Genomic DNA, 56,925 nt, shown 5'->3' on the forward strand with positions numbered 1-56,925 from the left:
TTCCGCCGACCCGACCTGAATACCGTCGGGCGTGCGGGGATCGCGGTTGCTTGACCGGAGACCACCTCACCAACGATGTCCTGCGGTACCCGGACTCGACACTTGCGTCCGGGCGATCCTGATGGCGCCAATTCCTCCGTTCATCCCTCGGGATCAACTACTTACCAACATGGGGACTACATACTGCTGGAACTACTGATCTTGCTCTACTCGATACTGCCGATACTGCGTACTGCGTTACTGCTCGCGGCCTGATCAAGCGCCACGCTCCGGCAGCCAGCCCCGTCGCCCAACCTGCATCCACTCTGGCTTGGAACCCCACTGCCGAACCTCCCGGTGCGCGCGCCCACCATCGACGCCCTCACCGAGGTACCACTCACTTCACTGCTGGTACTGCGCACTGCATCTACTGCCGGGTACTGCACTACTGCGGTACTGCTCGTGGCGGCCCCTGATCACTGCGGGCCACCCGGTCCGGTCGCCAGTCCCGTCGCCGACCTGCATAAACCTTGGCTTCGACACTCCACCACCGCACCGTCCTGCGCACTGCACCTACGGGTACTGCGAGTAATGCTGCCTGCCAGTTCGTCTCTGCCAGGCCCTGCCGTCCTTCTGGGTTACGAGAGAAACCATAACCACACCACGGCCCGATGTCTACTCCGACCACGTTAGATTTCCGTGCGCTCGACCGCGAGGTAATCGGCGTACCGATCATCGTCGCGACGGCGGGTACGCAAGTCGGTCACTGCCGGGATAACCCGCGCAGGTCGGGACGCAAGCACCGCACGAACAGGACAGGACCGGGCGGGCGACCTCCATACGAACAGGACAGGACCGGGCGGGCGACCTCCATCGCCGGCGCCCGCGAGAGTGCCCGCCGCCTCCTCGAAGGCCTCCTGCTCGTGATCACAGCCGAGGCCACCGAAGAGCGGGTCTGGGCACGGGGAGGGGCCCTGGCGTGTAAGACACCAGGGCCCCGAAGGAACTGCTACACCATCTACCGGCCCTGGAACTGCACCGGCCTACTGTTTCCGCCGACCCGACCTGAATACCGTCGGGCGTGCGGGGATCGCGGTTGCTTGACCGGAGACCACCTCACCAACGATGTCCTGCGGTACCCGGACCCTGTCACCGCGTCCGGGCGATCCTGATGGCGCCCCATCCCTCCGTTCATCCCTCGGATGATCAACTGCTTACCTGCGGGGAACTGCGGTACTGCCGATACTGCCGTTACTGCGAACTGCAAGTACTGCCGGTGACCTGACCAAGCGCCACGCTTCGGCAGCCAGCCCCGTCGCCCAACCTGCATCCACTCTGGCTTGGAACCCCACTGCCGAACCTCCCGGTGCGCGCGCCCGCAGCCGACGCCTTCACCGAGGTGCTGCTCCACTCACTTCGCTGCTGGTACCGCGCGCTGCGCTGACTTCGGGCACTGCCGCTGCGTCAACTGCGGTACTGCTCACGGCGGCCCCTGATCACTGCGGGCCACCCGGTCCGATCGTCAGCTCCGTCGCCGTCCTACGACAACCCTGGCTTCGGAGCTCCACCACCGCACCGTCCTGCGCACTGCAACTACGGGTACTGCGACTACGGGTACTGCCTGTACTGCGGATCCTGCTTGCCCGCAGTTCGTCTCTGCCAGGCCCTTCGGCCTCACTGGGCCACGGGAGAAACATAGCCACACCACCGCCCAATGTCTACTCCAGCCGCGATAGATTCACGTGTGTCCGATCGTGAGGTATTCGGCCTCGGCCGGCATCGTCGTGCTCCGGGTTTCCCCGAGACGCGGCACGGGGCGGGTGGGGACGGCCACCGGCAGTGATGCCGGCGGAGCGTCTGCGTGGCGTCGGTTGCCGCCGTACCGCGGGAGGCCGGCGGCTCGTCGCACCCCCCTTGCGCCGGATGACCGTCCGAAGGGGCAGGATCTACGCCGACATCGCCGCCCGGCCCGACAGTGGAGAGAGAGTTCCGTGGCCTTCGAGACCAGTCCCCAGATGTCCGCCGAGCTCGCCAGGCGGGCGGGCCATTACGCGGCTGCCGTCGCCGAGCAACTCCTGGAAGCGGGTCTTCCGGTGACAGGGATTCACAGTTGTGGTCCCTGGCGCGACCGGGAGGGCCAGGACCTCGACGTCGAGGCCGGCATCTCCTTCACGCAGGCATTCCAGGACCAGTACGGCGCCGGCGACTGCGGGCTCCATTGGGCCGGCAGGTCAGGCTGGTGTCTCTTCACCGCCGACGGACAGGACCGGTACCTGCCCGGCGCCCGGCCGCCGGGAGTTGCCCTGCTTCCCGAGCCCCGCCTCGTCGGGGCCTTCGTCGACGCCTTCCGTCTCAACCCCGCCGCGGCCGGAAGCAGCGAACAGCCCCACCACCGCCCGTGCTTTCCCACCCTGATGGACGACCTGGCCCGCTACCTCCCCGCCCATCCCCGCGTGTTCGAGGAACCCCAACTGCGCTTCGCCGACCTGCACAGACACGCCTACGACAATCGCGTACGACAGGCACTGGCCTCCAGCGCCTCCGACCCCCTCACCCACCTACACCTCCGCAAGGGCGAGCTGACAGCCCTCCTCCACCTCCTCGAATACACCGAGAGCAGCAATCCCAGCACCCTCAACCGGCTGCTGGCCACCGACCTCCACGCCCGCGCAGGCCGAACCCGCGACGCCGCCGAAGAACACAAGAGCGCCCTGCAGAACGCGAACCTCCATCAGCCACGCAGGTGAGGCGGTAAGACCGCCCGCGCCCCACTCCCCCGCTGCCCTGTCTTTCGGATCAGGCCGAGATCGCCCTGCACCGCGCCGCGGGCCTCGTCAGTTGGGGAAGGAGTAGTAGAGCGCCTCGCTGTAGAAGGACGCGAAGTGCTGCTGCCAGTCGGCTCGGACCGAGGCCAACCAGTCGTCGTTCTGACCGGCGATCGCCGCCTCGGCCTTGGCGACGGTGTCGGGGATGTCCTCGTAGGCCAGACGCCGCACGCTCGCTGCCGGATCGTCGCCCGTCATCGAGACGATCTCCCCAGTCTCGAGGAGGAAGTACTTTGCCTGCTGCTTCTCCAGGTGGGCGGTGGTCCTGGCCACGCATTCGGTGAACTCGACCTCTTCCTCAAGGCCCTTGCCGACCGCGCGCAGGAGGCCGCGGAGCAGGGCCGCCCCCTCGGCGTAGTCCGCGGCGATGCCGATGGGGGGGTTCCAGATCATGGACGGGACGATCGTCGTTCCGCGTCCCACCATGAGCTTGTGCGCGAGCGGGATGTCCCAGTTGTGCTCGGATATGCATCGGATCCGCTGGGGGATCTGAGCCTCGTTCGGCATTGAGTCTGCGGAGTAGAGATATGAACGGTTTGCCATGGTGGCGACGCTAGCAACGGGGACCGACAATGTCGGCGCCGCCGGACCCCTGTCGCGCGGTCAGCACGCGCCGGAAGGCCCCGAGCCGGGCGGGGTGGGCATCGTCCCGGTCCCGGCGCTGCACAGGATGGCCATCAGGTGCCCACGTACCCACGGCTTCATTGACCCGCGCGAGCACTTCCGAGGTGGCCCGTGCACAGCCGGTTCTCACGCATCCGCCAGATGTGGCGAGCGGCACCGCGCCGAGCCGTGTAGGCGCGCAGCCGCGGGTAGAAGCAGCCACATGAACATGTCAGGTGAGCTGGTGTCCGAGTCGGGAGTGCGGGAGATGATCGGATGGCTGGTCCACGTCATCGAGGCAGCCGGCGCACTGATCATCTTCGTCGGCGCGATCTGGGCTTTCGCCCGGTTCGCCATGACCGGCCTGCGCAAGCGTTCCCTCATCGGCGAGTTCAACAAGATCCGCCTCAGTCTCGGCCGCTTCCTTGTCCTGGGACTGGAATTCCAGCTGGCGGGCGACGTGCTGCGCACAGCAGTCGCGCCCAGCTTCACCGAGATCGGCCAACTGGCGGCCATCGCCGCCATCCGCACCATCCTGAACTTCTTCCTCACCCGGGAGATCGCGCAGGAACGCGCCGAGATCGAACGCGACCAGAAGGAGCCCGTATCCCGGGCTGCGGCAGCCTGACCTTCCGACTCGGCGGCGCGAGGGAGCGGCCGAGGATGAGGAGCCGGGGGCGGGTGAACCGCTTCCCATCGGGCCGGAGCAGGCGCGAGCCACACGAGGGTGACGGCGACTCGCGCGACGTGGGCGATGTCCGCGCCCGACAGGCCCGTCTCCCGCAGTTGGCAGGCGTGGGAAGCGGCTTCGGCCGCAGGGACCCGGGTGGGTCGTCTGGCCTGCAGCTCCCTGTTGCGCCGGGCCCGGTCACGGCGTGCCGCGGCTGTGCATTCGGGGCGTGTGTAGCCGTAGTCGGCGCAGGAGAGCCGAGTCAGGGCGCTTTGGCGTCCCGTCGGCAGTAGGCCCACCACCCGGCTGCCGTGATGGCCGCCGTGTAGAGGCAGAACACCGTAGACGCGACCGAGGTGGACAGGTGGGAGCCGACCAGCGCCTGAGCGAAGGGCTTCTCGTCTGCGGAGTATGCCGAGACGTCGGTGAGCATCGCCCGGCCCGCCGCGAAGGGCAGCCAGCTGTTGACGCCGTCCAGCCCCGGTATGTATCCGAGGAGTGCTCCCGTGATGCGTTCACCGAGCAGCGGCCACAGAACCAGGAGCAGGACTGGAACGATGCGACTGCCCAACAGGGCGACCGCGGCCAGGCACAGGAGCGCCCAGCACCCCATCCATGCGACGAACCGGGCGGCGGGCGCCAGGACTTCGGTCCAGTCTGGCTGGGGGGCGCCGGCCATGGCCAGCGATGCTGCGCACGAGAGCGCTCCGAGCAGTGCACTGGCGGCGGCTGTGCCTGCTCCTACGGTGAAGCCGACCCCGCACTTGGCTCCGTAGGCGACAGCGCGTCCGTTCACGGTCAGCCAGGTCGTGCGTGCGGCGCCTGACACCAAGTCGGTCGAGACCGGCCCGGTGCCCAGGACGAGCACGAAGAAGCACAGGGCTGGGATCTGGAGGGAGAGGGGGGTCCACGCGATCGTGTCCGCCACTGTCACGGCGCTGACGGTCTGCTGCTTGTCGAGATCGAGCAGGACCGTGATGCCGGTCAGCAGGCTCAGGACCGTCACCACGGAGAGCAGGATCCAGGTCGACCGCAGGGCTGCCAGATGCCGCCACTCGTACCGGCATGCCCTGACGAACCCGGCAGCGGGCCTGACCGTCACTGGTGCAGTCGTCACAGCGCTTGTCACGAGATTTTGAACTCCTCTTGCGCTATGCCGAGGTAGAAGTCTTCCAACGACGGGTTTCCTTCGTGCAGCCAGTACAGCGGTATCCCGGCCTGCAGGGCGAGCGTGCCGATTTGTACGCGGTCCAGGCCTGTGACGGTGGCGTTCTGTCCGCCGGCCGGAGCCAGGTGCCCGCCGTGTTCCGTCACCAGTTCGGCCAGAGCCGGCAAGTCGGGTGCCTCAAGCGTCACGATCCGTCGGCCGGCCGCGCGTTTGAGGACCTCGGTCATCCGCTCCGCCGCCACGACCCGGCCGAGGTTCAAGACCACTACGCGGTCGGCCAGTTGCTCCATCTCGCCGAGGAGGTGGCTGGAAACGAGCACGGCCTTGCCCTGCGCTGCCTGGGCGCGCAGAAACTCGCGCAGCCAGCGGATCGAATGAGGATCGAGCCCGTTCGCGGGCTCGTCGAGGACCAGTACCGGCGGGTCACCCAGCAATGCCTGGGCGATGCCGGCGCGCTGCGCCATGCCCAGCGACAGTTCGGACAGCTTTCGCCTTGCGGCATCGGCCAGCCCGACGGTCTCCAGCAGGCTGTCCACGCGTTCGTCCGCTACCGCGGATCCCGCGGCCACCATGCGCAGGTGTGAGCGGAGGCGGTGTTTGGAGTGGCCTGCCACGCCCCCCAGGACAGCTCCGACAACCGTGCCGGGTGCTCCCCACTCATGCAGGGGTTTGCCGAGATAGCGCGTTTGCCCTTCGCCCCTCAAAAGACCCAGCATGAGCTGGATCGTTGTGGTCTTTCCCGCGCCGTTGGCGCCGACGAAGCCGGTCACCTCGCCGGCATGGAGAGTGAGCGAGACGTCGTCCAGGACCCTCTTGCCGCCGAAGGACCGGCCGAGACCCCGGGCCTCGACGAGTACCTCGCCCTTCACTGCGCACTTCCTGCACCTGATGGACCGGGCCGGTTACCAACGGGCAATGTGGCCGAAACCGCCACCATATGCGGATCTCTTAGTCTCATGTAGGGTCTTCTTGCGTTATCGCAAGGGGGAGGAAGCCTGCAAAGGCGATCTGAACAGGCGTGGAAACCGAAGGGTCCCTGCGCGGACTTCTTCCCCCGATTACTTCTATCCGAGCATGCGGGAGAGACACGCATTCTCAGAGACCCGCACTATCGCCCTATCGCCGTACAAGTGCAATCAGCTGCCATGCCAGTACGGCGTGTACGAGAACGCACATACCCCACGCCCCGGGGCCTCGCGTTCCGTGACGGAATGTCGTTACCCATCCGGCTGATACCAGAATCACGGACAGGGCGCAAAGGATCCAGGAGATTGCGAGCCATGGCGTGGAGGGCTCGGTAAGAATTCTGATCGCGGCGAGTGGCGCCAGCGTCAACAGCGGCAGAGCCCATGTGCCTTCCGTTGCCGTACGGGAAGATGCGGTGTGGGTCATGGGGGGGTGCTCCGTGTTTCCGTTTGCGGTGTACGAACAGCGGACCGGGTCTGCCCAGGCGTCTTGGGGCAAGCCCGGTCCGCTGCCGTTCAGTCAGGGAGCCGGATCACTCGGATCACTCGGGTCCCCTGGCCGTCATCAACGCAGGGCGTTGTAGATCTCCAGGAGCGTCAGCCCGGGAGAGATCGCAGCGAGAGGTGCCCTCACCCACCAGGACAGGCCGTCGTACCACTTCTTGAAGTCGCTGTACTTGCCGCCGATGGCCTTGGCGAAGCCGCCGACCTTGCTGAAGGCGGCCCTGATCGCACTCCACTTGCTGGCGGCCGAGGCCTCACCGTTGGCGATCTTGGTCATCTCGGTCTGCTCGGCAGTCGAGAGGCTGACCGCGAAGGGGCTCGCCAGCAGGGCACGCGCGGCCTGCTGGGCCTCGGCCTGCTGCGTGGCCGACACAGCCTGGGCCGTGGCCACCGGAGCCTGGGACGCCTGTGCCAGGCCGGCAGCCCCGCCAAGGGCTATGGCAGCGGCGGCCGAGACTGCCGCCATGCGCAGAGCATTACGATTCATTCGTTTTTTCCCTTGCGTCGTCGCAAGGAGGAGGAAGCCCATAGGGCAACCTGAACAGGCGTGGAACCGAAAGGTGGGCCCCCGGACTTCTTTCCCCCGATTACATGAAGCTTGCCGATTCCCCTGGTCAGGGAGGAATCAACGCGTTGGCGTCTCATCCTTGGGACGCCGAACAACGTGCACACTATCGTCAGATCGATCACTTGGCCACAGTGCAACTGGTCACCAGGTGGCGAAAGTTGACCAACACCTCACTATGACCTGCGGCTTCGGGTACCGAAGCGTGCCGGCCATTGGCTTGAAATAAACGTCGGTGCGGGCAGTGCGTTTGCCAGGAACGGTCGCCGGGGATGTGGCAGGGCTGATGCGTTCTTGGCCGACGGCGAGACACGGGAGTTCGCAGACTTCGCCCCTTCAGGGGGAGCCCGGGGAGAACACGAACGGGTTCTCGGGTGAGTTGCTGCGGAAGTCGCAGCCGTGAGCGCCCGTGACGTTCTGAACCTCCGCGCCGTCCGTGGCCGGCTTGAGGGTGATGGCTGCCGTGTCGGAGTAGCCGTAGTCCGTGTCCGTCATTCACGACGTGGGGACGAAGGACGTGGCCCGGGCCGACTACTCCCACAAGCACCGCCGGCATGGGGTGAACGTGCAGGTGGTGACCGATCCAGATGGTCGGCTGCTGTGGATCTCGCCTGCACTGCCCGGGCGCACGCACGACCTGACCGCGGCCCGCACTCACCGGTCATCCGGATCTGCGGACGGCAGGGCGTTCCAGTCCTGGCCGACCGCGCCTACATGGGAGCCGGACCGTGGGTGACGACGCCCCTCAGACGCCCACCGGGCCGTGGCCTCACGCCCACCCAACGGACCGTCAACCGCGTGCTGTCCGCAGCACGGGCTTCGGTCGAGCGTGGCGTCGCACAGCTGAAGTCGTGGCGGATCTTCCGCAAGGCCCGGTGCAGCCCGAATCGAATGTCGTCAATCGCTGCAGCCGTCCTCACCCTGGAGCGGCAACGCTGAACCCAAGGCATCGATCTATCGCGATGGGAGTCCGACGAGATCCAGGCCGTTGTTCGATGCTCTGCTGCAGCGCGGTCGTGAGATCGACGGCAGGTTCGGGCTGAGGCGGTTCGGCCGAACCCTGGGCGTCAGCCGCCTCCGCCTCCGCCGCTGGTGTTGTCCGGACCGAGGTCATGCTCCCGGCTCTGGTTCGCGCCGGATCCCCAATCTCGTAGCAGATGAGCCCCGCTCCGATGAGCAAGACGATCCCCGTAGCTATCAGCGATATCCATGCGCCGGCGTCCATGCTTGCGGATGTACCCACCGCTGTCAGTGCGAAGCCTCACCCGGTCCTCCATCGATCCGGAGCGGTTCAGTGAGCGTTTTCAGTGTGGTCACTGATCGGGTGACACCGGTGAGGACGAGGTGAGGGCCGCAACGCACAAAGCCCCCGTGCCGTTCAGGGAGGTGTTCGAAGTCTCAACCCATCGGCACAGGAGTCCTGTTGGTTACCTATCCGGCCGCAATCGACCTCCCGCATGCCCTCGTCGAGTGGGTCACGATGCTCATCGTCACCCGTGAGGGTGACCGGCGGTGCAAACTCCCGCCGCACCAGCGGGCGCTCGTTGCTCTGGTGTACCTACGCCACCACGACACCCTTACCCGGCTCGCATCCGGCTTCGGGATATCCGTCGGCACCGCCCACGCGTATGTCACCGCCGTGACCGCCCTGCTCGCCGAACGGGCCCCGGGTCTGCTCAAGACGCTGCGCGAGCTTGATCCGGAGGTCGTCCTGCTGGACGGGACGCTTGCCGAGTGCGACCGCGTCGGCGACAGCCGAGCCGACTACTCGGCCAAGCACCGCCGGCACGGCGTGAACGTCCAGGTCGTCACCGACCCCGCCGGTGAGGTCCTGTGGATCTCGCCCGCCCTGCCGGGCCGCACCCACGACCTGACCGCAGCCCGCACCCACCGCATCATCCGGATCTGCGAACGCCAGGGCGTCCCGGTCCTCGCCGACCGCGCCTACCAAGGCGCCGGCCCCTGGGTCACCACCGGACTCAAACGGCCACCGGGCGGGGAACTCACCCTCACCCAGCGCACCGTCAACCGGGGCCTGGCCGCGGCGAGAGCGCCAGTCGAACGCGGTATGGCACGGCTGAAGTCCTGGCAGATCTTCCGCAGATCCCGGATCAGTCCCAACCGCATGACCGTCATAACCAAAGCCGTCCTCACCCTGGAGAGGCAACACTGAAGACGCGCACCCCCTGACAGGGCCGTGCCGGCAACTCATGCACAAGGGAGCGTTCACTGTTCCCCGCCTGCAGGACAGCGACGGAACCTACCTGTACCTGGTGGTCGACGGCCGCCTCCGGCTCGTCGCGCACGCCCCCGGCATCACGGCACCCGACGGACGCAAGCGGCTCGACCGCCCCCTGCCATTCCCCTGATCCGACGCTCGAGCGAGCCGAGGCGGCGTCGCCACCGCCGCGCACCTGGGGTCAGGCCGTCCGTGGATCGCAGGCGCCGCACGCAACGCCAACACCCGCGCCCGGACCGACACACCGGCACAAGTCGGCCAGGGACCCTGTGACAGACCCTGTGACAGACCCCTTCGAAGTGAACGAGGGCATCCGGTGGAGACGCCGTGACAGGATGCCGACGATTCACCGGACGGCTGGATGTAGTCAACTCAAGGGAAGTATAGGGAAGATGAAGATATTTCGGCGGCGCGGAGACTCTCAGGACCGGGATCGTACCGAGCAGGCGATCCAGGAGTACCGGACGGCCTACGAACGAGGGCTTGCCGCCGAGCAGAGCCAGGGGCCGGCACAGGCGCTGGCCGAGTTCGCGCGGGCGCAGCACGCCCTGGACCGTTTGGACGCCGCCTCCCCGGACCTGCCTGAGGTTCCCCAGGCCAGAGCGGGACTGCTCTACGCCATGGGACGGGCCAGGACTGATGTCGGAGACGTGACCGGTGCAGTCGCAGCCCTGGACCAGGCCGAGGAGCTGTACGAGCGGATGGAGTCGGAGCAGCTCGCTGCCCGGAAGGAGGGTGAGCAGCGAGGTGACCGGCAGGAAACGGGTCCCGTTCCCGCGGTCTTGCTGACGGCCGATGTCCGGCTACGAAGGGCCCGGGCCTATGCCGAGTGGGACCGTCCCTTCAGCGCCCTCAGCGATCTGGACATGTCGATCGGTGGGTACATGCGGGCGGGAGCCTTCGCTCCCCTCTCGGACCGATCCGGGGACGCGGCGCGAATCCTCGCGGTCGGGGCGGGGATCCAACTGCGGGTAGGGGACCATGAACTGGCTTTGGAATGCGGCCAGGAGTCCCTCGCCCGATACCAGGAGATGGGCCGGATCGGCCCTGAGGCGATCCCGTACGCGATCGGTTTCGCCGCCCCGGTCGTCTCCATGCTGGAGGCGGCGCGTGGGCAGTGGGACGCGGCGCTGGCCGTGGACGGCGTGATTCTGGAGGCCGCAGAACTCGGCCGGGTCGGGAGTTCCGGGGCTCATGCCCGGATCGGTGTCCACCTGAGAGAGGCCGGGCGGGACGCGGAGGCGGCCGGACATCTGGCCATGGCCGCCCGCGGGCCGCATGATCGGATCACGGAGGTGGAGCGGGAGTTTGGGTCGGTGCTTGCGCCGAGTCTGCGGGAAGCACTGCTGGAAGCGGAGCGGACGGAGTCCACGAGGCTCGCAGGCGGCATACGGGCCGACGCCCTGGATCCGCTGGAGATCCGGACGCTGCGACTTTCTCTCTGCGGCGGGGACGGAGCCAGGTTCTCGGCCACCGGCCGGATGAACATGGTCAACGCTGTGCCACGTCAGGTCACTTCGCTCGCCCGGATCGGCCACCAGCTGATCGCATCCGACCGCCTTCCCGCGGCACTGCGCGTGCTCTGGGAGGCACTGCTCCTCTGCGATGCCGCCCGCCGCTGGATGACCTTGAACACCGGCGACTCCACCGCGACCGTGCCGCTGCGCGAGGCCGAGGAGAGCGCCTTGGCCGGAGCGGCCGTTCTCGTGGACGTACTGGAACGAGCTGGGGATTTGATGAGCGACGCGCTCACCGCCGACCTGAGGAACGCCAGGGAACGCCTGGGACTGTCGGCACACTGAGCATTCTCAGCGTTGACGCTCCAGGGTGAGGTCGGCTGCGGCGATGGCGGTCATTGCGGTTGGGGCTGCAGCGGACCTTGCGGAAGATGCGCCAGGACTTGAGTCGCGCGATGCTGCGTTCGACTGGTGCTCTCGCCGCTGACAGGGCCCGGTTGACCGTTCGCTCGGTCGTGGTGAGGCCCCGGTTCGGAAGGGCGTCTGATCGGTGTGGTCACCCAAGGGCTGGGTCGCGCGCAGCCACCGCCGCGACCGCCCGCGTCCACCGTGGAGCTGCATGTCAGCCGCGATGACCGGCCTCCTGGCCGAGGAAGTGCCGGACATCGGCTGCGAGAGTGGACATCTGCTCGCCGGCCTCCAGCCAGGTGGTGACGGATGCCTCCCAGCTGCCGACGGACATTCGCCACGGACGCAGGGTCCACGTCAGGCCGATATGGCCGCCTGAGCGGAACACGGCTCTGACAGTGACATCGCGGTCGTCGGTCTGCCAGACACGCTCGCCTTGCCAGCCCCGAAAGTCCTCGGAGAGTTCCTCCAGGAAAGGAGCCAGGTCGGCACTCCGGTTCCAGGCTGCCACACCGTCCAGGCGAGCGTTCAGACCGGCCGCGCACGCCTCGATGGCGTAGTGCACGCAGTCTTCGTCGTCATCGAAGAGGTCAGAGAATTTCACGGAGACGGCCCGGTCGTCCTGGCAGCGGACGGTCAATTCGGCTGGTTCGTCGAGGGCGGCATCGCAGGAGCTCATCCCGGGAACAGTAGGTCAAGGAGGTGCCTGTCGTCACTGTGATTGCAGGTCAGGCAGGCGGCCGGGGTCTACGTGGTCTGGGTTTCAGCGAACCTCACCCCGAGCTGGCGGTGATGTTCCGCTCTGTGACGCGTGCTGCCCCACGAAACGTCGACTGGACTTTCAAAGAGTTGCGGAACTCGTTCATCGTCCCCTCGCGGATCGCCGAATCCGATGCGGGCGGTGAAGGTCCCCACGATCTCTCCGTCACCAGCGACCAGAACTTCTGCGTTGCCGCCTCGGAGGACATCGAGCTGATCATCGACGCGATCGCCGTACAGTCCGCGCCGCCAACTGCCGCTCGAATCCTCGTGTTTCAGATCGCCAAGGCCTCCGCGGATGAGCTGGTGTGCGTCGCAGAGAGCTTCACCGGCGAGGCGCACGTGGGCATGGTGTTCCGGCCCGTCGGCCTGCCCGACGTCGAGGTACGTCTGACCTCCCTCAGCTGGTATCCGCCCCGCCCGGAGACCCAACGCCGCGGCCCGCTCGCCAAGGTCACCCTTGTTGGCAAGGGAGCCGGCATGATCGGCCGCAAGGAGCTGCTCGTCAGCTTGCCCGGAGCCGACGCCCACGAGTGACGCTCTGGACGAGCCCAGTCGCAGCGCACGCCCTGAACGGAAATCTTGCCGAGAAGTCCGGGCTTGCCGCGGACCTTGGTGAATCGGTTGGGCGATGAGCAGCCGACTCTGGGCGGCGGCCGGGGCTCCGATCCGCCAGGCGCCTACGACCTGCATGGTCCGGGATGTTCTCACTCGGTGCGCAAGCTGACGGGGTGCAGGGGCAGGCCGATCCGCCGGCTCGACTACGCTGCTGGAGCTGTCACACGTGAACGAAGGACGCATATGGCTCGCCCCTACAGACCCGGACCGAAGCAGTTCGTCTTCGCTGTCGGTGACGGCAACGACCAGCGGGTGTCCGTAAGCGACCCTCAGGAAGCCTACGTGGCGTTCTCCGCGTTCTTCCGCGGTCGAGCTGCCGACACCTACACCATCCGTGACGAACCGTCGGGGCAGAGTCTGGGACTCATGCCCGGGCAAGGTGTGATCTCCCGGACCAAGGATGCGGACCAACCCCGGTCGGAGTACCTCCAGGTCGACAGGGGCAATCGCTACCTTCCGAGCGCGATGCTGTTCTTCGAGAACGGCTATGCCGGCCTCGACCGCTTCGGCCAATGGTTCTCCGACCTCGCCGACCTCGACGCGACACCGGAGACTCGCGGCGCCGCCCGCGCCGCCACGATCACAACGGAAGCAGCGGCGATCGAGGAAGTCGCCCGGATCTGGGCCGATTCGGGCTACGTGGACCCGAGCGACCAGTACTACGTCTTCTTCGACTCGCATGGCATCGACGATGACCGAGCCGAACGAGCCGCACTGCTCAAGTTGATCGAGTTCCTCGGTATCGAACGAGTCGACGCCCCCGCCGAGGCCGGCCGCGGCGCCGGCGGCGAAGTCTGGGTGCGCGCCGACCCGCGCCTCGACGTCGAATTCGCACGGTGGTCGTGAACGGATGGTGCCGGGTGGGGCTGCCACGTCACCGCGATGTCGGCCGGTGCGGTCCCGGGGGAGAGTGAGTCCATGAAAGAGATCGTCTTCACGCGCAACAGCGGCTGGATCCCGAACGTGATCCGCGAGGACGGCGAGCTGAAGCTGATGCTCGGTGCCGGGGCCGACGCCAACCACGAGCCTCGCACGTTCACCTTCTCGATCGGCGAAGCCCATCTCGCGGTGATCCGGGAGGACCTGGCCAGACACCTGCTGCTGTGGAGTGCGGTCCTTCCGCTGTGCGACGACGCCGGAACCCGGGGCCGGCTCGACGAGAACGCCGCCGGCGCGCTCCTGGACCCGATCCTCCTTGCCGCGCCCGCGGACGTCGACGCGCTCTTCCGGCGCATCCGGTGGGACAGGAGCCGGCTCATCGCGCACGGGGCCGACATCGGTCTACTCGAGCGCGGTCAGCCATGCGCGGCGATGCGCACGGCGACGGAGACGTCGAACGGGAAACGGGCTCAGGAGTACCACGCGAACCGCCGTCGCGCCGAGCGCGGAGCCGTACTCGGTCCACTCGACACCGCGATTTTGAAGTACACGGGCCAGTACCTGCACGGCTCGACGGTTCCCAGGCGAATGCCCAACGCCGTGGACCCCGCGCTGCTGCCCCAGGTCATGCGGGTGATCGCGACTGCGGAGCAGGCGTGCGCCGGGATGCGGATCGACCGCGATCCGCGACGGGGAAACCGCGCCACGGACAAGCGCGACTGGGCTCGGATGGAGACCACGGTCCAAGCGGCCGTGCGCCGTGCACACGCTGAGCTCGTCGATGACGCGGTGCGTACCGTGAGCTTCCTGATGTGCGCGGAGGCCGTGGACCGCGCCAGGCACGCACCCGTGCAGGATGACGAGGAGGCCGCCGGCCACCGCGCCGATCCCGGCGGGAGTGCGAGGAAAACGGCCCTGGTGTTCACCGACGACAAGGGCGCCGAGAAGAAGTGGCTACGGGACGGTCCCCGCACTGCCACCGCGGAGTTCTGGGAGTTCGTCGGCGACCGCTCTGCCGCGGACAACGAAGTCTTCACCATCGAGGACGAGGAAATGGGCGAAGGCATCCAGCTCCACTTCTACGCGGACTCCCTCGCCCGGATCACGACGCTGCGCAAGGGGGAAGGCGGGTCGGATCCGGAGTACCGGGTCGAGTACAGCCTGGTCGACGGGATGGGCGGGTACCGGAACCTGGTGAGCGCCTTCGTCCGCGGCGGCTGCGCCGCGCTCGAACAGCACGGTCCCTGGATGTCGGATGTCGCCGAGTTCGAGCGCGCGCGCCGGCGGCGCGACGCCCGGTAGTCCCAGCGGCAGCCCGCGCGCGGAGCTTCGCCCAACCTGGGTGCGGGAGCGGAGCTTCAGCAGGAGCCGCCGTCCCTTGCAGTTGGCCGGGGGATCCGTCACCGCCAATCCGACCAATGGCACCAACCCCTGAGGAGTTTTGCCGACCATGCTGATGCGCGCGCCCAAGGAGAGCGGCTCGTGGTCGTGGAATCTGGAGGACGTCGAAGAGCCCGGTCTGGAGTTCGCGCTCATGACCGCGGCGCGCATGAGTGCGGTGCTGGAGAAGCACGCCTTGCTGGTGCCGGCTTCACTTGAGTGGGACTGGTTCCAGACCGGCAGGGGCGGCCTCGGCGTTCACAGCCGCCTGACCACGCGTTCACTCGACTCACCCGCACTGCCGGACGCAATCCGCGCCTGTCGACCGACCGGTCACCCGCAGGCAGAGATCGGTGGAATCCTCGTGCTTGGGCCGGGCGCTTGGTTCGACGCGGACGGAGAACGACACAGTGAGTACCGTCTCATGGAACTCATCGTGGCTCCCGACGAGACGGACCTCTGGATCGAACTGTCCGTACATCACGACGTCTGGGGTGAGTGCGATTTCCGGGGCGAGCCCCACCCAGCCATCCAGGCCAACAACGCGCCTCGGCTCGCCTCGGCCCTGCAGGAGCTTGACCGGGTGCTCGGAGTCGCGGCGGAGCCCGGCGAGCCGACGTACTACGGCCGAGCCGAGGGCTACGGGTTGAGCGCCCCGGACATCATCGACGGGCGGGGACCGGACCTCACTGATACGACGTGGGGGTAGGCGGCGGAGGAGGGTACGAGCCGGGCGGCACATCGGGTTCCGTGCTGAACGGTAGGTATCGCATCAATACCGGCGAATGCCTTGTCTTGGGCGGCGATGCCCTTGTGCCTGCCCGCCCGCGGGACGGTCGCGATGGCGCTGGGGTCGGTCTGGCCGGCGCCTCGCAAGCAGAATCCACCCCGTACCTCGCGCCTGGATCCGTTCAAGGCGGCCGACAGCGTGGAGGCGTTGCGCGTCCATGACGGCTACAGGGGGAGGTCGGGACCGCGCCCCTCACGAGGGGTTGGTCAGTCCTGCCCCACGCTCGCCGCGGTCACATTCTCGATCACGCGGCCGAGTTTGGTCTTGGCCCGGTCCAGGTCCTGGATGCGTGCGGTGATGCGGTCGCGTTCGATGATGAGTTGGTCGAGCATGGCAGGGGTCGCGACGCCGGTGCTCACGCACGGCAGGAGTTCGACGACGGTACGGCTGGAGAGGCCGGCTGCGAAGAGGTCCTGGATGAGCTGGACCCGCTCCAGGGCTTCGTCGGGATACTCACGCTGGCCACCGGGCGTCCGCGCCGAGTCCAGGAGCCGCTGTTCCTCGTAGTAGCGCAGGGCCCGCACGCTGACCCCTGACCGCCTGGCGAGCTGTCCGATGCGCATGACGCAGGGCACTCCCTTCCCGCTCATACCTCACGTTGACGTCACGTTCAGGCTAGCAACACCGCCCCCGGAGGCGGCCCTTGGCACCGATCGAACCGTTGCCGGCGCCGAGATTGATCACGACCCGGTGAGGGGCCCGAGGGCGTTCACGCGGTCCACGTACGCACGGCAGCCCGCGCGGCGTGCCGGGATCGCCGAGCCGCCCGAGGGCACATGGGCGTCGACCGTGACGGGCGGGGTGATCCCTCGGAATGGCGCAGGGCCCCACTCCCCGCCCCGCCTGCTCGGCAACCTCACCCGACCGCGCCTGCTCTCCTCCGGCCGGGCGACAGTTGCGACTTGCACCTCACGTCAACGTCAGGTTCTAGAGTGACGGGCGTCGGATGAACACGTCATCCCGGCCCGTCAAAGTAAGGCAGACCACTATGCGCGCAGCCCGGTTCCACGAATACGGCGGACCGGAGAGCCTGGTGATCGAGCAGGCCCCCGACCCTCACCCCGGACCCGGTGAGATCCGTGTCCGCGTCGCGGCGGCCGGCGTCAATCCCATCGACTGGAAGCTGCGCGCCGGCGCCCTGCACCAGCTGCTTCCGCTGGAGCTGCCCGCCATTCCCGGGCGCGACGCCGCCGGTGTGGTCGACGAGATCGGCGACGGGGTGCAGGGGGTGAGCATCGGCGACCGCGTCTTCGGGCTGGGTGGCCTCACCGGCGCGACCGCGGAGCTGCTCATCCTTTCGGCCTGGGCGCACACCCCTGCCACGTGGAACGACGAGCAGGCCGCGGGCGCCGGTCTCGCGTCCGTGACCGCGATGCGTGGGCTCGACGCGCTCGGCCCCCTCGCGGGGCGCACCCTCCTCGTCGAGGGCGCCGCCGGAGGCGTGGGCAGCGCGGCAGTCGAGATCGCGGTAGCGCGAGGTGCCACTGTGATCGGGACGGCCAGCGAACGCAACCACGAGTTCCTCACCTCTCTCGGCGCCGTTCCCACCACCTACGGGCCCGGCCTCGCACGGCGCCTCACCACCCTCGCTCCGCACGGCGTCGACATCGTGCTCGACACCGCGGCCTCCGGCTCCCTGGACGACCTCGTCGCGATCGCGGGCGACCCGAAGCGCGTCGCGACGGTCGCCGACCACGCGGGCGGGCAGCGCCTGGGCACGCATGTGGTCAACGCGGAGAACGATCCCACTCTCCTGTCCGCGGCGGCGGAACTGGGCGGGCAAGGCCGCTACACACCCCGTATCAAACGGTCCTACCCCCTGGAGCGGATCGCCGACGCCCACGCGCACGCCGAGCGCGGACGCACCCGAGGAAAGATCGTGATCTGTATCTGAACAGACCGATCTGTATCTGAACAGGCCCACGAGGTGGGTGACTCGCACCGTGCGGGCCTACGCGGCGAGCGTGCTCTCGATCGGTACCGGCGAGCGGGCGGCCCGAAGCGGGCCGATCTCCATGTCGCCTGGTCAAGAGGGCCGCCCCCACTCGGGCACCGCACGCCCGGCGCCGCCGCGTGGGAGAACTCGACCCTCGGACCCGTCCACGTTCCATTCCCGCGGCAGCGCGTCATCGCACAAGACACAGATGAAGAGCCCGCCTGCGGGTAGTCTCGGGCCGTGACCGGTGACTGGCGTATGGACCGGATCGGGGCTGCTCTGCGGGGCCGGAATCCGACGGTGATGCGGCGGCTTGAGTCGGGCTTCGCGGTGATCGGCGACGTACAGTTCCTGCCCGGATACTCGGTTCTCCTCGCGGACGAGCCGGATGTTCAACGGCTGTCCGACCTGCCCAGGGCCAAGCGGCTGTCGTTTCTGTCCGACATGGACCAGCTCGGAGAAGCGGTTGAGCGGGGCTGTCGGCGGCTGGACCCCGACTTCCGCCGGGTCAACCTGGAGATCCTCGGCAACACAGACCCGTTCTTGCATGCCCATGTCTGGCCGCGATTCGAATGGGAGCCGGCCGAGTTGGTGGGCAAGCCGGTGTGGCTGTATCCGCGTGACCGATGGAGTGACGAGCGGTTCAGGCTCGGCCCGCGACACGATGTGCTGCGGGATGCGATCAGCTGTGAACTCGACGGTTTGACTCACGACTTACTGACGGTTTTCGATTGAGACGGTCATGGCCGAAGTGGCGGTGTGGAGCGTGCGACGCGGAATCCCACGTCCTCGATCCGGAAGGTCGGATGGCTGCGCCGCCGCACCGACGCGCGGCAGCTCCAATGCTCGTCGGCCCATCCACCACCACGGAGGACCCGGTAAGCGCCGTACACCTCGGCGTCGTAGAGGTCCCAGCACCAATCCCAGGCGTTGCCGAGCATGTCGTACAGGCCCCAGGCGTTGGGTTGTTTGCCGCCCACGGGGTGGATCCGCCCATCTGAGTTGCCCTGGTACCAGGCGACCTCGTCGAGCTGCCCGTACCGCGGGCCGGTGGTACCCGCACGACAGGCGTGCTCCCATTCGGCCTCGGTCGGCAGCCGGTACCCGTCTGCGCCGGTGTCCCAATCGGTCATCTCGGCGTCAGCGCGCAGGTGGTACGCGGGTGTGAGCCCGTCGCGCCGGGACAACGCGTTGCAGAACTGGATCGCGTCCCACCACGAAACGCCCTCGACGGGCAGCCGGTCGCCTCGGGCGCTGCTCGGCCGCTGACCAGTGACCTGTGCGTACCGGAGCTGGGTGACCGGGAACGCCGCCATCTGGAACGGCTCGACCTCGACCAGCCAACTGCTCTGCGTCCGCCGGTCCGACAGCGTCACCTGTCCTGGCGGGACGCCAACCATCTCCATGCCTGCCCCCGTGTCCACAACTGACCACCCTACCGGCGCCTTCCCATCGTCCCGGTCCCCCGGGCTGTGCCCCCGACAGGCATGGTGTGGGTGACGCCGCTCTCGCGTATGCGCCTTGGGCTCTTGTTCGCGCCGGGTTCGCGGACAGGTCCGTACGAGGTCGACGCGACGGTGGCGTGATCGTCATGACGGCCGAGGGCGGGGCGCTGCCTCCGCCGAGGGGGCTCCGGCGCAATGGCGGGCCCTCTCAGGGCGGGTCCACCATCTGGAGTGCGTGGAGGGCCTGGGATGTCGTATGTTGGACGAGTTCCTGTGCCGAGGTGTCGGTGGCAGTGACCGGATGCCCTGTTCCTTCTGCGTCGATCTTGAGGTGACGTCCTATCAACCAGGCCATGTAGTCGTCCGTGTTCCCCACGTGCTGTTGTGACGCACGTGTCCGGGGGCGGACGTCGCGCTGGCCTGAGTTGCGTCACCCTCCCCGCATTTTTCTGTCTATTCCCGGGTGCAGCTCTGCCGTCTGCCCCGGGTTTCGTGTTTTCCGGCCCCGGCGCGGCTGTCGGCAGGGCTCCCCGATTCCTTTGGATCAGGAGTTTCCCGTCGTGTCTTCCTCCGCGCTCGACAACGAGCCGCAGCACACCACCCAGCCCCCGACCCACCCAACACCTGGCCTGTCGAAGATGGGCTTGGCCGCCTGGGTCGCCCTCTTGGTGCTGCTGGGCGCCGAGCTGATGGACATGATCGACCAGTCGGTCGTCCTGACCGCCCTGCCCGCGATCCAGGAGTCGACCGGCGCCGGACCGGACGCGGTGCAGTGGCTGACCACCGGCTATTCACTGCCCATCGCCGTCGGACTGATCACCGGCGGACGTTTCGGCGACCTCTACGGCAGGCGAAAGATCCTCCTCATCGGCACCGTCGTGTTCACCACGGCCTCGCTGCTGTGCGGCCTCGCTGCCGGGCCGGGCGTGCTGATCGGCGCCCGCGGGCTCCAGGGTGTGGGAGTGGCCCTGATGATCCCGCAGATCCTGGCCACCCTCCATGTGGCCTTCGAGGGGCAGAACCGCAGCAAAGTGTTCGGTCTGTACGGGGCCGTCATGTCGCTCGCCAACGTCCTGGGCCCGGTGATGGGCGGTCTGCTGACCGAGGCTGACCTGTTCGGGCTGTCCTGGCGGCCGATCTTCCTGGTCAACGTTCCAGTCGGCCTCGCGGTGATCCTCCTGGGACGCAGGTTCATCCCCGAGTCGACCGTGAAGAAGGCCGACCGGCTCGACCTGACCGGCATGCTGCTGTCCGCGTCCGCCATCGTCCTGATCGTCTTCCCGCTCACCGAGGGACACCTCCACCACTGGCCGCTGTGGTGCTTCGCCCTGCTCGCCGCGGGCCTCCTCGTCCTCGTTGTCTTCCTGCGCCACCAGCACCGCAAGCAGGACGACGCTCCGCTCGTGGCCCTGTCCCTCTTCCGGAGCCGGCAGTTCTCCGGCGGCATGGCCGCGCAGCTGATGCACGGCCTCCTGTGCGGGCTGTTCTTCATGACCTGGACGCTCTACCTCCAGCGCGGCCTGGGCATGAGCCCCTTCCACGCGGCCCTGGCCTTCGTGCTGCTCTCCCTCGGAGAGCTGGCCGGTGCGACGGTCACGGCGAAGAGCGCCGGGCGCTTCGCCCGCCGCCTGCCGCAGGCCGGAGCCCTCATCACGCTCGCGTCGATAACTGCCTACGGGCTCCGGATCGATGCCGGCCAGGCGGACCCGACCCTGCTCGGGATGACCGCTCCGGTGGTACTGATCGGCTTCGGTCTCGGCATGGTCGGAGGCCCGCTCGCCGACATGTCGCTGGCCAGGGTCCCGCACGAGGACGCCGGGTCGGCCTCCGGCCTGTTCAACACCGTCATGCACCTGGGCATCGCCCTCGGTACCGCGCTGACCGCCCTGGTGTTCTTCGCCACCGCCGGCGGCTCTGCCGACGCCGGACTCAACCGCGACGCGTTCATCAGTGTGCTGTGGTGGGTCGGTAGCCTGCTCGCCCTGATGTGGGTCCTGATGTTCTGCCTGCCCGAACAGGCCGACAACCAGGCCGACAGCCAGGCCGACTGAGCCGCTACCAGGCTCCGGCCGTCGGCCGGAGCCCGGGTCACCCAGCCTTCCTCGTCCTCGCCGTCTTCGCCGGCGTCCGAGTCCCGGAAGGAGTGCAGGCCCTGGCCGGGACCGCCGGCGGTGATGTTGAACAGGTAGCGGCCCAGGAAGTTGATGTGCCGGGCCTTGAGGGGAGAGAGGCGGTCGACGTCCGCGTCCTGGCAGATCGCGCAAGCGAGCGGTATCGGGATTCCTGCACGGTGAGCTGCCGGTTCATCAGCCGCCGGTAGATGTCGCTATCGAGTCGAGCAGGGCGAGCAGCCGCATCGTCTTGTGGGTGCGCCCGTGCTCGGCGACCGCGGGGTCGGGTGTCCTTTGCGGCCGAACACCGCATGCGCTGGTGCTCTTGGCCAGATGGTGGGTCCCGTAGCGGTCGAAGTCGCCGTTGGCGAGCAGTGCGCGGAGCTGCAGGACGGCTTCGACGCCGGCGCTCCCGCGCGGCCGGGGACGCGTTCGTCCGACAAATTCGCTACCCGGCGGCCTGAGCGCCGTGATACACAACCGACGTGCAAAAAATCTTGGAGTTCCCCGAGGTCCTGCGGCTGATCGAAGACCGCTCGGCGGCGTTCCGCGCCGCGATCGCGTCCGCCCCCGACCTTGACGTCCAGGTTCCGACCTGCCCGGACTGGACGCTGCGCGAACTGGCGCAGCACGTCGGCGACGGCCGCCGCCGCCAGGCCGCCATCGTCGCGGCGGGCCCGGGCGCCGAGCCCCCGGCGAGGACGGTCCCGAAGGGCGCCCCGACCTCGCCCCGCGACCGCGAAGCCCTGGATGCCTGGCTCGCCGAGTCGACCGAGCTCATGCTCAACGCGATGCGCGAGGCCGGCCCGGACCGCGGCTGCTGGACCTGGTGGGGCCGCTCGCAGGCCCCGGAGACCAGCGGAGCCGTGGCCCGGCACCAGATCCAGGAACTCGCCGTCCACACCTACGACGCCCAGCTCACCCAGGGCGCCGCACAGCCCCTGCCGACGGACGTCGCGGTCGAGGGCGTCGACGAGTTCCTGATGACCGTCTCGGCGACGACCGTCCCCTGGCCGTTCAAGCCGGCGACCATCGACCTGCACACGACCGAGGGCCGCTCTTGGCGCCTGACCCTCAACGCCGACGGCGTCCGCTGCGACGACCTCGCCGCCGACGCGGAGCCGGGCGACATGGCGATGCGAGGCACAGCGAGCGAACTGGTCCTCTACTTCTACGCGCGCGTCCCGCTCGACGGCCTGGAGACCACCGGCGACACCGAGCCGATGGAGCAGCTCGCGGACTGGGACCCGAACGCGTAGAACGCGCGCGCCGTGGGGCGGCTGTCGGCCCCGGGGTACGGGTCGGTGGCAGTCCTGGACGTGCCGGAATCCACTCGGGGGACCGACGCGGGTATCGCTCCGCAGCGGCCGGGGACGGTCCGCAGCGACCTCGTCGTGCGCACCGGACCGCACGTCCGGGTGCGGGTCGGGGCCCAGATCCCGCTGCTGGTCGATCTCGCGCAGCTCTACGTCTTCGACCACGCGGGGCGCCGCGTGTCTCCGGCCGGTGACGGGCACGCACCTCTGGAGAGATAGCACCGTCGTCGAAGTGCCGTCTGCCCCGTAACGCCCGGCACGCCATGGCGCCGCCCCGCCCACCTCGCGGGCTGCGGGGCGGGCCGGGGGTTCGGCGTGCGTGGGTTCCGTGCGGGGGGGTTCGGCATGCGTGCGCACGGGTTCACCGTGTCCGGGTCTCAGTGCGCCGCCCGCTCCTGCAGCGTGGTGCGCCATGCGGGGAGCGGCTCCTCGCGTTCGGGTTCGGTGCGGTGGCCGCCGTGGGCGAAGAAGTCGGCGAGGGGCAGGATTCCCGCGCCCACGGTGACGGCGTCGGGGCCGAAGGTTCCGAGGTTGATGCGGACGTTGGCAGCCGGGTAGGACAGGGCGTAGGAGGTGGCGTAGGACCGTACGGAGTCCAGGAAGCGGGTGCCGAGCTGCAGGCCGGCCCAGCCGCCGACGAGGATGCGCTCGGGCTGGAAGAGGTTGATCAGGTCGGAGAATCCCGCGCCGAGGTACTCGGCGGTCTCCTCCAGCACGGCCAGGGCCGTCGTGTCGGCCTGCGCGCTGGTGCCGTCGGGGCCCGCGGTCGGGTAGGCGGCGGCCAGCATCGCGGTCAGGGCGGTCTCCTCGTCGGCCGGGGCCGGCGGGCGTCCACCGGCCTCGATCCAGCGTTCCAGGAGGGCCTCGGCACCGGCGTACGCCTCCAGGCAGCCCTGGGCGCCGCAGCGGCAGCGGCGACCGCGGACGCGCACGGTCAGGTGGCCCCACTCGATGGCGCGGCCGGTACGGGTGTCGTCGCTGACCACGCAGGCGCCGACACCCGAGCCGAAGAGCACGACGACCGCGTTGCGCGCCCCGCGTCCGGCACCGAACCACATCTCGGCCTGGCCGAGGGTTTTGGCCCCGTTGTCGATGTAGTACGGGACGGTGTCGGGCAGCAGGTGGGAGTCGCGCAGCATGCGCTCCAGGGGGACCGCGTCCCAGCCGATGGTCTGGCCGTGGACGACGGCGCCGTCCGCGGTCCTGGCCACGATGCCGGGGACGCCGATGCCGACGCCGAGGAGCCGCTCGGGTGCGATGTCGGCCGCCTGCAGTACCTCGACGATGCCCTCGCGCAGGTGCCGTACGACGACGGCGACGTCGTAGCGGTCGATGCGGCGGGGTCCCGCGACCTCCAGGGGGCGTTCCACGCGTGCGAGCTCGGTCAGGGCCAGGTCGAAGAGCTCGATGCGGATGCGGGTCTCGCCCACGTCCACGCCGATCATGTAGCCGCTGTCCGGGCGGACGCGGAGCAGGGTGCGGGGCCGCCCGCCGGCCGACTCGACGCTCCCGGCTTCCTCCACCAGGCCGTCGGCGACCAGCTCCGCGACCACGTTGCTGATGGATCCGGAGCTCAGTCCCGTGGCGGGGCCCAGGGAGAAGCGGCTCAGGGGGCCGTCGAAATACAACCGTTGCAAGACAGCGGTTCGATTCTCCCGCCGCAGGTCACGCACTGTTCGACCGCTACGTACTCGCACTCTGTCCCCTGTCTTCGAAGCCCGTACCTGCAAGATACCTGCGTGAACGCTCTTGACGAGTCCTTCGCTTGAGGTTTAACTCACATCCTAAATTAAGCCATGTGGTTGCGGGGGCGAACCGCGGAACGTCCGCCCCCCACCTCGCAGTCGGCCATCCCGTTCCTTCCTGAAAGGCCCATGGAGCCATGCGCAGAATCAGAGTCGCAGCGGTCGGCGCCGTCACCCTCTCCCTCGTCCTCGGGGCGGCCGCCTGTGGTGGCGGCTCCGCCGCCGGGAGCGGGTCCAACGAGCAGCCGAAGACGCTGACCTACTGGGCCTCCAACCAGGGATCGAGCCTGGAGGTCGACAAGCAGGTCCTCCAGCCGGAGCTCGACAAGTTCGAGAAGCAGACGGGCATCAAGGTCAAGCTCGAGGTCGTGCCGTGGGGTGACCTGCTCAACCGCATCCTGACCGCGACCACCTCCGGTCAGGGCCCCGACGTCCTGAACATCGGCAACACCTGGAGCGCCTCGTTGCAGGCCAGCGGTGCGCTGCTGCCGTGGGACGCCAAGAACTTCGAGAAGATCGGCGGCAAGGACAAGTTCGTCGAGTCGGCGCTCGGCTCCACCGGCGCCCAGGGCCAGGACCCGGCGGCCGTGCCGCTGTACTCGATGGCCTACGCGCTCTACTACAACAAGAAGGCGTTCGCGGACGCGGGCGTCACCAAGCCGCCGACGACCTGGGACGAGCTGGTCGCCACGGGCAAGCAGCTGTCCAAGGACGGCAAGGCCGGGTTCGGTGTCGAGGGCTCCAACCTCTCGAACAACATCCACCAGGTCTTCGTCCTGGGCAAGCAGCACGGCGCGGACTTCTTCACCGCGGACGGCAAGGCCGACTTCACCTCCGACGGCGCGGTCAAGGCCGTCAAGCAGTACGTCGACCTGATGGCCGACGCGCAGATCGTCGCCAAGGGCAATTCCGAGTACTCCCAGAACCAGTCGCTGAGCGACTTCGCCAAGGGCAAGACCGCCATGGTGCTGTGGCAGACCGCGTCGGCCACCTTCGCCGCGCAGGGCATGAAGGAGGACGAGTGGGGCGTGGTCCCCGCGCCCGTGCAGTCCGGTGCGCCGGGGACGGGCACGTCCACCAACTCCATGGTCGCCGGTATCAACATGGCCGTGTTCAAGAACACCAAGAACATCGACGGCGCCACGAAGTTCGTGAACTTCATGACAGGTGAGGAGGAGCAGAAGGTCCTCAACAAGGCCTACGGCTCCATCCCGCCGGTGAAGTCCGCGCAGACGGACCCCGCGTTCAACACCCCCGCTCTGGCCGTCCTGCGCGACACCCTCACCAAGAGCGCCGCCGCGCTCCCGCAGGTCCCCGAGGAGTCGCAGTTCGAGACGATGGTGGGCACCGCGGTCAAGGAGCTCTTCGCCGACGCGGCGGCCGGCCGACCGGTGACGCCGGAGTCGGTGAAGGCCAAGCTCGAGAAGGCCCAGCAGCAGATGCCCAAGAAGTAGGCACGGATATCTCATGACCACCACCGCACCCCCTCGTACGGGCAGGCGGACGGTACGGAAGAACCGCCCCGGAGTGGCGCCGCGCACGCGCCGCTCCGGGCGGCTGCGCCGCATCTCCCTGCCGTACCTGCTGCTGCTCCCCGCACTCGTCCTCGAGCTCCTGGTCCACCTGATCCCGATGGTCATCGGCATCGTGGTCAGCTTCAAGGAGCTCACCCAGTTCTACCTGCGCGACTGGGGCAACGCGCCCTGGGCCGGCCTGGACAACTACTCCCTGACCGTCGACTTCGACGCACCGGTCGGCGAGGCACTGCTGAGCTCCTTCTTGACCACGTGCCTGTTCACCTTCTTCTCGGTGGGTTTCTGCTGGCTGCTCGGCACGGCGGCCGCGATCTTCATGCAGGAGACGTTCAGGGGCCGGGGCATCCTGCGCACCATCTTCCTGGTGCCGTACGCGCTGCCCGTCTACGCCGCCGTCATCACCTGGGCCTTCATGTTCCAGCACGACAACGGCCTGGTGAACCACGTCATCCACGACCAGCTCGGGCTCACCGACAGCCCGCCGTTCTGGCTGATCGGCGACAACGCCTTCATCACCCTGCTGGTGGTCTCGGTGTGGAAGGGCTGGCCCTTCGCCTTCCTCATCATGATGGCCGGCCTGCAGAACATCCCCCGCGAGATCTACGAGGCCGCGGCCCTGGACGGGGCGGGCGTCTGGCAGCAGATCCGCCGCATCACGCTCCCCTCGCTGCGCCCGGTCAACCAGGTCCTGGTCCTGGTGCTGTTCCTGTGGACGTTCAACGACTTCAACACGCCGTTCGTCCTGTTCGGGAAATCGGCGCCGGCCTCGGCCGACCTCATCTCCATCCACATCTACCAGTCCTCGTTCCAGACCTGGAACTTCGGCACCGGTTCGGCGATGTCGGTCCTGCTGCTGCTGTTCCTGCTCGTGGTGACCGGCCTCTACCTCCTGTTCACCTCCCGAGGAAGGAGCGCCACCGATGACTGAGCACACTCAGGCGGTGCCGTCCCGGTCGCCCATGGCACCCCCCAAGTCGTTCGTCGTGAGCCGGCTGGTGTTCCTGACGCTCCTCACCGGGTTCGTCCTGCTGCCGGTGTACGTCATGATCTCCAGCTCGCTAAAGCCGCTGCAGGACGTGTCGGGGAAGTTCCAGTGGATGCCCTCGGGCCTGACCGTCCAGCCGTACTTCGACATCTGGAAGACCGTCCCCCTCGGCGACTACTTCATGAACTCGCTGATCGTGGCCGGGTCGGCGACCGTCCTCTCCGTCGTCATCGCGATCTTCGCGGCCTACGCCGTCAGCCGATATTCCTTCCGCGGCAAGCGCATCTTCACCGTCACGGTGCTGTCGACGCAGATGTTCCCCGGCATCCTCTTCCTGCTGCCGCTGTTCCTCATCTACGTCAACATCGGCAACGCCACCGGGATCGCGCTGTTCGGCTCGCGCGCCGGGCTGATCCTCACCTACCTGACGTTCTCGCTGCCGTTCTCGATCTGGATGCTGATCGGGTACTTCGATTCGGTCCCCAGAGACCTCGACGAGGCCGCCAAGGTGGACGGCTGCGGTCCGCTCGGCGCGCTGTTCCGCGTCATCGTGCCCGCCGCGATCCCCGGGATCGTCGCCGTCGCCGTCTACGCCTTCATGACCGCCTGGGGGGAAGTGCTGTTCGCCTCGGTCATGACCAACGACGCGACCCGCACCCTCGCGGTGGGCCTCCAGGGCTACTCGACCCAGAACGACGTGTACTGGAACCAGGTCATGGCCGCCTCGCTCGTCGTGAGCCTGCCCGTCGTCGGCGGCTTCCTCCTCCTCCAGCGCTACCTCGTCACCGGGCTGACCGCCGGCGCCGTCAAGTAGCCGCTCCTCCCATGATCTTCGAAAGGTCTGCTGTGTCGGATTCCATTGACCTCGGCGCCTTCCCCCAGGACTTCGCCTGGGGCACGGCCACTTCCGCCTACCAGATAGAAGGAGCAGTCAAGGAGGACGGCCGCGGGCCGTCCATCTGGGACACGTTCTCCCACACCCCGGGCAAGGTCGACGGCGGCGACACCGGTGACGAGGCCTGCGACCACTACCACCGGTGGCCCGAGGACATCGCCCTCATGAAGCAACTGGGCACCAACGCCTACCGCATGTCGATCGCCTGGCCGCGCATCGTCCCCGACGGCTCCGGACCGGTCAACGCCCGGGGCCTCGACTTCTACGACAAGGTGATCGACGGGCTCCTGGAAGCCGGCATCACCCCCTCGGTGACCCTCTACCACTGGGACCTCCCCCAGGCGCTACAGGATCGCGGCGGCTGGACCGTCCGCGACACCGCCGAACACCTGGCCACCTACACCACCGCCGTCGCGGAACGCCTCGGCGACCGCGTCACCCAGTGGGCCACCCTCAACGAACCGCTCTGCTCGGGCTGGATCGGCCACCTGGAAGGCCGCATGGCCCCCGGCCTGACCGACCTGACCGCCGCCGTACGCGCCTCCTATCACCTCCTGCTGGGCCACGGCCTGGCCACCCAGGCCCTCCGTGCCGCGGCACCCGGCGCGCAGATCGGCATCGTCACCAACCACTCCACGGTGGTACCCGCCTCCGACGACCCCGAGGACCTCGCCGCCGCCGTCCGCATGGACGGACACACCAACCGCTGGTGGCTCGACCCGGTCTACGGGCGCGGCTTCCCCACCGACATGCGCGAGCTGTACGGCGTGGAACTGCCCGAGCGGCCCGGCGACCCGGAGACCATCGCCGCACCCCTCGACTGGCACGGCCTCAACTACTACTTCCCCGCCACCGTCACCCACGACGCCCACGGCCCGGTCCCCTTCGCCCGCGAGGTCCGGCTCCCGGACGTACCGCGCACCGGCCTGGACTGGCAGATCGACGCCAACGGCATCGAATCCCTGCTGCTGCGCCTCACCAACGACTACGGCGTGCGGAAGCTCTACGTCACCGAGAACGGCTCCGCGTTCCCCGACACCGTCGGCCCCGACGGCGCGGTCGACGACCCCGAGCGCACCGCCTACCTCGAACAACACCTGGCAGCCTGCGCGCGCGCCGCCCGCCAGGGCGCTCCGCTGGCCGGGTACTACGCCTGGTCCCTGCTGGACAACTTCGAGTGGGCCTACGGCTACGACAAGCGCTTCGGCCTCGTCCACGTCGACTACGCGACCCAGCGGCGCACCGTGAAGACCAGCGGCCACCGCTACGCGGACATCGTCCGCAGTCACCGCCTGCTCGGCGCGTAATCCTGCGGCCGGCCCCCCGGCCGCAGTCCCTTTCTCCGCAACCCCCGTGGGCCGCCCCCGCTCACGCCGAACGTCCGGCCGGCACGACCAGCCGGGCGTCGGGCGGTACCGGCCGCGACGGCTCATCGGCCGGTACCTCATGGGCTGCGCCATCGCGGGAACCGGCCGGGCGTGGCGCCCGGGCAGGCAGGCGCCGTGCTTCACAGAGCGAAACGGTTCAGGCCGAGTCGCGTATCACCACCCGCGCGCCGTCTGCCGCGCCCTGGCCCGGGTAGTCCACTGCCTGTTCCCTGGCCACCTCGGACTCGGCGACCAGGATGACCGGGTGCATCGCGTGCGCCCGCAGGTACCCCACGGCCCCGCTGACCACCCGTCCGAAGAACGGGTCGGCCAAGACGCGCGAGGCGATGGTGTCCCCGGCGCCGGAGATGAGCAGCGCGACCGTCTCCGTCCGCCGGGTCACGAGCGACCGGGCTGCCCGGTTCGGCCGGTACCCCGTCTGCTCGACAGCGCGACGGACGAGATCTTGAATGTCGGGATCCACGTTGCGGGCGCGGTTGACCACCCGCGACACCGTGGCCCGGGACACTCCCGCCGTACGCGCCACGTCCTGCGGCGCCGGGCCTCGTCTGCTCGTACCCGCCACCCCAACGCGCCGCCTCGTCACGGCGGCCCGGCCCTGCGGGACGCCACGGCCGGCCGGCCTCGCGGGCTTGTGCCCGGTCGCCCGTACGGAGCCCCGGCCCTCCCTCCGCAGGCGCCGCCCACGCTTCCGGGCTGTCCCGTCACTCACCCCCCACGCGTCCCACCCCCATCCACCTCTGCACTTAATGAAAGACGAAAGAAAAGCGCTGCAAGGTTCTTGACCGGTCGATCGCGCGACGGGCAAGGTCTGGAGAGCGCTCTCCCGTTTCAGGTTCGTTAAGGAGCACCCATGCCTACTGGCATACCCGTCGACGCATCGCCACGCAGACGTCGTCCCGCCGTAACCCGAAGGGCGATCGCCGGGGCCGTCACCACCGCGCTCTTCGGCACCCTGCTCGCCCTCGCACCCCCGGCCCCCGCCGCACTGGCCGAGCCGGAACTGCTCTCCCAGGGCAAGGCGGTCACGGCCTCCAGCCAGGAGCACTACGGCACCCCCGCCACCGACGCCGTCGACGGCGACAACGGCTCGCGATGGGCCAGTGCCTCCTCCGACGCCCAGTGGCTGCAGGTCGACCTCGGGGCCCCGGCCGAACTCGGCAAGGTCGTTCTGCGCTGGGAGGCCGCCTACGCCAAGGCCTACCGGATCGAACTCTCGACCGACGGCGCCAACTGGACCACGGCCTACTCCACGACCACCGGCGCCGGCGGCAACGAAACCGTCAACATCACCGGGACCGCCCGCTACGTCCGCATGCAGGGCGTCACCCGGGCCACCGGCTACGGCTACTCGCTCTGGGAGTTCCAGGTGTTCGCCGCCGGCGGCACAGGCACCGGCCCGGTCCTGCCGGGCGGCGGCGACCTCGGCCCGAACGTGCACGTCGTGGATCCGTCGACCCCCGGCATCCAGGCCAAGCTGGACCAGGTCTTCCAGGAGCAGGAGTCGGCGCAGTTCGGCAGCGGCCGCCACGCCTTCCTCCTCAAGCCCGGTACGTACAACAACATCAACGCCCAGATCGGCTTCTACACCCAGATCGCCGGTCTCGGCCTGCGCCCGGGCGACACCACCATCAACGGTGACGTGACGGTCGACGCGGGCTGGTTCAACGGCAACGCGACTCAGAACTTCTGGCGCGGTGCGGAGGGTCTGACCGTGAACCCGGTCAGCGGCACCAACCGGTGGGCGGTCTCGCAGGCGTCCTCCTTCCGCCGCATGCACGTCAAGGGCGCACTCGACCTGGCGCCGAACGGCTACGGCTGGGCCAGCGGCGGCTACATCGCCGACTCCAAGGTCGACGGCCAGGTCGGCAACTACTCGCAGCAGCAGTGGTACACCCGGGACAGCTCCATCGGCGGCTGGTCCAACAGCGTGTGGAACCAGACCTTCTCCGGCGTCGAGGGCGCACCGGCCACCGGATTCCCCGAGCCCCGGTACACCACGCTCGACACCACCCCCGTCTCGCGCGAGAAGCCGTACCTCTACCTCGACGGCAACGCATACAAGGTGTTCGCGCCGGCCAAGCGCACCAACGCCCGCGGCACCACCTGGGCGGGCGGCACCCCGCAGGGCGAGTCCGTCCCGCTCGACCGGTTCTACGTGGTCAAGCCCGGCACCACCGCCGCCACGATCAACCAGGCGCTGGCGCAGGGCCTGAACCTGCTGTTCACGCCCGGCGTCTACCACGTCGACCAGACCATCGACGTGAACCGCGCGAACACCATCGTGCTCGGCCTCGGCCTCGCCACGATCATCCCTGACAACGGTGTCACCGCGATGAAGGTCGCCGATGTGGACGGCGTCCGTCTCGCCGGCTTCCTGATCGACGCGGGACCGGTCAACTCGCCGACGCTGCTGGAGCTCGGACCGCAGAACTCTTCCGCCGACCACGCCGCCAACCCCACCACCGTGCAGGACGTGTACATCCGCGTCGGCGGGGCGGGCGCCGGCAAGGCCACCACCAGCGTGGTCGTCAACAGCGACGACACCATCGTCGACCACACCTGGGTGTGGCGCGCCGACCACGGCGAGGGCGTGGGCTGGGAGACCAACCGCGCCGACTACGGGGTGCGGGTCAACGGTGACGACGTCCTGGCCACGGGCCTGTTCGTCGAGCACTTCAACAAGTACGACGTGGAGTGGTTCGGCGAGCGCGGCAAGACGGTCTTCTACCAGAACGAGAAGGCGTACGACGCCCCGAACCAGGCCGCCATTGAGAACGGCAGCACTCGCGGCTACGCCGCCTACCGGGTCGATGACTCCGTCAACACCCACGAAGCCTGGGGCCTGGGCTCCTACAGCAACTACAACGTCGATCCGACGATCATCCAGGACCACGGCTTCAAGGCCCCGGTCAAGCCGGGCGTCAAGTTCCACAGCCTCCTGACGGTGTCGCTCGGCGGCAACGGCCACTACGCCCACGTCATCAACGACACCGGGGCGTCCACCGTTCCGTCCGGGACCTCGACGGTCCCCTCCACGGTGGTCTCCTTCCCCTGAGTCGCCGTCCCTCCCCACCGGCTCCGGTGACCCACCGGAGCCGGGCCGAACTCCCCGGGCCCGGTTTCCGCCCTGTCGCCGTGGCCCGGGGGCACCACCGCTCGACCGGCCTCCGATGACCCGACGGAGCCGCGCTCAACTCCCCTGGACCAGGTGAACCGGCCTCCCCGCCCCGGACCAGGGGGCCCTCCACCGCCATTTACACCAGGAGCCGCAATGTTCACCCATCCCCCCTCCACCGGCACCCCACCCCGCCGCCGCACGCGCGGCGTGGCCGCCCTCGTCACCCTGGGCGCGCTCTTCGCGTCGTCGTTCACCCTGGCCGCCGCTCCCACCGCGGTCGCCGCCGAAACCCTGCTCTCCCAGGGGAAGACGGCCACCGCTTCGTCGAGCGAGGGCGAGGCCTATGCCGCGGCCGCCGCGTTCGACGGGAACCTCACCGGGACCCGCTGGGCCAGCCAGTGGCGCGACGCCGAATGGATCCAGGTCGACCTCGGCGCGAGCCGCAACCTCAGCCGTGTCGTGCTCACGTGGGAGGGCGCGTTCGGCAAGAACTACGAGATCCAGGTCTCGGACGACGGGACGAACTGGCGCACCGCCAAATCCGTCACCGGCAGCGACGGCGGCACCGACGAGATCGCCATCTCCGGCAGCGGCCGCTACGTACGGATGAACGGCCTGGTCCGCTCCGGCGGTTACGGCTACTCCCTCTGGGAGTTCCAGGTCTACGGCACCACCTCGGTGGAGCCCCCGGTCCAGGGCGCCGTGCGCGTGGCCGGCTCCCAGGGCAACTGGCAGCTGACGGTCGGAGGGCAGCCGTACACGGTCAAGGGCCTGACGTGGGGCCCGTCCTTCGCGGACGCCCCGAAGTACATGCCCGACGTGAAGTCCATGGGCGTGAACACCATCCGCACCTGGGGCACGGACGCGTCGAGCAAGCCCCTGCTCGACACGGCCGCGGCGAACGGGATCCGGGTCGTCAACGGATTCTGGCTGCAGCCCGGCGGCGGTCCCGGCTCGGGCGGCTGCGTCAACTACGTGACCGACGCCGCGTACAAGAGCAACATGCTGACCGAGTTCGCGAAGTGGGTGGACACCTACAAGTCGCACCCGGCCACCTTGATGTGGAACGTCGGCAACGAGTCCGTCCTCGGCCTGCAGAACTGTTACAGCGGCACCGAACTGGAGGCGCAGCGCAACGCCTACACCACGTTCGTGAACGACGTCGCCAAGAAGATCCACACCATCGACCCGGACCACCCGGTCACCTCGACCGACGCCTGGACGGGCGCGTGGCCGTACTACAAGCGCAACGCCCCGGACCTCGACCTGTACTCGATGAACTCCTACGGCGACATCTGCGGGGTCAAGCAGGACTGGGTGGACGGCGGCTACAACAAGCCGTACATCATCACCGAGACGGGCCCGGCCGGCGAGTGGGAGGTGCCGAACGACGCGAACGGCATCCCCGACCAGAAGACCGACGTCCAGACCGCCGAGGGGTACACCACCGCCTGGAACTGCATCACCGGTCACCAGGGCGTGGCTCTGGGCGCCACGATGTTCCACTACGGCACCGAGCACGACTTCGGCGGCATCTGGTTCAACCTGCTGCCCGACGGGCTCAAGCGGCTGTCCTACTACGCGGTGAAGAAGGCGTACACCGGGTCGACCGCGGGCGACAACACTCCGCCGGTCATCGGCAACATGGTCGTCGACCAGGCCTCCAACGCCCCGGCCGGCGGTGAGTTCACCGTCCGCGCCCACATCAGTGACCCGCAGAACGACCCGCTCACGTACAAGGTGTTCCTCAGCGGCAACTACGCGAACGGTGACAAGCGTCTGGTCGAGGCGCGGTGGCGTTCGACGGGCAACGGGACCTTCGCGGTCACCGCTCCCGAGAAGCTCGGCGTCTGGAAGGTCTACATCCAGGCCGAGGACGGCCACGGCAACGCGGGCATCGAGACCAAGTCCGTCAAGGTCGTCGCCCCGCCCGTCAGCGGCACCAACATAGCCCTGAACAAGCCCGCCACCGCCTCCTCCGCGCAGGCCTCCTACGGCGACTGCCCCTGCCCCGCCGGCAACGCCACCGACGGCAACACCACCACCCGCTGGGCCAGCGACTGGAGCGACCCCCAGTGGATCAGCGTCGACCTCGGAGCCTCCAAGGCGATCCGCACCCTGCAGCTGGTCTGGGACCCCGCCTACGCCAAGTCCTACGAAGTGCAGCTCTCCGACGACGGCACCAACTGGCGCACCGTCCACACCACCACGACCGGCAACGGTGACATCGACACCATCAACGTGTCGGCCACCGCCCGCCACGTGCGGCTGAACCTCACCGCGCGCGGCACCGGCTGGGGTTACTCCCTCCACGAGTTCGGCGTCTACAGCTGACCTGGTGACGGCGCGACCCTGACGGGTTCGCCCTCCCCCGGGGGGCCGGCGCCCCCACGGCTCTCCGGCTGCCCGGCGGCGGCCGGAGAACGGGTGGCGGGGAACGAGCCGCTTCCCGCCACCCGCCCATCGGCGGCAGCCCCACACCACCGCCACGAATACGGCAGGAGATTTCCATGACAGCACGTCCCAAACGGCTCTCCGCGCTCCTCCTCGGTACCACCCTCGTCGCCGGCCTCCTGAGCGTCGGCGCGATCGCCAACGCGACGGATCCCGGCAGTTCGACCTCCTCCTCGTCCGCCGCGTCACACAGCGGACACACCATGGCCGCCTCCCTCCAGGCGTCGGGCGACGACGCCGACGGGGACGGCTACATCCCGGCGGTCCCGCAGGTCACCGGCGTCACGCCGTCCGACAGGACACCGCCGCCCGCCTACCACCACGAGTTCCAGGCCGGCTGCTCAGTCACGCACACCGCGCCGGACGACCCGATCGTCTACCCGGGCCAGCCCGGCAGCTCCCACGACCACACGTTCATGGGCAACACCTCCACCAACGCGAACAGCACCACCGCTTCGCTCTACGGAGGCGCGACCGCGTGCAAGGCGCCCGCCGACGCCTCCGCGTACTGGATGCCCTCGCTCTACAAGGGCGATCGGAAGATCCTGCCCACCGGACCGCAGGTCATCTACTACAAGTCCGGCGTCACCGACTACACCAGCGTGCGTCCCTTCCCCAAGGGCCTGCGGTTCGTCGTCGGCAACCCGATGCAGAGCGCCCAGGAGTTCCGCAACCACAAGGGCTTCGTCGAAGGCTGGGAGTGCGGTGAGAGCTTCTTCAACACCGACATCCCGGCGAGCTGTCCGGACCGACCGGACGTCCAGCTCAACCTGCGGATGCAGGCCCCCAGCTGCTGGGACGGCAAGTACCTCGACACCCCCGACCACAAAAGCCACATGTCGTACACGGTCGTCAAGCCCGGCACCAACGACAACATGTGCCCGGCCTCTCATCCCGTCGCCCTGCCGATGATCGAGTTCAAGATGGCGTGGCCGGTCAACGGCGACATGTCCCAGGTCCGCCTCGCCAGCGGCCGCGGCTACTCCTTCCACTACGACTTCTTCAACGCCTGGGAGGAACGCACCCTCAAGGCCCTCGTCGACCACTGCATCGTCGGCGGCCTGCAATGCGACCCGCGCGGCTTCGACCTGTACCGCCCCGAACGCGGTGCCGTCCTGAACGCGGAGTACCGGCTGCCCTGACCCGGTCGGCCCTCCGTACCGGCCCGACTCGCCCCGTCTGAACGACGGGGCGGGCCGGGCCCCTTCTCTGTCGCCGAGGATTCGCCCTCATGGGGGGCTTGACGCTGGGCGCGGCACCGAACAAAGCTTGGGAGAGCGCTCTCCCGCAGATGAGTAGCGGAGCACGTGAATGGGGTGGGGATGAGCGAGGACATGCTCGATCGGCTGCTGGAGAAGCTCGATCTGGCGCAGAAGGTGCGGTTGCTGTCCGGGGCCACGACATGGCGGACGGCCGGCGAGCGGGCCATCGGGCTGCGCGAGATGGTGACGTCCGACGGTCCGGCCGGGGTGCGGGGCGAGGCCTGGGACGAGCGGCTCACCTCCGCGCTGCTGCCCTCGGCGTCCGCGATCGGCGCGTTGTGGGACGAGGACCTGACCGAGGAGCTGGGGGGTCTGCTCGCTTCGGAAGCGGTCCGCAAGGGGGTGGACGTGGTCCTCGCGCCGACGCTCAACCTGCATCGCACTCCGCTGGGCGGCCGGCACTTCGAGTGCTTCTCGGAGGATCCCGTCCTGACGGGCCGTACGGGTGCGGCGCTGATCCGGGGCATCCAGGCGGCGGGGGTGGCGGCCACGGCCAAGCACTACGTGGCCAACGACTCGGAGACGGGGCGGATGCACGTGGACGTACGGGCTTCCGAGCGGGTGCTGCGCGAGGTGTACCTGGCTCCGTTCGAGGCCGCTGTCGAGGCGGGTGTGTGGCTGGTGATGGCCGGCTACAACGGCGTGAACGGTACGACCATGACCGCCAGTCCGCTGCTGGCCGAACCGCTCAAGGGCGATTGGGGCTTCGACGGGGTGGTGGTCTCCGACTGGGGCGCCCTGCGTTCGGCCACGGAACCGGCGCTCGCCGCACTGGACCTGGCGATGCCGGGACCGCAGGGCCCCTGGGAGGCCTCCCTCGTCCAGGCCGTGAAGGACGGCCACGTCCCCGAGGCGGACGTCGACGAGAAGGTGCGGCGCCTGCTGCGGCTGGCCCGGCGGGTGGGGGCCCTGGAGTCGGACCGGCGCCCAAGAACCCCCGCGCTCGGTCCGGACGGGACCCGGTCGCTGCTGCGCCGTACCGTGGCCGCGGGATCCGTGCTGCTGACCAATCGCGGGGTGCTTCCGCTCGACCCGCTCTCCTTGCCCAGGGTCGCCGTCATCGGCGTGCACGCCGCCTGCCCGCGGGTGCAGGGCGGAGGCAGCGCGGGAGTGTTCCCCTCGCGCGTGGTCACCCCCCTCGAAGGGATCCGCGCCCGGCTGGACGGTCTCGCCGAGGTCGTGCACGTGACCGGTCCGGGCCCGGGCATTCCCCCCCCGCCTCTCGGTACCGGCTGGTGCAGCGACCCGCGCTCGGGGGAACCCGGTGTGCTGGTGCGCCTCCTGGACGAGGCGGGCCGTGAACTTCACGCCGAACACCGGCTGTCCGGAACGCAGTTGGAGCCGCCCGTGACTCCCGCCGCACGAACGGTGGAGATCAGTGCGCTCCTGCGGCCGCCGTCGACGGGACCATGGACCTTCGCCGTCGCCGGCTTCGGCCGCATGAGCCTCACCCTCGACGGCAGGACCATTCTGGACGGCGAGTTCCCGTGCACCACCGACGACCCGGCCGTCGTCCATGTGAACCCGCCCCGCCACACGGTGCGCGCGACCGTGGACACGACGGAACCCGTTCTCCTGACGGCCCGGCGTGAACTCGTCCCCGGAGCCGGGCGCGCCACGATCGTCGCGGCGGCGCCCCCGGAGCCCGACGCGGCGGCCGCGCTCGCCGAAGCGGTGCGGGCTGCCCGCGACGCGGACGCCGTGATCGTGGTCGTCGGCACGACCGAACACACGGAGACCGAGGGCCACGACCGCGGCGACCTCTCGCTGGGCGGCCACCAGGACGCGCTGGTCCGCGCCGTGGCAGCCGCCAACCGGAACACGATCGCCGTGGTCAACAGCGGCGGCCCCGTCGAACTGCCCTGGCGCGACGAGGTGGGCGCGGTACTGCTCACCTGGTTCCCCGGACAAGAGGCCGGTACCGGGCTCGCCGACATCCTGTTCGGAGACGCCGAACCCGGCGGCCGCCTCCCCACCACCTGGGCAGCCGCCCTGACCGACGCACCCGTCACCCACGTACACCCCGTCGACGGGCGGCTCGCCTACCACGAAGGCGTGCACATCGGGCACCGGGCGTGGCTGCTCACCGGCAGGCGGCCCGCCTACTGGTTCGGTCACGGCCTGGGCTACACCACCTGGGAGTACGGGACGGTCCACGTCCCGGCCGAGGTCACGGAAGGTTCCCCGTTCACGGTCCGCGTCCAGGTGCGCAACACGGGCGACCGGCCCGGCCGCGAGGTCGTGCAGGTGTACCTCGCCCGGCCGCACTCCGCCGTCGAGCGGCCCGTCCGCTGGTTCGCCGGCTACGCGGCGGTCCACGCGGAACCGGGCGCTTCGGCGGTCGCCGCCGTGCAGGTGCCGGCGCACGCGCTGCGGCACTGGTCCGAAGCCGAGAAGGCCTGGCGCACGGAGCCCGGGACCTATCAGATCATGGTGGGTCGCTCAGCCGACGACCTGGCGTGGAGGGGAGTGCTGCCGCTCCGGGGCCGGACGGGATGAAGACCGGACGAACGAGTCGTCACTGACGACCCCTCAAGATCCGTTGGCCTCGGCCTCGTTGTCAGCGCCGTGCATCTGTCCGGCTGGCGGTGGCCTGATCACCGCTGCCCGACGAAGGCGCGGGAGTGGACCGGCACGAGCGCCCGCCCGGAGTCCCGTCCGGCCAAGCCCCCGCACCGGCCCACCCGCCGACCCCGACGGTCAGGGGGCGTCGACGAGTACCCGGCCGTCGGTCGGCACGGTTGCCGCGAGCCCGTTCGCGTACGCGTTCTGCACGCGGGAGCGCTCCGTCGCGTTGGGCACGGCGTTGGTGCAGGCCGTCCCGGCGCTGGACCCGGACATCAGCTGGGAGCACGGTCCCGGCTTGGTGTCCGGGAGGCCCAGGCTGTGGCCCAGTTCATGCGCGGCGATGCGCGTCTTGTCGTACCCCTGGCTCACGGCCTGCGCACCGAGTTCGACTCGTACCTGTCGCCCCGGACGGACCGGGCCGAGGGTGGCCTGCGGCCAGCCGGTGGTGGCCACGATGACGATCTCGGCCCGGACCCCCGGCGCGGCCTCCACCAGCCGGACGTTACCGACGTTCGCGTTCCAGGAAGCGACCCCGGCCGCGATGGCCGCTTCCCAGCCGCCGGCCCGGCTGTCGTCGTAACGGAGCGTCACTACCGCCGCGCCGGCGTCCGGTACGGGGGCGGGCGCCGCGGTCGCGGCGGTTGCCGCCGCGAGGACCAGCGCGGCGGCGGAGGTGCCTGCTTTCAGCCAGGTGCCCAGAGACATGTCGTCTTCCTTCACGCGTGGGGGACCCGACCCCTCGGCGGAGCCGGGGCACTGGAGAAGCCGCCACCGCCCGCCCGTGACCCGCGCGTTCGGACAGCCGCCCCTCCTGAGCCCTAAGAAGGTAGCCCCGCACCCCACCAACCCGTCATGCACCTGCCGGCCAATTCCCGCAGGCACTCCGGCCGATGCCCGGTCAGCGGGCGGCGCCATCCAAGGGGCGGCACCATCCGGGGGGTGGCACCGTCCAAGGGGCGGCACCATCCGGGGGCCCGAGCGGACGCGCTCGACGCGGTCGTCATCCGGCCGGGTCGTACCCGCTACGGGATCAAGGGGTGGCGGCAGGCTTGGTGGAAAGGTCGATGGTGAACGTCACGCGGTCGAGTCCGGGGCCGTCGTAGTCGGCCTGCACGCCCGAGGACGTGAAGCCGAGCCGGGTGTGGAATGCCTGCGACGCCATGTTCTGCGGGCTGGTGATGCACTGCACGCACCGGCGTCCGTGTGCGCGCGCGAGGTCGAAGAAGGCCTGATAGAGCGCGCGGCCGACACCCCGTCCATGCAGCACCGGGTCGACGCCGACGAAGTGCACGTAGGCGGTTTCGGGGTCCGTCTGCGACAGGAAACCGACGAGGAAGGCGGCTACCCGACCGGCGTCATCCTCGACGAGGAAGCTGGTGGTGGTGAAGTGCTGGAAGTAGAGCCGGGGCAGCAACAACGCGCGTTCCCTCGAACCCTCTTCCCCTTTCAGGCCGGCCCACCAGTCGTCCAGAACGGCGAGCACACGCGGATGGTCGGTGACGGCGAGTTGTCGGGCTTTCAGACCCGCAGGGAGATCATCGATCATCGGTGCAGTCTGCCATCCCGCGTGGAGCCGCCCGGGTGCCGCGGTTCGCGGCAGGCTGTGTCCTCACGGGGCGAACCATGCCGAGACGGCATTCCAGTCATCGTCCAAACGGACCGCCATCGTCGGAGCCGTCCGGACAGGCTCGGTCCGGCGGATCAAAGGGGGTCAAGACGGAGGAACACGGATCAAGGAACCGTAGGCTTCAGGGCATGCACAGCACCCTGACGGAGCACGCCCGGTGTCAATACGGAGACGAGTACCGACCTACCCCGACGTGCGATGGCGACCACCAAGAGCGCTACTTCATCGAAGAGTTGACCTTTGCCGACGCCGATTCGATCCTGGCCATGCTGCATGAGCTGAGCCCGCACGTGGTCGACGGTCATCTGCCGGTCTGGGTTCGCAACCTTGCCTATCGACTCGTACTCCTGCAGCGACCGGACGAGCCGGCGCTGTTGCGGGAGGCCGCCGAGAACCTCTGGCTTCACGGACCGGACTGGGACAACATCGCGGCAGACCTGAAGCGGCGAGCCGACGTTCTGGAAAGGGACTGAGTCGAACGGACTCTGGCGAGCGCCGAGGAGTCAGCCAACGGGTCGCGGATGTGGACCGGTTGCTCCCGCGCTATCCCGCGCCGGGCGGAGACAGTCGCCGGGTGATCCGGTCGAACAGCTCCGTCAGCGGCTCGCCGATGTCCCGGCCGAACTCGGTCAGTCCGTAGGTGACCTGGGGTGGCGTCGTCGGTTCGACCTCCCGCCAGACCAGGCCGTCCTGAACCAGCGCGCGCAGCGTCTGGGCGAGCATCTTCTCGCTGATGCCCTGGATGCTTTCGCGCAGTTCGTAGAACCGAAGGCTGTTGCTCCGCAAGGAGATCAGCACCCAGATGCCCCACCTGCTGGTTACGTGGTCGACCACGTCGCGCGCGGCGCAGTCGGTGTGAAACACGTCATAGCGCTTCCCCGACTCGGCCCCTCTGTCCTGCACACCTTCCACCATGTCAGGAGCTTACTTCAAGGTATGTCCTTACGAAATGTGAGTCCGCGCTCCTAGCTTTGAGGCCTCAGAGGACAACTGACGAGGAGCTGACCATGATCGTGGTGACCGGGGCCACCGGAAACATCGGACGGCCGTTGACGCAGGCGCTGGCCGAGGCCGGCCGGCAAGTGACGGCTGTGTCGCGGCACACGGCGGCGGTGCCGAACGGCGCCCGCCACGTGGTGGCCGACCTGGCCGAACCGGCCGGCCTCAAGCCCGCACTGGCCGGGGCCGAGGCTCTGTTCCTGCTGCTGTCCGGCGACCTGCACGCCACTGGAGCCGGCCCCGCCGACATCATCGGCGAAGCTGTGGCCGCCGGGGTCCGCCGGGTCGTCCTGCTCTCCACGTTGGGCGTGGTGACCAGGCCCGCCGGCCGGACGCGGATCGCGATGCGCGCGCTGGAGGACACGCTGCGGGAGTCCGGACTGGAGTGGACCATCCTGCGGCCGGGCGGCTTCGCCTCCAACGCCCTGTGGTGGGCCGATTCCGTCCGTACGCAACGGGCCGTCGCCGCGCCCTTCGGCGACGTCGGTGTCCCCATCATCGACCCGGCGGACATCGCCGCGGTCGCGGCGGCCTGCCTGTTGGAGGACCGCCACACCGGCGGCGTGTACGAGCTGACCGGCCCGGAGGTGATCACTCCGCGCCGACAGGCGGAGGCGATCGCCGCCGCGTTGGGTTCGCCGGTGAGGTTCCACGAGCTCACCCGCGACGAGGCCAAGACCGCCATGACCCGGAGCATGCCGGCGGAGCTGGCCGACGACACTCTGGACATCCTCGGTTCCCCGAGCCCGGCCGAACTGCGCGTCAGCCCGGACGTCCGGCAAGTCCTCGGCCGGGCCCCGCGCCCCTTCGCCGACTGGGCCGCCCGCAACGTCGCCGCGTTCCGCTGAGACCGGTCAGCGCCGCCGGAACTGCCTACCTGCTCGGTGAGCGACCACGGGCGGCCCCGTGCGCGTAGGCCCGTGTCCGCACGGCGCCGGGTGCGCCCACGATGGCGACGCCGGCGCCTGGTCGTCAGGCGGGCTGGACGGTGACGGTGCAGAGGCGCTTGGTGGCCCGGGTCAGGGCCACGTACAAGTCCCTTTCCCCACCGGGCCGGGCGGTGATGATTTCCTCGGGGTTCATGACGAGGACCCCGTCGAACTCCAGGCCGCGTGCTTCGGACGCCGGCACGATGCGTGCGTGGTGGGCGATGCCCTGGTCCGTCAGCTCGCTCACCCTGGCGTCCGCGCAGATCACTCCCAGAAACTCGTCCGGGTGCGCGGTGCTCTGGGCGCGGAGTTCGTTCACTACGGCGGTGAGCAATCCGGCCGCAGGTGTGATCACGGTGCGAGGGCTGTCACCGTTTCGCAGTGACCTTGTGGGCTTCTGGTCCGGAGCGATCCGCGCGAGCAGGTCCCGGACGCTCTCCAGGATCTCCTGCGTGGTGCGGTAGCTCACCGTCAGGTGGTGCAGTGTGAACCGCGGTCCGACGTGGGGGCTCAGGGCTTCCTTCCAGTCGCGTGCCGTCGCGACCGGGCCTGCCTGGGCGAAGTCACCCACCAGCGTCATCGCCCGTGCCGGGCAGCGGCGGACGATCATCCGCCACTGCATGGCGGTCAGTTCCTGCGCCTCGTCGACGACGACGTGCCCGTACGTCCGCTCGGGAGGGCCGTCGACCAGGCTCGCCGCCTCGTCCAGCAACGGCACATCGGCATCGGTCCACGGGTCGCCCGGACCGCGCAGCAGAAGGGACCGCTCCTGCGCGGTCAGTCGGGGCAGGAGCTCGGCGAGAGCGTCGGCGTCCGTCAGGAGCGCCTTCACGAGGTCACCGGGTACCAGCCGCGGCCACAATGCCTCGACCGCTCGGTCGACGCCGGGATCGTCGAGGAGATCGGCTCGGATGGCGTCCAGGTCCAGCTCGTGGGCCGGTCCCGGGTCGGCCGCACCTTCGACACGGTGCTGGGCGGCTCCCGTGAACCGGTCGAGGTTGATGCCCGTCATCGTCTCGGAATCGGCGTCGATCCGCTCCAGGAGATCGCCCATGTCTCGTTGCATCGCGTCGGTGACGGCGTCGACCAGGAGCTCCCTGAACACCTGGCGCGCGGGGTTGTGGCCGGGTACGGCTGCCACGGCGGCGTCGCGTGCCGTGGCGACTTCCTCGCCGGACAGGTGAACCGGTTCCTGTCCGATCCGCACCGTGAAGTCACCTGCGGGGGCTTGGTGGACGCGCAACAGCCCGGCCAAGGCGTCGGCGAGGTCGGAGCTGCCCTTGAGACGCGCTGTAACGAAGGGGTCCACCGAGTGCGTGGACACTCCGGCCAGTTCCCGGCAGGTCGTCAGAACGACGTCGTTCTCTCCGAGCGAGGGAAGGACCTGGGAGATGTAGTCGAGGAACCGGGCGTTCGGGCCCACCACCAGGACGCCCTCCTCCGCGGCGCGCGGGAACGCGTACAGGACATAGGCCGCCCGGTGCAGGGCGACCACCGTCTTGCCGGTGCCGGGGCCGCCCTGCACCACGGTCACCCCGCGGTGGGCGGAACGGACGATCTCGTCCTGCTCGGCCTGCAACGTCGCGACGGCCGCGTGCATCCTGCCCGTACGCCGTGCCGACAGAGCCTCGGTCAACGGCCCGTCCCCCACGACGTCCTCGTCGGTCGGGGCGGTCCCGTCCAGCAGTTCGTCGCTCACCGAGACGACCGTCCGCTCCTCCAGGCGCAGGTGCCGGCGCCGGCGCAGGTCCATCGGGTGGACCGGTGTCGCCTCGTAGAAGGGCCGCGCCGCGTGCGCGCGCCAGTCCACGAGCAGCGGCAGGTCGTCCTCCTCCGTGTGCAGTCCGAGCCGCCCGATGCGCAGGGTCGTGCCGTCCGTCCGGTCGATGCGCCCGAACACCAGCCCCTTTTCGGCACCCTCCAGCCGGCCGATGTCCTTGGCCAGACGCTCGGCGGCCATTTCTCTCTCGTATGCCTCACCGACGCTTTCCGCCGGGGCCTTCAGCACACGCGCTCGGTGTACTCGTGCCTCGGAAAGCCGCTCGGTGAGCAACTCGTACAGGGAGGACACGTAATCCCGCTCCAATGCAACTGCACGCGCAGCGAGATCCTTCATTTTCGACAACGGGGCTCCTTTGATTCGAGCCACACCGTACGGCCAAATTTCCCTGAAGGTAAGTCTTGACTTACCTGGTGCGCCATGACCTTACGTCGTGGCCCTACCTCATGGCCGTACCTCATGGCCGTACCTCATGGCCTTACCTCATGGCCCTGCGGCTGAATCCATGACGCCTTATCGCATTGACGTGTCACGCATTCCGCCGTTCCGCATATCCGACCGCTATCGCTCACTGCGCTCTGCATTCCGCCGCCTGCCTTATGGCGAGCCGGCCAGCCGGCCAGCCGGCCACCCTTGAATGCCAGTGATCTTTCGCCGCGGTCGGGAAAAGCTTTCCGAAGGCGCGCCGATTCAGCCCGGTGAACGGGGCTGTCCATGACGGTTCCGACGCCGCAATCACACCGCCATCCCACGATCATTTCACCCGTGACCGGCAACTGCGTGGTAGCCGTCAACCAATCCCGGTGACCACCGAAGCCAAAGACAGGAGCAACGCGCCCAGCGCCCCCGCAGAGCCATAAAGCCTCACCTCACGCCGGCCATCGTGGCGGCGGACATAGCGCGTGGCAGCGGCGGCAAAGGCCAGGCCACCGGCGATGAACCACGGCCCCCACAGGTAGAGGTACCAGCGGTTCAACCCGACCAGATCAGGCGCCACAGCGCGCGCCCCAGCCTCAACCAACACTCCGTGGATCACGAACTGACATCCATGCCAGACGAGCAGCACTGTCGCGCCGCCGCCACAGAGCACCATCAATCGACCGGTCCACTTTCCGCGACGGCGCGTCAAACCGATACCGATCAGCACTCCGAAGAGCTTCAGGAAACCGGTCACCCACAAGACTGCCAGGAACCACGTCACCCGGTCATGAGCAAGCTTCACCAGCGGAGGAGCCACCGTCGCCTGCACACCGAAGGTGCCTCCCGACGCCCAGACGAAGCTGGGTACCGCGAACAGGAACCCCCATGCCGCGACGGTGAACCCGGGCCACCTGCCCAAATGGAGGCGGAGCGCCCAGCTCGGGGGCGGAGGGACTGCATCGTCCGAAGCATGCTTGATCGTCACCACTCCACCGTCGCTGAACCTCTACGAGAGGGCGTCGTCCTCGCGAACGATCACGCTCCCCCGCGCGGGGGAGCCACCTTTGATCGCGCCGGCGACTGACGGGCAGCAACAACTCGAAACGCCGACCCGGCAGTTCCGACGTATCGAGAACGGTCAGGGCGGTGGCCCGCGGGTCCACCCGCCCGCGTGCGGAACGTCGGCGGCTGTGGTGTGGCCAGGCCGGAGGCCCGCGGCTCAGGAAGCAGCCGGGGCCGATCGACCGCCGGCCCGCCCCGGCCGGCTCCTCCGCGAGGCGACGTCTGGCGCTATGGCCCAGTGATAGCGGCCGTGGCGGCAGTGGCGGTGGGCAGGTCCCCCAGGTGGATCGGGTTGCTCCACGCCCGTCCCCCGTCGGCGTCCTCGACGGTGACCCGGCAGTACCCCTGGCCGAACATCGCGACGGGCAGGGAGCATTCGGTCAGCCCTTCGCCCTCCACCACCTGCAGGCCCGGTGCGCCACCGGTGAGCAGGATCTTGCGGGCGGGCGAACAGCGCACCGTGATCCGGCCGTCGTCGAGGCGGACGTCGTACAGCTCGGGGCCGGTGCTGGAATAGTAGTGACCGGCCTTGAGGGCGGCGAGGAGGGCGTCCGGGTCGAGGGTTTCGGCGCGTACCTGGACCCAGGCCACGCACCCCGGCGGGTCCTGGGGTTGGAAGTGCGCGTCGTCGGCGGCGTAGGCGTTCAGCCGGTGCCCGCGGTTGAGCAGCACGTCCGTCAGGTGCCAGCTGTCGCCGCGGTGCTCACGATCCGCGAGCGCGTTGTAGACCTCGACGGCGTGCGCGGCGTCCAGGGACTCGGCGTCGTCCGTGGTCAGCAGCGAGGCCGCCGGGTGTGCCATGCCGACGAACGCACCCGCCGCCCGCGCCCGACGCGCCAACTCCGGCCCGCTCTCCTCGGGCTCGGGCGGCGTGAAGCCCAGGGGCAGCCCCACCGCGACGATGTGCCACTTCGGCCCCGCCTCCGTACGCGGGGCGTGCAACTCGGCGCCGAGCAGCGTGGTGAACCCGGGCGTGCGCAGCGCCCGGGTATCCGTCAGCGGGAACCCGTACTCGACGCGAAAGTGATCGGTGATGGCCAGGAAGTCATAACCGGCGTCCCGGTAGCGGCTTGCGACCTCCGCCGGTGACAACGCCCCGTCGGACTCGTCCGAATGGGTGTGCAGGTTGCCACGCCAGAACCGCCCGGCCTGATCGAACGGCAGGTCCAACACGAGCATCCCCCGCACACGACGACAGTAAGTAACCCCGAGTCTAGGAGGCCTCGACAACGACCGGGTCCGTTACCGCGCCCGGTCCGTTTCCCTCAGCCGGCCGCCGCCTTCAGGATGCGCTCGCTGACGGCCGCCTTGTCGAGGTAACGGTGGACGCCGTGCGGCTGGAGGGCCCCGTTGCTCCCGTAACCGTACGAGCGCGAGCGGCGCGCCCGCGTGCCTCCGGTGCAGGTCATCGCCCGCCGACCCGCTGACGCCCGACCTCTCAGGCTCCCGGTCCGCTCGGCCCCTCGTCGGCGGCGCCGGTGGCGGCGGTGGCGGGCGTGGCGGAGTCCTCGGTGTAGTAGCGGCGCAGGAGTTCCCGCTCGGCGTCCCGGTGCGGGTACATGAAGAAGATCAGCAGCGCACCCAGGGCGATCGCGATCAAACCGACGGTGTACGCCCAGTCGTCGCCGTGGAGGAACGACTGGCGTGCTGCCGCGACGATCTGGTGAGCGTACTCGGGGTGCTGCTCGGCGACCTGCCCGGCGGAGGCGAACGACTTCGTCAGCTCGCTCTGGACCTGGTCCGACACGTCCTTGCTCTCGGGGGAAGCGGCGATCGCCGCGCCGAAGGCCGAGGCGTAGCCGGCGATGAGGAGCACGCCCATGACGGACTGCATGATGGCTCCGCCGAGGTCCCGTTGCAGGTCCGCGGTGCCCGAGGCCATGCCGGCCCGTCGCACGGGCACCGATCCGGTCAGCGAGTGCGATGCGGGCGTCCCGGCGAGGCCGGCGCCGATGCCGATGAAGACGTAGGCGAGGCCGATCTGCCAGTAGCTGCTGTCCTCGTCCCAGAACAGCAGCATCCAGGCGAAGGCGAGGAAGAGGAACGCGTAGCCGCTCAGCAGGGTCACACGGGCGCCGCGTGTCTCGACCAGCTTCGCGGACCGGGGTGCCACGAGCACCATCATCACGACGAGGGGGAGGATGGCGGCGCCGGCTTCGACGGCGTCGTACTCGAGCACGTTCTGCAGGTACTGCATGCTGATGAACGCCGAGCCCATCATGGAGCCGAACACGATGATTCCCGCGCACGCGGCGACCCAGAACGTACGCCGGCCGGCGATGTGGAGGTCGTACAGCGGGTTGCGAGCGCGGCGTTGGCGCCAGACGAACGCCGCCCCGGCGGTGAGGGCGACCGCGAGGAGGCCGACGGCCAGTGCCCCCTGGTTGGGGACGACGGCGAAGTTGATCCCCAGCACCAGTCCCGCGACCAGGAGGACGGACAGGATGCCGCCGAGGTTGTCCACCGGTTCGGCCGACTCGTTGGCGTGCGCGGGGACGAACAGCAGGGCCATGACCAGCGCGACCACGGCGAGGGGCAGGGTCACGAGGAAGACCGACCCCCAGTAGAAGCGTTGGAGCAGCGCGCCCGCGATCACCGGCCCGAGCATGGAGATGCCGCCGCCCAGGGCCGACCACAGCGCGATCGACTTCGTCCGTCCCGGCCCCGCCCACAGGGCGGTGATCAGCGCCAGGGTGGTCGGGTAGGCCATGCCGGCCGAGACTCCGCCGAGGATCCGAGCCGGCACGAGGACGGTGTCGTTCGGCGCGTACGCGGCGAGCAGGCAGGCGGGAATGGACAGGGCGATGCCGAGGAGCAGCAGCAGCTTGCGCCCGTGGCGGTCGCCGACCGCACCCAGGTAGAGCACCGATGCGGCCAGGCCGAGGGAGTACCCCACGGCGACGAGGTTCAGCCCGGTCTGGGAGGAGTCGAAGGCCTTCCCGATCGCGGGCAGCGCCACGTTGGCCACCGACAGGTTCAAGTTGGCCACCGCGGCAACGGTGATCAGGGACGCCAGAACGAGCGGCGCCCGCGCCGGGGCCTCACGTGGAACGTCGGTGCGGGGCGCGCCGTTTTGCGACATGGAACCTCCGGGGCGAAGTTGGGCTTCGCGAGAGTCTTGCCTGATGCACCGTGCCGCACATCGCCCCATTGGGATGACACGCCCGATGACACGACCAATGGCAGGCCCGATGACACGACCAGTGGCACGACCAATGGCAGGCCCGATGGCAGGCCCGATGACACGCCTGATGGCACGCCTGATGGCACGCCCACCGTCGCTGACGCGGTCCGCCCGCCCTCAGGCGTGCGGCGGCGCCCCCAGGCGTGCGGCGGCGGGCCGCGCGCAAGTCGGCAGCGGCTGCGCGCTGTCCCACGACGTTGTCACCGGACCGAAGTGCTTGGCTGGAAAGCGCTCTGCGAGGTGGGGCGGAGGGCCGTGGCGGGCAGACTGACCGGGAATGCACGGGGGAACCGGCGTAGGGGCGTGCGGGATGGGCATACGGGGGCGCGTGGCGGTGATTCGGTGACGGATTATCACATCAAGTATCTGCCGATCGGGACTCTGCCCGAAGACGGTGTCGGCACCTGGTCCGTGACCCGGGACGGCGTCACCTCCCGGTCCGTGTTCGGAGCCGGTGTCGCCTCCTGGGCTGTAGCCGACGCCGAACGGTGGCGGAAGGCGGCGGTCCCGACCGTTGCCGCCCCGGCCGTGGGCGGTTGGGTCCTCGCCGTCCTGGTGGCGGCGGCGTACGTCCTGCTGTTCGGGCTCTCGTCCACGTCCGCGGCCTGGCACAGCGGCCCCGGGGACGGGACGGACTGGCGGAGGTATCCGGGGCTGATCCTGCTGACCGCCCTGCCGCTCTGGTACCGGTACGTCCCGGTCGCGGCCATACCGGCGGCCGTGTTCGTCGCCGGGGAGGTAGTTCTGACCCTGGCCCGGTCGGGCGACGTGGACCCTCCGGCGAGGGCCGGTTGGCTGGTCGTCCTCGCCGCCTGCGCCGTCGGCTTCACGGGAAGCTGTTGGCGGCTGCGGGCCCGACGCCGACAGCGGGCCCTGGCCCTCGCCGCTGCGGGCGGGCGCCGCTTCCCGCTGCCTGACGGCACCCCGGAGTCGGACGGCCACCGCGGACACCGGCACTTCTACCTCGGGCTGGCGCTCTGCCTGGTCGCCGCAGCCATCCTCATCGACGGCCTGTTCGGGGGACCGACCACGTCCGCCGTCGCCTACGACGCCATCGGGCAACAGCGCATCGTTCTGGTGCTCCTCGTGGCCGGTACGACCTTCTACGGGCGGGGCCTGCTCGCCTACCGGGCGGCCTCGCGCTTGCACGGGCAGTCACAGCCGGCCCTGATCGTGGGCGTACGCGCCGGGGCGGACGGGCGCCACTGGGTGTGCGCGGACGCCCGCACCCGCTCGGCCGCGCCCCTGATCGCGTACGTTCCCCGCAAAAGCGACACCCGCACCAGGACGCGGCTTCTGGGCAGCGGCTCGGCGCTCGGAGCGGGGAACGGGCACCACGACATCGACCCTACGCACGAACCCTTCGAAGCGGTCCTGTACGGCACTCTCGCGGAGGGCGACGAGGTCGTCCTCGAATACGCCTGTGCCGAATACGACCGCCCCGAGCAGATGGGCCGGATGTACGCGGCCGTGACCACTGCTCCGCTCCGCCCGGACCGCCGCCACGGGCTGGGGCCGTGGGAACCGGCGGACGGCGACGCCCGTCAGCGCGAGCGGCTCCGCGAGGACCGGGAAAGGACGGACCGCTACCAGGAGGCGCAGCGCAAAGCGGAGAAGCGCCGCAGGAACGCACCGCGCGGCTCGTCGACCCGGGGGCGCGGGAGCGGCTCCGGCAACCGGTACAACGGGGGCGGCTGCGGATCCGGGTGTGGGTCGAGCTGCGGGTCGGGCTGCGGGGGCGACTGAGCCCTCACCGGCAACCGATCAGGGTCCACGGCCGGCGCCCGGACACCCTCCGCCGGGTCTCCCGACCGCCGAACAGACGCACGCAGCGGGACCCGGCCGTCTGAAGCGATCGCTCGGGGGCCGGGCCGGCTGTGGGGCTCGTACCTCGGCGTGCAGCGGAGCTCGCGCTAGCGCACCGTGATGCGGGCCGTGAAGGTGTCAGCCGGGTCCGGGTGACCGCCCATCTCCCCAGGCCGCCGGTAGGTGAAGGGCACCACCGTGGTTCCCGTTTCTTTCGCGGTGAAGGTGAACACGAAAGCCCCTGCCAGTCCGGGCCCCGCTTCGCCTTCAAAGCCACTGCCGGTGAGATCGAGTACCCCCGCGTCGTGTGTGTCTGCGGTCCACGCGCAGCCGGTGGCGGGATTCCCCTCCAGTTGGATGGTCAGTGTGGTGCCCCGGGGGATCACCACCTCGCTCTGGCCGCCGCGGAGCCCTTCGACGGTCTTCGTCGTGCCCTGGTCACTCATATCCGCTCCTGTCAGTACGGCTCTACGGCTCTACGGCTCTCGCGCCGCTCAAGCATCTCCCAGTACAGAACGCCTTTCCGGCGCCGCTCCAGGTATGCCCGCCTCGGGCACACCGGTTGCCTTTCGAGCACCGCCGCGCCCGGGGCGCTCGTTGTACGGGCCGAACGCGGTTTCGTGCGTGGTGAAGCTCTCTGACTGCTGGGCGCCGCCGCGTTCGGGGTCGCGTTCGGCCCGTGTTCCCGCCGGTCGTGGCTTTCTTCCGGGCGAAACCCATGGCGCGGCGGCTCCGTCCTGCGTCTCAGGCGGGTACACCGGTTTCCGTGCCGCCCGGGGCTGTGGGGCGTCGCGCCTCGAAGTGGAAGCATCCGTACTCCAGTGCCCTGACGTGTACGAGCTGCACGTCCGGATCGTGGAAGGCGTCGTCGAAGGCCGCGTCGAAGCCTGCCGTGGCGTCAGTCGGAATCTCCAGCAGGCGGCCACCCGCGATACGGCCCCGTGCGTCGTAGCGACGCACGGTACGCAGTGCGCCCGGCCGGTCGAGGGGGTAGGTCTCGCCGGGGGTGAAGCCGCCGCAGTCGTCGGCGTGGATGAAGACGGGGCCCTGTTCGTCGTACGCACCCGGATCGGCCCCCCTGGCAGCGGCCCAGCGACGCAACGGGGCGTACGAGACGAGAGCGATCCGCTCGCCCAGCGTGATGGGGCGCAGGCAGCAGCGCAGCGGGGAGCCGGCGTCGTCGCGGGTAGCGATGTACGGGGCGCAGGGACGGCCCGCATCGTCGGCGACCCGCAGTTCCTCCAACACGGCTGCGGCAACGGGGAGCACGGTGTACTTGGTCATGTGTTCAGGCTGGCTCGACGCGCGGGTGCCTGCCGGCAGGAAACGGACGTCACGCGCGCTGCGGGCAGGACCGCCAGTTCGTCACCGTAACGCTGTCGAGCGCGGCATGGTCGACTGCGGCGTAGTCGATCGCGGCGGCAGGACCGTCGCCGTCAGTCCAGGGTGAGCTGGAAGTACGCCGTCTCCCGGAAGCCGGCGGCCGGCGGGTCGACTTCCACCGTCATCGGGACTCCCTTCATCGTCGGCTTGATCCGGACCGGAATCCTGCGCTTCTTGTCGGCGCCCAACGCCGGCATGAGGGCGGCGCCGGACTCCCGCTGGTTCAACCAGTTCAGGCTGTATCCGGAGGTGTGGTCATCGAGCGACTTGCCCGCGCGGACGACCAGTGGTGCGGGGCCGTACTCGGACACCCCGTCATCCGACGAGTCCCCGCCGAGGCGGAGCTCCTCGTCGGTGTCGTTCTCATAGGTCACGGTGAGGCTGTAGGTGCCGTCGGACTCCGGGCGCGGCGGGCTGACGGTCACCTTCAGGCCGTCCTCGTACCGGGCGGTCGCGCCGGGGCCGAGTGGGTCCGCTACGTATCCGGAGGGGCCGCTCTGCTCCAGCTGACCGTAGCCGTCGAGGCCCTTCTCGAACTCGGCCAGTGCCCAAGCCCCCGCGATGACAAGGACGGTGAGGACGACGACGGCGATCGCGCAGCCGCTGAACCATCGGGGCGTGTCCGTGGTGGGGGTGTTGTCAGTGGCGGTATCGGTGGGGGCCGGGTTCGTGTCCATGCAGGTCACGATAGGGAGCGACCGGCGCGCGGAGCATGAGCGGGCGTACTCAAAGGCCGCCTGAGTAGCCTCGTACGCGGACGTCTTGCCCGACTGGGCACGGCAGCAGCGGACCCGAGCTGACCTTGCCGGACCGGCAGCCCTGTCCACCCTCGTCTCCTCGTCTCCACCCCCTGCTTCCGCTAGCGCCGTTGTGGCCGCCCGGTCAAGCGGGACGCCGGCGCCGGCTCCGTCGCGCAGAAGCGGGCCAGGCAGGGACCTGCTTATGCCGCGGATGGACGGAACCCAGGCGACCCGGCGGCTGAGTGCGGCGCGTCTGGCGGGATGCCGGCGCCGGCGCCGGCATCCGGGACGGTGGCTCTCCCCACATCGCATGGTTCGGGCCCCATCCGCCGGGCGGGGGCGGTACGTTGCGGCTGACCGCGTCGAGTCGAACTGTGGGGTGGGCTGTGCTGGTCGAAGCGTTGGCCGCGGTGGCGGCGGCAGGCGGTGGTGCGGTGGTGCAGGCCGCCGGGACCGATGCGTGGCTCGTGGTGCGTGAGCGCGCCGCGGCCCTCCTGGGACGTGGCGACACCGCTCGGGGCCGCGCCGAACTGGAGCGACTGGACCGGACCGCGCGAGCCCTGGAGCCGGCGGCCGCCGGGGATCCTGAGCAGGAGCGGGCGCGGCAGGAAGGGGAGTGGCGGGCACGCTTCGAGATGCTGCTGGAGTCCTTGGACGCCCGGGAACAGGAGCGGGCGGCGCGGGAGTTGAGCACGTTGGTCTCGTACGTCGCCGACGCGGCCGGCGATGTCGCCGTCGCGACGGGAAGGGCCGTGGCGAGCGGTGGCGGCAGCGCGGTGACCGGGGTGAAGCGTGCGGGCGAGGACGGACGGTCGGCGCGGGCGGTGAACACCGGCGACGCGCAGGCCACGGGCGCGGGTTCCAGCGCCGTCAGCGGCATAGTGCACGACCAGTGACCTGAGTCGCGATTCGGTGGCAGTGGGTGGGGGGACGGCATGGCGAAGTGGCACTGGGGCAGGCGACGCGACACGGGCAAGGGCACGGTGGCGCGGAGCGCCCTCGGCGGCGTCACACCCGCGGCGCCCGTCGATCCCGTGCAGCAGGTGTCGGCGAGTGGCAACGCGACCGCGACGAACGGCGGTATCGCCGTCACGGGCATCTACAACGACCATTCCACCGTGGTCCTGCCGCCGGAGGCGGTGGTCCCGGCGGGCGGTGTCAGGTCCCGGCCGGGTCTCGACAACCTGCCCTACCGGCCCGGCCGCTTCGTCGGCCGTATCGCCGAACTCGACCGCCTGGACGCCGCCATGGCCGGGCACCCCGGACACCCGGGGCGTCCCGGCGTGGCGCTGTTACAGGCCGTGCACGGACTGGGCGGGGTCGGCAAGAGCGCCCTGGCCGCTCACTGGGCGGCCACCCGGGCCGGCGCGCTCGGTCTGACGCCGATCCGCTGGATCACCGCGGACAGTCCGGCCGGCGTCGAGCAGGGCCTCGCCGCTTTGGGGATGGCCCTCCAGCCTGCCGCGTCCAAGGTGATGACCGTGGAGGCGCTGGTCGAGAACGGGAAGGAGTGGTTGGCCACGCACACCGGTTGGCTGCTCGTCCTGGACAACGTCAACGACCCCGCCGACATAGCCGAACTGCTGGCGCGCGCGCCCGCCGGCCGCTTCCTGGTCACCAGCAGGCTCGCCACCGTGTGGAACGACGCCACCACCGTCATTCGGTTGGACGTCCTCGACCCGTCCGAGTCCCTCGCCCTCCTCACGGGCATCGTGACCGGCGGTGGCCCACGCGACATGGCGGGAGCGGACGAACTGTGCGCCGAACTGGGACACCTGCCCCTGGCCGTCGAGCAGGCCGCCGCCTTTCTCGCCCAGAACCCCCTGCTGACGCCGCGCTCGTACCTGGACCTGCTGCGGGACGACCCCGCCGCGATGCTCGGGCGGGGCGCCGTGGGTGTGACCGACGCCGAGCGCACCGTCGCCCGTACGTGGCGCGTGGCACTGGACCGCATCGCCGAACGACAGCCCCTGGCCTCCGAGGTGCTGCGGATCCTGGCCTGGTACGCCCCCGACAGGATTCCCGTCGGGCTCCTCGACGGGGTGGCCGAACCGGCCGAGCTCGCGGACGCCATCGGCACCCTGAACGCCTACAGCATGGTGAAGGTCGACGCCGGGAGCCGTTCCCTGGCCGTACACCGCCTCGTCCAGTCACTCGCCCGGACGCCCGACGCCGACGACCCGCACCGTACGCCCGACCTCGTCCAGGAGGCCCGCTCGTACGCGACCGCCTCCCTGCTCGCGGCGGTCCAGCCGTGCCAGTGGCAGGATCCCGCCACGTGGCCGACGGGGCACGTCATGCTCCCGCACATGGACGCCGTGGCCCGCCACACGGCGCCCGGAGCCGACACGACCAGGACGGCGAGGCTCCTCAACCACGCCGGGGTGTTCCTCCTCAGCCAGGGGCTGGCGGCCCGCGCCGCGACACACCTGCGGCGAGCCCTCGCCCACCACGAACGGACGCTGGGGCCCGACCACCTCGACACGGTCGCCTGCCGTCACAACCTGGCCGGTGCCTACGAGGAAGGCGACGACCTGAAGCGCGCCATTCCGCTCTACGAGCGGGCCTTGGAGGACGCGGAACGCACCCTGGGCGAAAGGCACCCCCTCACCCTCGCCGCCCGCAACAACCTCGCCGACGCCCACCGTGCTGCCGGCAGCACGGACCTGGCTCTCGACCTGCTGGAACAGAACGTCGCCCTGGGCCTGCTGAAGGGCACGGACGAACTCAGCACCCTCGCCGGCATCACCAACTTCGCCCGGGCGCAGCAGGCCGCGGGCAATCTCGACGAGGCCGTCCGCCTGCTCGAAGGGAACATCGACGCCTGCGTACGCGAACTCGGCGAAGACCACCACCTCACCCTCGTCACCCGCCACAACCTGACGGCCGCCCGTCTGGCGGCGGGCTTGCGGCTCCCCACCACGGAACTGTTCGGGCAGGACCTCCACGACATGGAACGGGTCCTGGGCGAGGACCACCCCGACACCGTCCTCGCCCGCGGAGACCTGGCGCACGCCCACAAGGAGGCCGGCGACCTCGACCGGGCCCTCCCGATGTTCGAACGGACGCTGCGGGACATGGAGCGCCTCCACGGTGCGAACCACCGCAGGACCCGAGCCGTCCGCGTGGCGCTCTCCCTCGCCTACCGGGAGGCGGGCGACATCGGCAGTGCCCACTCCCTGGCCGCTCGGAAACCGGGCGAGCCAGACAGGTCGGGCGAGCCGGGTGGGCGGGGCGATGCCGGGTCCACCGGCGGGCCGCGTCCCACGGAGGAAGGGCACTCCGACGCTCCTGGTACGGGCCTTCTCGGAACCAGCCCTCTCGGAACCGATACGCGCAGTGCCGATACGCGCAGCGCCGACATCGGCTACGCATTCCTCCAGGCCGACGACCCGGAAGGCGCCATGCCCCTGTTGGCACAGGCCTACCACGACAGTCGGGAGCTGAGCGGTGAGGAGCACCGGAACACCCTCACCACCCGCCACAACCTGGCGGTGGCCCACCTGATGAGGAACGACCCGGGGCCGGCCATCCCGCTGTTCCAGCAGAACCTCCGGCTCCGGGAGCAAACCCTGGGCGAGGACCACCCCGACACGCTCACCACCCTCAGGCACCTCGCCGATGCCCACCGGCTGGCCGGCCACTTCGACCGGGCCGTCCACCTGTACGACAGGACCTTCCAGGGGCGTACCCGGGCTCTCGGCCCCGATCACACCGACACCCTCGCCGCCCTCAACCTCCTCGCGTGCAGCCTGCTGCTCCTCGGCCTGCCGAAGGAGGCGGTCCCGCTCTGCCAACAGGCGCTGCACGGGCTGGAGATCGCGCTCGGCCCCTCCCATCCCGACGTCCTCACCACCCGGAACCAGCTCGCGCAGGCGCACCAGGACGCCGGGGACGTCCAGCGGGCGATCCCGCTCTACGAGGACAACCTCACCGCATGCGCGCGTACCCTCGGCGAGGACCACCCACACACCCTCACCGCGCGCCACAACCTGGCCGTCGCCCACGCGGCGACGAGGAACTACGACCGGGCACTGGCCCTGCTCGATGCGAACCTCCCGCACCAGGAACGGGTGCACGGGGCGGGCCACCCCGACAGCCTCACCACCCGCATGAACATCGCCGCCACCTACCACGTGTTGGGGAGGCGCAAGGAAGCCCTCCGCCTGTACAAGCGGACCCTCGACTCCTGCATCAGGGCTCTCGGGATCACTCACCCCCTCACCCTCACGGTCCACGCCCAGCGGCGTTCCGCCCGGCGTAGAACCTGACCTGGCCGGCGTGCGTACGCAGGACGGTGCGCCGAGAGGCGTGGGCAGGAGCAGGGGAATGCATGCACCACGACCCGGCCAGGGGACGGCCCCGTGGCGACGGCGTGGAAATCCGCGCCTACGATGGGCCGATGGCATCGATCAAGCAGTTCCA

The 56,925-nt window shown here is 69.6% G+C and carries 49 protein-coding genes and 3 pseudogenes (1 of these 52 running past the window's edge); 29 read left to right on the forward strand and 23 right to left on the reverse strand.

Translation table 11 applies throughout. From position 1 onward, the window contains the following. Nucleotides 1-1,970: 1,970 nt before the first annotated feature. Nucleotides 1,971-2,726 (forward strand): hypothetical protein, encoded by a 756-nt coding sequence (locus ACIRO3_RS23645; protein ID WP_404139843.1) that lies wholly within the window; start codon nucleotides 1,971-1,973, stop codon nucleotides 2,724-2,726. Between the two features lie 87 nt (nucleotides 2,727-2,813). Here ACIRO3_RS23645 and ACIRO3_RS23650 read toward each other — a convergent pair whose 3' ends face one another. Then, nucleotides 2,814-3,311 carry a hypothetical protein gene (locus ACIRO3_RS23650; protein WP_404139846.1) on the reverse strand — a complete coding sequence of 166 codons (498 nt, stop codon included), beginning with the start codon at nucleotides 3,309-3,311 and terminating at the stop codon, nucleotides 2,814-2,816. A gap of 319 nt (nucleotides 3,312-3,630) precedes the next feature. On the opposite strand from ACIRO3_RS23650, the gene ACIRO3_RS23655 reads away from it, so the two are divergent. After that, a complete protein-coding gene (locus tag ACIRO3_RS23655; RefSeq protein ID WP_404139849.1) occupies nucleotides 3,631-4,035 on the forward strand; it encodes a DUF1622 domain-containing protein in 405 nt (134 codons plus the stop codon). 304 nt (nucleotides 4,036-4,339) lie between these two features. Here ACIRO3_RS23655 and ACIRO3_RS23660 read toward each other — a convergent pair whose 3' ends face one another. From ACIRO3_RS23660 to ACIRO3_RS23675, 4 genes are all read right to left on the reverse strand, one after another. Continuing rightward, nucleotides 4,340-5,206, reverse strand: a complete 867-nt coding sequence (locus ACIRO3_RS23660) for a hypothetical protein (RefSeq protein ID WP_404139852.1) — start codon at nucleotides 5,204-5,206, stop codon at nucleotides 4,340-4,342. Continuing rightward, nucleotides 5,203-6,114: an ABC transporter ATP-binding protein gene (locus ACIRO3_RS23665; RefSeq protein WP_404139855.1), complete on the reverse strand. Its 912-nt coding sequence runs from the start codon at nucleotides 6,112-6,114 to the stop codon at nucleotides 5,203-5,205. Before ACIRO3_RS23665 ends, ACIRO3_RS23660 begins: the two co-directional genes overlap by 4 nt. A gap of 661 nt (nucleotides 6,115-6,775) precedes the next feature. Next, nucleotides 6,776-7,201, reverse strand: coding sequence for a hypothetical protein (locus ACIRO3_RS23670; protein ID WP_404139857.1), 426 nt, complete (start codon nucleotides 7,199-7,201; stop codon nucleotides 6,776-6,778). A 414-nt stretch (nucleotides 7,202-7,615) separates the two neighbouring features. After that, nucleotides 7,616-7,774, reverse strand: coding sequence for a hypothetical protein (locus ACIRO3_RS23675; RefSeq protein WP_404139860.1), 159 nt, complete (start codon nucleotides 7,772-7,774; stop codon nucleotides 7,616-7,618). A 28-nt stretch (nucleotides 7,775-7,802) separates the two neighbouring features. Between ACIRO3_RS23675 and ACIRO3_RS23680 the strand changes: the two are divergent. The 4 genes and pseudogenes from ACIRO3_RS23680 to ACIRO3_RS23695 form a co-directional block, all read left to right on the forward strand. Then, nucleotides 7,803-8,218, forward strand: a pseudogene (locus ACIRO3_RS23680) (transposase family protein); the annotation flags it as partial. A 484-nt stretch (nucleotides 8,219-8,702) separates the two neighbouring features. Then, nucleotides 8,703-9,452 (forward strand): transposase family protein, encoded by a 750-nt coding sequence (locus ACIRO3_RS23685; RefSeq protein WP_404139863.1) that lies wholly within the window; start codon nucleotides 8,703-8,705, stop codon nucleotides 9,450-9,452. 37 nt (nucleotides 9,453-9,489) lie between these two features. After that, nucleotides 9,490-9,648, forward strand: a complete 159-nt coding sequence (locus ACIRO3_RS23690; RefSeq protein ID WP_404139866.1) for a hypothetical protein — start codon at nucleotides 9,490-9,492, stop codon at nucleotides 9,646-9,648. Between the two features lie 262 nt (nucleotides 9,649-9,910). Further along, a complete protein-coding gene (locus ACIRO3_RS23695) occupies nucleotides 9,911-11,320 on the forward strand; it encodes a hypothetical protein (RefSeq protein ID WP_404139868.1) in 1,410 nt (469 codons plus the stop codon). Nucleotides 11,321-11,326: 6 nt separating this feature from the next. On the opposite strand, the pseudogene ACIRO3_RS23700 reads toward ACIRO3_RS23695, so the two are convergent. Both ACIRO3_RS23700 and ACIRO3_RS23705 read right to left on the reverse strand, forming a co-directional pair. Further along, a pseudogene (locus tag ACIRO3_RS23700) lies at nucleotides 11,327-11,637 on the reverse strand (transposase family protein); the annotation flags it as partial. Continuing rightward, nucleotides 11,598-12,062 (reverse strand): DUF6228 family protein, encoded by a 465-nt coding sequence (locus ACIRO3_RS23705; protein WP_404139871.1) that lies wholly within the window; start codon nucleotides 12,060-12,062, stop codon nucleotides 11,598-11,600. The pseudogene ACIRO3_RS23700 and the gene ACIRO3_RS23705, both read right to left, overlap by 40 nt. A 23-nt stretch (nucleotides 12,063-12,085) precedes the next feature. Between ACIRO3_RS23705 and ACIRO3_RS23710 the strand changes: the two genes are divergently transcribed. From ACIRO3_RS23710 to ACIRO3_RS23725, 4 genes are all read left to right on the forward strand, one after another. Beyond that, nucleotides 12,086-12,679, forward strand: a complete 594-nt coding sequence (locus tag ACIRO3_RS23710) for a hypothetical protein (protein WP_404139874.1) — start codon at nucleotides 12,086-12,088, stop codon at nucleotides 12,677-12,679. Nucleotides 12,680-13,042: 363 nt separating this feature from the next. Beyond that, on the forward strand, nucleotides 13,043-13,606 hold the full coding sequence (locus ACIRO3_RS23715) for a hypothetical protein (protein WP_404139877.1): 564 nt from the start codon (nucleotides 13,043-13,045) through the stop codon (nucleotides 13,604-13,606). Between the two features lie 72 nt (nucleotides 13,607-13,678). Beyond that, on the forward strand, nucleotides 13,679-14,941 hold the full coding sequence (locus ACIRO3_RS23720) for a DUF6357 family protein (protein ID WP_404139879.1): 1,263 nt from the start codon (nucleotides 13,679-13,681) through the stop codon (nucleotides 14,939-14,941). A 148-nt stretch (nucleotides 14,942-15,089) separates the two neighbouring features. After that, complete coding sequence (locus ACIRO3_RS23725; protein ID WP_404139882.1) at nucleotides 15,090-15,728, forward strand: hypothetical protein; 639 nt, start codon at nucleotides 15,090-15,092, stop codon at nucleotides 15,726-15,728. 287 nt (nucleotides 15,729-16,015) lie between these two features. On the opposite strand, the gene ACIRO3_RS23730 is transcribed toward ACIRO3_RS23725, so the two are convergent. After that, a complete protein-coding gene (locus tag ACIRO3_RS23730) occupies nucleotides 16,016-16,372 on the reverse strand; it encodes a MerR family transcriptional regulator (protein WP_365999087.1) in 357 nt (118 codons plus the stop codon). A 425-nt stretch (nucleotides 16,373-16,797) separates the two neighbouring features. Between ACIRO3_RS23730 and ACIRO3_RS23735 the strand changes: the two genes are divergently transcribed. After that, nucleotides 16,798-17,703: an NADP-dependent oxidoreductase gene (locus ACIRO3_RS23735; RefSeq protein WP_404139885.1), complete on the forward strand. Its 906-nt coding sequence runs from the start codon at nucleotides 16,798-16,800 to the stop codon at nucleotides 17,701-17,703. A 282-nt stretch (nucleotides 17,704-17,985) separates the two neighbouring features. Next, complete coding sequence (locus tag ACIRO3_RS23740) at nucleotides 17,986-18,480, forward strand: HIT family protein (RefSeq protein ID WP_404139888.1); 495 nt, start codon at nucleotides 17,986-17,988, stop codon at nucleotides 18,478-18,480. Nucleotides 18,481-18,485: 5 nt separating this feature from the next. On the opposite strand, the gene ACIRO3_RS23745 is transcribed toward ACIRO3_RS23740, so the two are convergent. Continuing rightward, nucleotides 18,486-19,145, reverse strand: coding sequence for a formylglycine-generating enzyme family protein (locus ACIRO3_RS23745; RefSeq protein ID WP_404140291.1), 660 nt, complete (start codon nucleotides 19,143-19,145; stop codon nucleotides 18,486-18,488). Between the two features lie 605 nt (nucleotides 19,146-19,750). Here ACIRO3_RS23745 and ACIRO3_RS23750 point away from each other — a divergent pair. The 3 genes from ACIRO3_RS23750 to ACIRO3_RS23760 all read left to right on the forward strand — a co-directional run bounded on the left by ACIRO3_RS23750 (nucleotide 19,751) and on the right by ACIRO3_RS23760 (nucleotide 22,836). Next, nucleotides 19,751-21,241 (forward strand): MFS transporter, encoded by a 1,491-nt coding sequence (locus tag ACIRO3_RS23750; RefSeq protein ID WP_404139891.1) that lies wholly within the window; start codon nucleotides 19,751-19,753, stop codon nucleotides 21,239-21,241. 545 nt (nucleotides 21,242-21,786) lie between these two features. Continuing rightward, nucleotides 21,787-22,560: a maleylpyruvate isomerase family mycothiol-dependent enzyme gene (locus ACIRO3_RS23755; protein WP_404139894.1), complete on the forward strand. Its 774-nt coding sequence runs from the start codon at nucleotides 21,787-21,789 to the stop codon at nucleotides 22,558-22,560. Between the two features lie 60 nt (nucleotides 22,561-22,620). Beyond that, nucleotides 22,621-22,836 (forward strand): hypothetical protein, encoded by a 216-nt coding sequence (locus tag ACIRO3_RS23760; protein WP_404139897.1) that lies wholly within the window; start codon nucleotides 22,621-22,623, stop codon nucleotides 22,834-22,836. Nucleotides 22,837-22,994: 158 nt separating this feature from the next. Here ACIRO3_RS23760 and ACIRO3_RS23765 read toward each other — a convergent pair whose 3' ends face one another. Beyond that, nucleotides 22,995-24,314 carry an ROK family protein gene (locus ACIRO3_RS23765; protein WP_404139899.1) on the reverse strand — a complete coding sequence of 440 codons (1,320 nt, stop codon included), beginning with the start codon at nucleotides 24,312-24,314 and terminating at the stop codon, nucleotides 22,995-22,997. A 185-nt stretch (nucleotides 24,315-24,499) separates the two neighbouring features. Here ACIRO3_RS23765 and ACIRO3_RS23770 point away from each other — a divergent pair, with 185 nt between their 5' ends. The 4 genes from ACIRO3_RS23770 to ACIRO3_RS23785 are packed head-to-tail and all read left to right on the forward strand — an operon-like array spanning nucleotide 24,500 to nucleotide 29,084. Further along, the gene (locus tag ACIRO3_RS23770; protein WP_404139902.1) at nucleotides 24,500-25,816 is read left to right on the forward strand and encodes an ABC transporter substrate-binding protein; all 1,317 of its coding nucleotides are present in this window, start codon (nucleotides 24,500-24,502) and stop codon (nucleotides 25,814-25,816) included. 13 nt (nucleotides 25,817-25,829) lie between these two features. Beyond that, nucleotides 25,830-26,825, forward strand: coding sequence for a carbohydrate ABC transporter permease (locus ACIRO3_RS23775; RefSeq protein WP_404139905.1), 996 nt, complete (start codon nucleotides 25,830-25,832; stop codon nucleotides 26,823-26,825). A gap of 31 nt (nucleotides 26,826-26,856) precedes the next feature. Beyond that, a complete protein-coding gene (locus ACIRO3_RS23780; RefSeq protein WP_361772474.1) occupies nucleotides 26,857-27,696 on the forward strand; it encodes a carbohydrate ABC transporter permease in 840 nt (279 codons plus the stop codon). An 11-nt stretch (nucleotides 27,697-27,707) separates the two neighbouring features. Continuing rightward, entirely contained in the window at nucleotides 27,708-29,084 is a 1,377-nt protein-coding gene (locus ACIRO3_RS23785) for a GH1 family beta-glucosidase (RefSeq protein WP_404139908.1), read from the forward strand. A 217-nt stretch (nucleotides 29,085-29,301) separates the two neighbouring features. Here ACIRO3_RS23785 and ACIRO3_RS23790 read toward each other — a convergent pair whose 3' ends face one another. Next, nucleotides 29,302-29,547, reverse strand: a complete 246-nt coding sequence (locus ACIRO3_RS23790; RefSeq protein WP_404140315.1) for a hypothetical protein — start codon at nucleotides 29,545-29,547, stop codon at nucleotides 29,302-29,304. Between the two features lie 78 nt (nucleotides 29,548-29,625). Next, a pseudogene (locus tag ACIRO3_RS23795) lies at nucleotides 29,626-29,877 on the reverse strand (LacI family DNA-binding transcriptional regulator); the annotation flags it as partial. Between the two features lie 141 nt (nucleotides 29,878-30,018). Here ACIRO3_RS23795 and ACIRO3_RS23800 point away from each other — a divergent pair. The 4 genes from ACIRO3_RS23800 to ACIRO3_RS23815 all read left to right on the forward strand — a co-directional run bounded on the left by ACIRO3_RS23800 (nucleotide 30,019) and on the right by ACIRO3_RS23815 (nucleotide 38,501). Continuing rightward, nucleotides 30,019-32,223 carry a discoidin domain-containing protein gene (locus ACIRO3_RS23800; protein ID WP_404139910.1) on the forward strand — a complete coding sequence of 735 codons (2,205 nt, stop codon included), beginning with the start codon at nucleotides 30,019-30,021 and terminating at the stop codon, nucleotides 32,221-32,223. Between the two features lie 216 nt (nucleotides 32,224-32,439). Beyond that, a complete protein-coding gene (locus tag ACIRO3_RS23805) occupies nucleotides 32,440-34,620 on the forward strand; it encodes a discoidin domain-containing protein (RefSeq protein ID WP_404139913.1) in 2,181 nt (726 codons plus the stop codon). Nucleotides 34,621-34,796: 176 nt separating this feature from the next. Next, nucleotides 34,797-35,882, forward strand: coding sequence for a DUF1996 domain-containing protein (locus ACIRO3_RS23810; protein WP_404139915.1), 1,086 nt, complete (start codon nucleotides 34,797-34,799; stop codon nucleotides 35,880-35,882). A gap of 180 nt (nucleotides 35,883-36,062) precedes the next feature. Beyond that, a complete protein-coding gene (locus ACIRO3_RS23815; RefSeq protein WP_404139918.1) occupies nucleotides 36,063-38,501 on the forward strand; it encodes a glycoside hydrolase family 3 C-terminal domain-containing protein in 2,439 nt (812 codons plus the stop codon). A 201-nt stretch (nucleotides 38,502-38,702) separates the two neighbouring features. On the opposite strand, the gene ACIRO3_RS23820 is transcribed toward ACIRO3_RS23815, so the two are convergent. Continuing rightward, complete coding sequence (locus ACIRO3_RS23820; protein WP_365999074.1) at nucleotides 38,703-39,275, reverse strand: snapalysin family zinc-dependent metalloprotease; 573 nt, start codon at nucleotides 39,273-39,275, stop codon at nucleotides 38,703-38,705. A gap of 325 nt (nucleotides 39,276-39,600) precedes the next feature. Next, nucleotides 39,601-40,116, reverse strand: coding sequence for a GNAT family N-acetyltransferase (locus tag ACIRO3_RS23825; RefSeq protein WP_404139922.1), 516 nt, complete (start codon nucleotides 40,114-40,116; stop codon nucleotides 39,601-39,603). Between the two features lie 209 nt (nucleotides 40,117-40,325). Between ACIRO3_RS23825 and ACIRO3_RS23830 the strand changes: the two genes are divergently transcribed. Continuing rightward, nucleotides 40,326-40,670, forward strand: a complete 345-nt coding sequence (locus tag ACIRO3_RS23830) for a hypothetical protein (protein ID WP_404139925.1) — start codon at nucleotides 40,326-40,328, stop codon at nucleotides 40,668-40,670. A 70-nt stretch (nucleotides 40,671-40,740) separates the two neighbouring features. Here ACIRO3_RS23830 and ACIRO3_RS23835 read toward each other — a convergent pair whose 3' ends face one another. Next, complete coding sequence (locus ACIRO3_RS23835; RefSeq protein WP_361772297.1) at nucleotides 40,741-41,112, reverse strand: helix-turn-helix domain-containing protein; 372 nt, start codon at nucleotides 41,110-41,112, stop codon at nucleotides 40,741-40,743. Between the two features lie 92 nt (nucleotides 41,113-41,204). On the opposite strand from ACIRO3_RS23835, the gene ACIRO3_RS23840 reads away from it, so the two are divergent. Beyond that, nucleotides 41,205-42,044: an SDR family oxidoreductase gene (locus ACIRO3_RS23840; protein ID WP_404139928.1), complete on the forward strand. Its 840-nt coding sequence runs from the start codon at nucleotides 41,205-41,207 to the stop codon at nucleotides 42,042-42,044. A 124-nt stretch (nucleotides 42,045-42,168) separates the two neighbouring features. Here the strand turns inward: ACIRO3_RS23840 and ACIRO3_RS23845 are convergent, their stop codons facing one another. From ACIRO3_RS23845 to ACIRO3_RS23865, 5 genes are all read right to left on the reverse strand, one after another. Next, nucleotides 42,169-44,196, reverse strand: a complete 2,028-nt coding sequence (locus ACIRO3_RS23845; RefSeq protein WP_404139931.1) for a HelD family protein — start codon at nucleotides 44,194-44,196, stop codon at nucleotides 42,169-42,171. A gap of 499 nt (nucleotides 44,197-44,695) precedes the next feature. Continuing rightward, the gene (locus ACIRO3_RS23850) at nucleotides 44,696-45,310 is read right to left on the reverse strand and encodes a DUF3995 domain-containing protein (RefSeq protein ID WP_404139934.1); all 615 of its coding nucleotides are present in this window, start codon (nucleotides 45,308-45,310) and stop codon (nucleotides 44,696-44,698) included. Nucleotides 45,311-45,615: 305 nt separating this feature from the next. Continuing rightward, a complete protein-coding gene (locus ACIRO3_RS23855; protein WP_404140294.1) occupies nucleotides 45,616-46,566 on the reverse strand; it encodes a CehA/McbA family metallohydrolase in 951 nt (316 codons plus the stop codon). Between the two features lie 86 nt (nucleotides 46,567-46,652). After that, complete coding sequence (locus ACIRO3_RS23860) at nucleotides 46,653-46,796, reverse strand: hypothetical protein (protein WP_404139937.1); 144 nt, start codon at nucleotides 46,794-46,796, stop codon at nucleotides 46,653-46,655. A 29-nt stretch (nucleotides 46,797-46,825) separates the two neighbouring features. Continuing rightward, nucleotides 46,826-48,376 carry an MFS transporter gene (locus tag ACIRO3_RS23865; RefSeq protein WP_404139939.1) on the reverse strand — a complete coding sequence of 517 codons (1,551 nt, stop codon included), beginning with the start codon at nucleotides 48,374-48,376 and terminating at the stop codon, nucleotides 46,826-46,828. 537 nt (nucleotides 48,377-48,913) lie between these two features. Here ACIRO3_RS23865 and ACIRO3_RS23870 point away from each other — a divergent pair. Continuing rightward, entirely contained in the window at nucleotides 48,914-50,317 is a 1,404-nt protein-coding gene (locus ACIRO3_RS23870; protein WP_404139942.1) for a hypothetical protein, read from the forward strand. A 167-nt stretch (nucleotides 50,318-50,484) separates the two neighbouring features. Here ACIRO3_RS23870 and ACIRO3_RS23875 read toward each other — a convergent pair whose 3' ends face one another. The 3 genes from ACIRO3_RS23875 to ACIRO3_RS23885 all read right to left on the reverse strand — a co-directional run bounded on the left by ACIRO3_RS23875 (nucleotide 50,485) and on the right by ACIRO3_RS23885 (nucleotide 52,437). Beyond that, on the reverse strand, nucleotides 50,485-50,823 hold the full coding sequence (locus ACIRO3_RS23875) for a protease inhibitor I42 family protein (RefSeq protein WP_404139945.1): 339 nt from the start codon (nucleotides 50,821-50,823) through the stop codon (nucleotides 50,485-50,487). Nucleotides 50,824-51,121: 298 nt separating this feature from the next. Next, nucleotides 51,122-51,661, reverse strand: a complete 540-nt coding sequence (locus ACIRO3_RS23880) for a DUF1203 domain-containing protein (RefSeq protein ID WP_404139948.1) — start codon at nucleotides 51,659-51,661, stop codon at nucleotides 51,122-51,124. Nucleotides 51,662-51,813: 152 nt separating this feature from the next. Continuing rightward, nucleotides 51,814-52,437, reverse strand: coding sequence for a hypothetical protein (locus ACIRO3_RS23885; RefSeq protein WP_404139950.1), 624 nt, complete (start codon nucleotides 52,435-52,437; stop codon nucleotides 51,814-51,816). 449 nt (nucleotides 52,438-52,886) lie between these two features. Here ACIRO3_RS23885 and ACIRO3_RS23890 point away from each other — a divergent pair, with 449 nt between their 5' ends. The 3 genes from ACIRO3_RS23890 to ACIRO3_RS23900 form a co-directional block, all read left to right on the forward strand. After that, on the forward strand, nucleotides 52,887-53,396 hold the full coding sequence (locus ACIRO3_RS23890) for a hypothetical protein (RefSeq protein WP_404139953.1): 510 nt from the start codon (nucleotides 52,887-52,889) through the stop codon (nucleotides 53,394-53,396). A gap of 39 nt (nucleotides 53,397-53,435) precedes the next feature. Further along, nucleotides 53,436-56,771 carry a tetratricopeptide repeat protein gene (locus tag ACIRO3_RS23895; protein ID WP_404139956.1) on the forward strand — a complete coding sequence of 1,112 codons (3,336 nt, stop codon included), beginning with the start codon at nucleotides 53,436-53,438 and terminating at the stop codon, nucleotides 56,769-56,771. A 131-nt stretch (nucleotides 56,772-56,902) separates the two neighbouring features. After that, nucleotides 56,903-56,925, forward strand: the start of a protein-coding gene (locus tag ACIRO3_RS23900) for a VOC family protein (protein ID WP_404139958.1). The gene runs 412 nt beyond the window's last position; 23 of the gene's 435 nt are visible here — the first part of the coding sequence; the start codon lies at nucleotides 56,903-56,905; its stop codon lies beyond the right edge, outside the window.

Source organism: Streptomyces sp. NPDC102278, assembly GCF_044766345.1.
Classification (GTDB): Bacteria; Actinomycetota; Actinomycetes; order Streptomycetales; family Streptomycetaceae; genus Streptomyces.

Excerpts from the sequence above, each read along its gene's own strand:
- ACIRO3_RS23650 (WP_404139846.1), bottom strand. The coding sequence starts at position 3,311 with ATGCCGAACGAGGCTCAGATCCCCCAGCGGATCCGATGCATATCCGAG.
- ACIRO3_RS23655 (WP_404139849.1), top strand. The coding sequence starts at position 3,631 with ATGAACATGTCAGGTGAGCTGGTGTCCGAGTCGGGAGTGCGGGAGATG.
- ACIRO3_RS23670 (WP_404139857.1), bottom strand. The coding sequence starts at position 7,201 with ATGAATCGTAATGCTCTGCGCATGGCGGCAGTCTCGGCCGCCGCTGCC.
- ACIRO3_RS23675 (WP_404139860.1), bottom strand. The coding sequence starts at position 7,774 with ATGACGGACACGGACTACGGCTACTCCGACACGGCAGCCATCACCCTC.
- ACIRO3_RS23690 (WP_404139866.1), top strand. The coding sequence starts at position 9,490 with ATGCACAAGGGAGCGTTCACTGTTCCCCGCCTGCAGGACAGCGACGGA.
- ACIRO3_RS23695 (WP_404139868.1), top strand. The coding sequence starts at position 9,911 with ATGAAGATATTTCGGCGGCGCGGAGACTCTCAGGACCGGGATCGTACC.
- ACIRO3_RS23705 (WP_404139871.1), bottom strand. The coding sequence starts at position 12,062 with ATGAGCTCCTGCGATGCCGCCCTCGACGAACCAGCCGAATTGACCGTC.
- ACIRO3_RS23720 (WP_404139879.1), top strand. The coding sequence starts at position 13,679 with ATGAAAGAGATCGTCTTCACGCGCAACAGCGGCTGGATCCCGAACGTG.
- ACIRO3_RS23725 (WP_404139882.1), top strand. The coding sequence starts at position 15,090 with ATGCTGATGCGCGCGCCCAAGGAGAGCGGCTCGTGGTCGTGGAATCTG.
- ACIRO3_RS23730 (WP_365999087.1), bottom strand. The coding sequence starts at position 16,372 with ATGCGCATCGGACAGCTCGCCAGGCGGTCAGGGGTCAGCGTGCGGGCC.
- ACIRO3_RS23735 (WP_404139885.1), top strand. The coding sequence starts at position 16,798 with ATGCGCGCAGCCCGGTTCCACGAATACGGCGGACCGGAGAGCCTGGTG.
- ACIRO3_RS23745 (WP_404140291.1), bottom strand. The coding sequence starts at position 19,145 with ATGGTTGGCGTCCCGCCAGGACAGGTGACGCTGTCGGACCGGCGGACG.
- ACIRO3_RS23770 (WP_404139902.1), top strand. The coding sequence starts at position 24,500 with ATGCGCAGAATCAGAGTCGCAGCGGTCGGCGCCGTCACCCTCTCCCTC.
- ACIRO3_RS23775 (WP_404139905.1), top strand. The coding sequence starts at position 25,830 with ATGACCACCACCGCACCCCCTCGTACGGGCAGGCGGACGGTACGGAAG.
- ACIRO3_RS23780 (WP_361772474.1), top strand. The coding sequence starts at position 26,857 with ATGGCACCCCCCAAGTCGTTCGTCGTGAGCCGGCTGGTGTTCCTGACG.
- ACIRO3_RS23785 (WP_404139908.1), top strand. The coding sequence starts at position 27,708 with ATGATCTTCGAAAGGTCTGCTGTGTCGGATTCCATTGACCTCGGCGCC.
- ACIRO3_RS23800 (WP_404139910.1), top strand. The coding sequence starts at position 30,019 with ATGCCTACTGGCATACCCGTCGACGCATCGCCACGCAGACGTCGTCCC.
- ACIRO3_RS23805 (WP_404139913.1), top strand. The coding sequence starts at position 32,440 with ATGTTCACCCATCCCCCCTCCACCGGCACCCCACCCCGCCGCCGCACG.
- ACIRO3_RS23810 (WP_404139915.1), top strand. The coding sequence starts at position 34,797 with ATGACAGCACGTCCCAAACGGCTCTCCGCGCTCCTCCTCGGTACCACC.
- ACIRO3_RS23815 (WP_404139918.1), top strand. The coding sequence starts at position 36,063 with ATGAGCGAGGACATGCTCGATCGGCTGCTGGAGAAGCTCGATCTGGCG.
- ACIRO3_RS23820 (WP_365999074.1), bottom strand. The coding sequence starts at position 39,275 with ATGTCTCTGGGCACCTGGCTGAAAGCAGGCACCTCCGCCGCCGCGCTG.
- ACIRO3_RS23825 (WP_404139922.1), bottom strand. The coding sequence starts at position 40,116 with ATGATCGATGATCTCCCTGCGGGTCTGAAAGCCCGACAACTCGCCGTC.
- ACIRO3_RS23830 (WP_404139925.1), top strand. The coding sequence starts at position 40,326 with ATGCACAGCACCCTGACGGAGCACGCCCGGTGTCAATACGGAGACGAG.
- ACIRO3_RS23835 (WP_361772297.1), bottom strand. The coding sequence starts at position 41,112 with ATGGTGGAAGGTGTGCAGGACAGAGGGGCCGAGTCGGGGAAGCGCTAT.
- ACIRO3_RS23840 (WP_404139928.1), top strand. The coding sequence starts at position 41,205 with ATGATCGTGGTGACCGGGGCCACCGGAAACATCGGACGGCCGTTGACG.
- ACIRO3_RS23855 (WP_404140294.1), bottom strand. The coding sequence starts at position 46,566 with ATGCTCGTGTTGGACCTGCCGTTCGATCAGGCCGGGCGGTTCTGGCGT.
- ACIRO3_RS23860 (WP_404139937.1), bottom strand. The coding sequence starts at position 46,796 with ATGACCTGCACCGGAGGCACGCGGGCGCGCCGCTCGCGCTCGTACGGT.
- ACIRO3_RS23875 (WP_404139945.1), bottom strand. The coding sequence starts at position 50,823 with ATGAGTGACCAGGGCACGACGAAGACCGTCGAAGGGCTCCGCGGCGGC.
- ACIRO3_RS23880 (WP_404139948.1), bottom strand. The coding sequence starts at position 51,661 with ATGACCAAGTACACCGTGCTCCCCGTTGCCGCAGCCGTGTTGGAGGAA.
- ACIRO3_RS23885 (WP_404139950.1), bottom strand. The coding sequence starts at position 52,437 with ATGGACACGAACCCGGCCCCCACCGATACCGCCACTGACAACACCCCC.
- ACIRO3_RS23895 (WP_404139956.1), top strand. The coding sequence starts at position 53,436 with ATGGCGAAGTGGCACTGGGGCAGGCGACGCGACACGGGCAAGGGCACG.